The sequence below is a fragment of the Nocardia sp. NPDC004860 genome, assembly GCF_040609015.1.
Lineage (GTDB): Bacteria > Actinomycetota > Actinomycetes > Mycobacteriales > Mycobacteriaceae > Nocardia.
The window spans coordinates 1-57,671 of record NZ_JBEXJI010000005.1 but is presented as its reverse complement, the minus strand read 5'-3'; the positions used below and the strand labels follow the sequence as shown (position 1 = coordinate 57,671).

The following is a 57,671-nucleotide window of genomic DNA, read 5'->3' as shown; positions in this document are numbered from 1 at the left end:
TGCCCGCCCCCTCGGGTCCGGCCGGGGCCCGCATGTACCGCACCGGAGATCTGGTGCGCTGGACCGAGAGCGGCGTACTCGAGTACGTGGGTCGCAGCGACTTCCAGGTGAAGCTGCGCGGTATGCGGATCGAGCTGGGCGAGATCGACGCCGTGCTCAACGCGCACTCGTCGGTGGAGATCGCGGTCACGGTGGCGCGGCCCGGTCCCGGCGGCGGCACCGTGCTGGCGGCGTATGTCGTACCGCACGCCGGTCAGGTGATCACCGAGCCCGAGCTGCTCGACCACGCCACCCACCGCCTGCCGCCGTACATGGTACCCGCGACCGTCACGGTGCTGGGCGCGTTGCCGCTCACCGCCAATGGCAAGGTGGATCGCCGGGCGCTGCCGGAACCTGCCGTGGCGCAATCGATGTCCGCTCGCGCGCCCGCCACCGCCACCGAACGCCTGCTCTGCGGCCTGTTCGCGGAGGTTCTCGGGACCGAGACCGGTCCGGACACCTCGTTCTTCGCCCTGGGCGGCGATTCCATCATGGCGATCACGCTGGTGTCGCGCGCTCGCGCCGCGGGCCTGGTCTTCTCCGCCCGTGAGGTTTTCGAGCACCGCACCCCGGCTGCCCTGGCGGCCGTGGTCACCCGGCTGGAGGACCGTCCGCAGCGGCTGCCCGAACTGGCGGGCGGTGGTGTCGGCCGCCTGCCGCTGACGCCGATCGCGGCCTGGCTGCTCGGCCGTCCCGGCTGGCGGCATTTCGCCCAGTCGATGGTGGTCCAGGTGCCGCCCGGGATCGAACTCCCGGTGCTGCTGCGCGCCGTCCAGGCGCTGCTCGACCGCCACGATGTGCTGCGCGCCCGCCTGGTCGACACCGACGACGGGCTCCGCTTGGACGTTCCGCCGGCCGATGACATCGAGGCGGCGACGCTGCTGACACACTTCGAGTGGACGGCGGCCGACGTATCCGGGGCGGCGGTCGACCGAGCGCTGACCGATGCCGCCGGTCGGTTGGATCCGCGTGCGGGTGTGATGATCGCACTGAACTGGCTGGACGCCGGTCCGGCGCGGCCGGGCCGGTTGGCGATCGCGGTGCACCACCTGGCCTGTGACGCGGTCTCGTGGCGAATCCTGCTGCCCGACTTGATGTCCGCCTGGACGCAGGCCGCGGCGGGGACGAAGCCCGAGCTGCGGGAGACCGGTACCTCGCTGCGCACCTGGGCGTATGCGCTGGAGACGCTGGCGTCACCGGACATCCCGAGCGCGCCGGCCGATGGCCCGGCCGCTGTCGAATCGCCCTGGCCGGTCAGCGAACTCGGGTACTGGCGTGACGTACTGGCCCCGGATGCCCTGATCGGGCGGCGCCGGTTGGACGTGGCGGTGGACACCCATCGGACCGCCCGGCGGATCGATATCGAGGTGCCGGCCGAGGTGTCGGCGGCGCTGATCGCCCGGCTCGCGGGCACCTACCGCTGCGGCGTCGAGGACGCGCTGCTGGCGGCCCTGGCGCTGGCGCTGGGGCGCCGGCGGGACGGGCAGGATGCGGCCGCCGCAGGCACCGTGGTCACGGTCGAGCGGCACGGCCGCGACGAGGCCGCGGTGCCGGGGGCGGACCTGTCGCGGACGGTCGGCTGGTTCACCACGCAGGTGCCGGTGCGGCTGGGACCCGTTGCCGTGGACGGAGATTCGGGCGCGGCCGACGTGGACAGCGCGTTGAAGACGGTCAAGGAACAGCTGCGGGCCGTGCCGCGCGGCGGCTTCGGCTACGGGCTGCTGCGCTACCTGAACACACGGACGGCCCCGGAGCTCGCGGCACTGCCGGATCCGCAGATCGGATTCAACTACCTCGGGCAGATTCCGGAGCTCACTGCAGGCGATTGGCTGCCGGTCGCGATGGGGGACCGGCTGGGCGGGCACGCGGATCCGGATATGCCGCTGGCGGCGGTCATCTCGGTGGATGCGGTCACGCTGGAGTCGGAGAGCGGGCCGCGGATGCGGGCGGTGTGGCAGTTCGCCGGCCACGCGGTCGCGGCCGGTGACGTGGAAGCGCTGGCGCGGGAATGGCTTTCGGCCGTCGGTGAGATCGCCGAGCTGGTGCGGCGACCCGACGCCGGTGGCCTCACCCCCGCCGATCTGCCGCTGCTGACCGTCGCGCAGCCGGAGATCGAGTCGTGGGAGCGGGCTTTCGGCCGCCTGGCCGATGCCTGGCCGCTGACGCCGCTGCAGCGTGGCCTGCTGTTCCAGGCACAACTGGCCGCGGGCGGCCCGGACGGCTACTCGGTGCAGGCGATCATCGATGTCGAGGCCGACCTCGATCGCGACCGGCTGACGGCCGCCGCCGGGGCGCTGGTCCGCCGCCACGATGTGCTGCGTGCCGGGTTCCTGGCCTCGGACACCGGTGCGGTGCAGGTGATTCCGGCCGAGGTCGCCGTGCCGTGCGCCTATCGCGAGGCGATCGGCGCCACGCCGGAGGAGCTCGACGAGATCGCGACGGCCGAACTGCGCGAGCCGTTCTCGGTCGATCACCCGCCCCTGATCCGGTTCCTGTGCATCGAGGCGGGGGAGCGGCGCTACCGGCTGGTCATCACCAACCACCACCTGATCCTCGACGGCTGGTCCATGCCGATGCTGTTCGCGGAGCTCATCGCCCTTTACGAAACCTCCGGCGACGACACCGGATTCGCGACCCCGGCCCCCTTCCGTACGCACCTGGAGTGGCTGGCCACCCGCGACGGCAACCTGGCCCGGGAAGCCTGGGCGCAGTCCCTGTCCGGCCTCGACGGCCCGACCCTGATCACCCCGACCGCGCCGCGCGCCGACGCCGCGACCGCCCCGGTCGCCCACGAGGTGCCCCTGCCCGACGGCCTCCCGGACGCCCTGCGCCGCACGGCCGCGGCCTGCCAGGTCACCGTCAACACCCTGGTGCAGGTGGCCTGGGCGCTGCTGCTGGCCGAGCAGACCGGCGGCTCCGACATCGTCTTCGGCGCCACGGTGTCCGGCCGCCCGCCGGAACTGGCCGGCGCCGAGCGCATGGTCGGCATGCTGGTCAACACCGTCCCGGTCCGTATCGCCCTGGACCCGGCCGAATCGATCGCCGATCTGCTCAGCCGCGTGCAGCGCGAGCAGGCCGCCCTGGCCGACCACCAGCACCTGGGCCTCGACGAGATCCAGGCCGCCACCGGCCTGGGCCCGCTCTTCGATACCGCCACCGTCTTCGAGTCCTACCCGGTGGACGCCGCGACCCTCACCGCCGCCACCCGCCAGGCCGACCTCACCGTCACGTCCCTGCGCGCCCAGGACGGCACCCACTACCCCCTCTCGCTGGCCGCCTACGCCAACAACGGCCTCCGCCTCGAACTGACCCGCTCCCCACGCTATTTCGACGCCTCCCAGGCCGATGCGCTGGCGGCGGCGCTGTCCCGCTTGCTGACCGACCTGACCGGCGACTCGCGCCGCCGCGTCGCCGGGCTGCGGGGCACGGACCCCGGCGCGCCGGTCTCGATCCGACCCGGAGCCGAGTCCCGCGAGGCGCAGCTGCTCCCGGATCTCCTGTCCGCCACCGGATATCCGGATACACCGGCGATCGTCAGCGCAGCCTCACCGGCCGGCAGCGCCGCCGAGCTGACCTACGCTGAGCTGGCGGCCGCGTCGAATCGGCTGGCTCGTAGGCTGATCGAATCCGGTGCCGGGCCCGAGCGTGCGGTGCTGGTGGCTCTGCCGCGGTCGGTGATGTCGATGGTCGCGGTGTGGGCCGTGGCGAAGACCGGGGCGGCGTTCGTGCCGGTGGATGTCACGCAGCCGGCGGCGCGGACGAGCGCCATCGCCTCGGAATGCGGTGCGGTGCTGGGGATCACCTCGGATCAGGTGACGGATCTGCCCGGCGACGTGGCATGGCTGCGGCTGGGCAGCGACGAGTTGGTCGCTGAATGCGCGGCGCGGTCCGCCGAGCCGGTCACCGATGCCGACCGGCTCGCGCCCCTGCGCCCGGAGCATGCGGCCTACGTGGTGTTCACCTCCGGGTCCACGGGCACGCCGAAGGGTGTCGTGGTCTCGCACACCGGGCTGGCCAATATGGCGGCGGCCATGGCGGAACGCGGTGGCATCGATCGCGATTCGCGCGTGATGCACTGCCTCAACCCGGCTTTCGACGCGGCCATGCTGGTGTGGATGTCCGCGTTCGCCGCCGGAGCGACGCTGGTCATCGCACCGCCGGAGGCGAGTGCGGGTGCGGAGCTGGCGGCCGTCATCCGCGCGGGCGCTGCCACCCACCTGACGTGTACGCCGAGCGTGCTCGCGACCCTCGATGCCGCGGACCTGCACGGCGTGCGGACGGTCGTCATGGGTGGCGAACCCTGCCCGCCCGCGCTGGTGACACGCCTGGGCCAGGGTCGCGCGTTCGTGAATTCCTATGGCCCGGCCGAGACCACGATCGCCGCGAGCTTCGGCGACCCGATGACGGCCGGCACCTCGACCCTGCTGGGCGACCCGGTGCCGGGGACGACCCTGCTCGTGCTGGACGCCTGGCTGCGCCCGGTACCGCTGGGCGCGGTCGGCGAACTGTATGTGCGCGGTGCGGGGCTGGCGCGTGGCTATGCCGGTCGCGCAGCGCTTTCCGCGAGCCGGTTCGTCGCCGACCCGTTCACCGCCGGGCAGCGCATGTACCGCACCGGCGACCTGATGCGCTGCACCGCGGACGGTTTCGAGTACGCCGGTCGCAGCGACTTCCAGGTGAAGATCCGCGGCATCCGGGTGGAGCCGGGTGAGGTCGACGCCGTCCTGCTGACGCATCCGGGCATCGAGGCCGCGGTGACCGTCGCCCGGCGCAATCCCGCCGGGGCGATGACGCTGTGCTCGTATGTCGCGCTGTCGGATCCGGCCTCGGTGCCGGAGCTGCTGGCCTGGGCTTCCGGCCGGCTGCCGCGCTACCTGATGCCCGCCACCCTGCAGGTGCTGCCGGAGCTGCCGCTGACGGCGAGCGGCAAGGTGGACCTGCGCGCCCTGCCCGAACCCCAACTGGTACAGGCCGAATACATCGTCCCGGCCGGCGCCGAGGTGGCCATCGCCGAGACCTACGCCGAGGTACTGGGACTGGATCGCGTCGGTGCCCGCGACGACTTCTTCGCGCTCGGCGGCGATTCGCTCATCGCGACCCGCGTCGCCGCCCGTCTCACCGCGCATCTGGGCCGCACCGTCCCGGTCCGCCTGCTCTTCGAGGCCCCGGTGGTCGCCGACCTGGCCGTGCGGCTGTCGGCCGCCGAGATCGACACCGCCACACCCGCTCTCACCCGGACCGAGCGCCCCGACCTGGTCCCGCTCTCCCCGGCCCAGCAGCGCATGTGGTTCGTCAACCGCTACGACCCGGCCTCCCCGGCCTACAACGTGCCGGTGGCGCTGCGTCTTTCGGGCCATCTCGACCAGGACGCCCTGCGCGCCGCGCTGCGGGATGTGCTGACCCGCCACGAGACGCTGCGCACGGTCTACCCCGATATCGACGGTGTCGGCATGCAGCGGGTGCTCCCCGCCGAGGACGTCCCGCTCGACCTCGACCCGGTGCCGGTGCCCCTCGACCGGCTACCCGAGGTCGTCGCGGACACCATCGGCCTGGGGTTCGACGTCACCTCGGCGGTTCCGCTCCGGGTCCGGGTGTTCGTCGTCGACGACCGCGAAATCAGCTCGGCCGCAGCCAGTTACGGCCCGCGAGCCACTACGGACGGCCAGTTCGAAGAGCATGTGGTCGTGCTGGTCGCGCATCACATCGCGACGGACGGTTTCTCGATGGCCCCGCTGACCCGCGATGTGGCCGCCGCCTATGCGGTGCGGGCCGCCGGGCAGGCGCCGGCGTGGGAGCCGCTGCCGGTCCAGTACGCGGATTACACGCTGTGGCAGCGGGATCGGCTCGGCTCCGAGGCGGACCCGGACTCGCTGGCGGCCCGGCAGCTCGAATACTGGTCGGACGCCCTCGCCGGGGTGCCGGATCACCTGGGGCTGCCGACGGATCGGCCGCGTCCGGCCCGCGCCTCGCATCGGGCGGCCGAATGCACGGCCCGCGTGGACCAGGATCTGACCGCCGCGATCGACCGCTGCGCCCGCGCGCATCGGGCGACCCCGTTCATGGTGGTGCACGCCGCACTGGCCGTGCTGCTGTCCCGCCTCGGCGGCACCACGGACGTGGTGGTCGGCACCCCGGTCGCGGGGCGCGGCGTGCGCGAACTCGACGACCTGGTCGGCATGTTCGTGAACACCCTGGTATTGCGCACCGGTGTCCGCCCGGAGGAGGGTTTCGCCGCGCTGCTCGATCGGGTGCGGGATACCGATCTCGCCGCCTTCGAACACGCGGACGTGCCGTTCGAGCGGCTCGTGGAGGTGCTGGCCCCGGCCCGGTCGGAGTCGCGGCACCCGCTCGTCCAGGTCATGCTGGTGTTCCAGAACCTGGCCATGCCGGAGCTCCAGCTGCCCGGGCTGACCGTGTCCCCGCTCGAATTGCCGCAGACCAACAGCCGTTTCGACCTGAGTCTCACGGTCATCGGCGACGCCGACGGCATGGAACTGCGGTGCTGCTACGCCACCGACCTCTTCGATGCGTCGACCATGGCGGACTTCACCGGCCGGCTGGTGCGCCTACTGGCCGAGATCACGGCCGAACCCGCCCGCCCGATCGGGGACCTCGACCTGCTCACCGCCGCGGAGCACGAGCGACTGTACGCGGCCGCCGAACCCGTCGCGTCCCCGCGTGCGCTGGCCGACCTCATGGCCGACGCGGTCGCGGCCAACCCGGACGGCCTCGCCGTCATCTGCGGGGACCGCCGGCTCACCTACCGTGAGCTCGACGCCCGGGCCGAGCAGCTGGCGCGGCGGCTGACCGCGGCCGGCGCCGGACCGGAAACACTGGTGGCCGTAGGCATTCCGCGGTCCATCGAATCGGTGCTGGCGGTCTGGGCCGTCGCGCGGGCCGGGGCGGCCTTCGTCCCGGTGGATCCGGCCTATCCGCCGGATCGGATCGCCCGGATCATCGACGTTTCGGGGGTATGGCTCGGTCTCACCGTGCGCGCGCAGTGGGACCGACTTCCGGGCACGGTGGAATGGTGGTGCCTGGACGACCGTGACGCGGAGGAGTATCCGGTCGCGGTTCGTGAAATCAGCAGGAACACAGCCCATCCGGCGTACGTCATCTTCACCTCGGGATCGACGGGCGCACCGAAGGGGGTTGTGGTCTCCCACGCGGGTCTGGCGAATCTCGCTGCCGCGCAGCGGGACCGGGACGCACTCACCTCGGAATCCCGGGTTCTGCACGTGGCGTCGCCGAGTTTCGACGCCTCCGTCGTGGAACTGCTGATGGCGGTGGGCGCGGCCGCCACCCTGGTGATCGCGCCCCCCACCGTCTTCGCCGGACCCGAGCTCGGCGAACTGCTGTCACGCGAACGGGTTTCGCACATCGCGCTCACGCCCTCGGCGCTGTCGACCGTGGATCCGTCCGGCCTGGAGGATCTGCGCCTGATCGTCACCGGCGGCGAACCCTGCCCGCCGGAACTGGTGGCCGCGTGGGCGGCCGAGGGCCGCAACCACTTCAACGACTACGGGCCGACCGAGGCCACGGTGACGGCCGCCGGCGCGCCCGTGCATCCCGGTGCGCCGATCACCATCGGCCGGGCCGCACCCGGTATGCGGGCCCTCGTCCTCGACGACCGGCTGCGCCCGGTCCCGGACGGCGTGGTCGGCGAACTGTACCTCGCGGGAATCGGCTTGGCGCGTGGCTATTTCGACCGCTACGACCTGACCGCCGCCCGGTTCGTGGCCGACCCGCACGGCCCGGCCGGTCGGCGCATGTACCGCACCGGCGACCTGGTGCGGCGTCGCGACGGGAACCTGGAGTACCTGGGCCGCACCGACACCCAGGTCAAACTGCGCGGGCTGCGCATCGAGCTGGGCGATGTCGAGGCGGCGCTGACCGCCGAGCCCACGGTCACGCGCGCGGTCGCGGTGGTCCGCGACGACGGGCGCGGCGGCATGCTCGCCGCCTACGTGGTCGCCGCGGACGGCACCGGACCCGATCCGCTGGCTCTGAAGAAGGCGGCCGCGCAACGACTCCCGTCCTACATGGTGCCGGCCGCCATCACGGTGCTGCCCGACCTGCCGCGCACCGCCAACGGCAAACTGGACCTCGATGCCCTGCCCGCACCGCGGCTGGTGGCCGGGGAGCAGCGACCGCCCGAGGGGCCCGTCGAGACGGCGGTGGCCGCGGCCTTCGCCGAGGTCCTCGGCGTCGAACAGGTCTGGCGTGACGACGATTTCTTCGCCCTCGGCGGCAATTCGCTCATCGCCACCCGGGTGGTGGCGCGGCTCGGCGCGGCGCTCGACACGGCCGTCCCGGTGCGCGCCCTGTTCGACGCCCCGACGGTGGGCGAGCTGGCGGCGCTGGTCGCCTCCGGTGGCGCGTCGGATCGTCCGCGCCCGGGACCGCGCCCACGCCCGGAGCGCATCCCGTTGTCGGCGGCACAGCAGCGCATGTGGTTCCTCAACCGCTACGACCCGGCCTCGCCGCTCTACAACATCCCGGGAGCGTTCGAAATCACCGGCGCACTGGATATTTCGGCGCTGCGTGAGGCGCTCGACGATGTCATCGCCCGGCACGAGACACTGCGCACCATCTACCCGGTCGGGCCGGACGGGCGTCCGTACCAGCAGATCCTGCCCGCGACAGCGGGTTCGCTGCCGATCACCGAACTCGAGGTGACGGAGGCGGACATCGCGGCGGCCCTGATCACCCAGCTGTCCCGCGGCTTCGACATCACCCGCGAGACGCCGCTGCGGGTCTGCGTGCTCCGCGTCGCGCCGGACCGCACGGTGCTGGCCATGGCCGTGCACCACATCGCGGCGGACGGCTGGTCCATGGCCCCGCTGGCCCGGGATGTCATGTACGCCTTCGTCGCTCGCTCGGCCGGGGTGGCGCTCGAGTGGATTCCGCTCCCGCTGCAATACGCCGACTACGCGCTGTGGCAGCACGAGCTGCTCGGCTCCGACCGCGATCCCGACAGCCTGGCCAGCCGTCAGCTGGAGTTCTGGCGTACCACCCTGGCCGGTGTGCCCGAGGTCCATGCGCTGCCCTCCGACCGCCCGCGCCCGGAGGCTCCCTCCGGGGCCGGTGACCGCATCGAATTCACCATTCCCGCAACGGTTCACGACCGCATCCAGGTACTCGCCCGCAACCACGGCGCCAGCCCGTTCATGGTGGTGCACACCGCGCTGGCCGTCCTGCTGGCGCGGCTGTCCGGCCGCACCGACATCGCGATCGGCTCGGTGGTCGCGGGCCGCGGTGACGGCGAATTCGACGACCTGGTCGGCATGTTCGTCAATACCGTGGTGCTGCGCTCGCAGCTCGATCCCGCCGCCGGCTTCGCCGACACCCTCGACGCCGTGCGGCAGGCCGACCTCGCCGTCTACGGCAATATGGACCTGCCGTTCGAGCGGCTGGTGGAGGCGCTGGCCCCGGCCCGCTCCACCGCGCACCACCCGCTGTTCCAGGTGCTGCTCGCCTTCCAGAACCTGCAGACCGAGGCAACCACGCTGCCCGGCTTGGAGATTCGACCCCTGGATGTGCCCGCACCCGGATCCAAGTTCGATCTGGAATGGATGCTCGCCGAGCAGTTCGGGGCGGCGGGGGAACCGGCGGGCATCACCGCCTCCCTCACCTTCACCACCGACCTGTTCGACCGCGGTACCGCCGCCACCATGGTCGACGGCTTCCTCGCACTGCTGGACGCGGCGACCGCCGCCCCGATGGGGGCGATCGGCACACTCGCTGTGACGTCGGCCGACGGAACCCCGCTGCCCGCGCTCGCCGTGCATCCCCAGGACGAAGCCACCGCCGTGGTGAATCCGCAGCCCGCTCCGGCCCACCGGGCCTACCGCGCCCCGCGGACCGACGCCGAACGCATCCTGGTCGACGCCTTCGAAACCGTGCTGGAATCCCCGCGAATCGGCGTGGACGACAACTTCTTCGATATCGGCGGCAACTCCATGGGCGCGGTGCGCCTGGTCACCCTGGTGCGCGAACACACCGGCATCCCCATGCCCCTGCAGTGGATGTTCCTCGACCCGACGCCCGCCGCGCTGGCGGAGCGCCTGGTCGAGGCCGCCGACCAGCCGGGGGTGGACGCGTCCATGCGGGTGCTGCTGCCGATGCGCCCGCAGGGCGACGCGCCGGCCCTGTTCTGCGTGCACCCGGCCATCGGACTGGCCTGGTGCTATGGCGGACTGGTGCAGTACATCGACGGTGACCGCCCGATCTACGGCATCCAGTCGCCCGGCGTCACCGACGGCGGCACCGCCGACCGCACCGTGCGCGAACTGGCCGTCCGGTACGTCGAGGAGATCCTCCACGTCCAGCCCGAGGGCCCGTACCACCTGCTCGGGTACTCGGCGGGCGGGCCGCTGGCGCACGCCATGGCCGTCGAACTGCGCCGGCGCGGTGCGGAGGTGCCGTCCCTGGTCATGATCGACGCGCGCGCCGACGTCGCGGTGCGCGACGACAGCGCCCTCCCGCCCCTGTCGATGCTGCTGGCCGAATTCGGTGGCATCGACATCCCGCCGGAGCTCGAGCACCTCACGCCCGCCCAGGCGGCCGATCTGCTGGCCGCGTCCGGAATCACCTTCACCGCAACCGATCTGGAGAACTTCTACAGCGATCTGCAATACCTGCTGCGCCAGATCGCCGCCCACGAGCACGAGGTCTTCGACGGCGACCTGCTCTTCTTCGCCGCCGCCCACAACCCGGACCCCATCCCGAACGTCACCACCTGGCGGCCGTATATGGGCGGCAGCATCGAGGATCGGCCGCTCCCGTACCGCCACAACGAGATGATCACCGCCGAGGCACTGGCCGTCATCGGACCCCTCGTGGACGCCTACCTGCGGCGGTGATGCCGGGCAAAGGGTGCGATCTCGCGCCGCCGCTGGGGAAGAATGGGCGCTGGAAACCCGGTCGGCTACGGAAGGTTCGGGCAAGTGTCGGTGAATGGGAAACGGCGGCCGCTGGGCGCGGCGGCGGTGGGGCTGGGTGCGCTCGGCGCGGGCGAGCTGCTCGCCGCGGCCAGAGGCGGGTCCATGCTCGACGGAATCGGGCGGCTGGCCGCCGACTACGCGCCCGTGCCGGTGGTCGAGACCATGGTGGCGCAGGCCGGGGAGCACGACAAGGAGATGACCCGCCTCGGGGTGGCCCTCGGCGGCATCGCCGCGGCCGCCGGGATGGCCCTGCTGCCGCCGCGGCTGCGGACCCCGGCAGCGGTGGCCTTCGGCGCGGGAGCGGCGGCCGCCGCACTGCGCAGCGCCAACCGATCGGTGCCCGGCGCGGCGGGCGGCGTGGCCGCGGCGGCGCTACTGCGCGCGGGACTGCGCCGCTCCACCGCGCCCCGGCACGGATTGCTGTGGGCGGCAGCGGGAACCGGCATGCTCGCCGCCGCCGAGGTGCTGGTGCGCCGCGAGGACCAGCGGTACCGCGAGGTGGCGCGGCGGTCCGGGTCGTGGGGTGCGCACGCGCCGGTCCCCGAGGACGGCCTCGGGCTGGAACCGGGACTGTCGCCCCTGATCACACCCGCGGGAAAATTCTATGTGGCGGACGTGAATTCGCGGCCGCCGCGCATCGATCCCGCCCAGTGGCGGCTGGCCATCGGCGGCCGGGTGGCCCATCACCTGCGGCTGTCGCTGGCCGATCTGGCCGAGCAGGCCGTGGAATTCGATGCCGTCATGGTGTGCGTGCACAATACGGCCGGCTCGGGCCGCTGCGGCAATGCCCGCTGGTTCGGTGTCCCGCTGACCGCACTGCTCGACCACGCCGTCCCCGAAGCCGGGGCGACCCGGCTGGTCACCCGCGCCGCCGACGGCTACACCATCTCGCTGCCGCTGGAACCGCTGCGCACCGGCGAATGGCCCGGCTACCTGGTCATCGGCATGAACGGCGAACCGCTGCCGCCCGAACACGGCTTCCCCGCACGGGTTTTCGTGCCCGGCATCTACGGGCAGTACTCCGGGGCGAAGTGGATCACCGAGCTCGAACTCGCCGACGACACCCATGTCGACTACTGGTGCAAGCGCGGCTGGCCGGTCGAGCCGCTGTGGGTGCGCCCGCAGGCCCGCATCGATGTGGCGACCTGCGGCGGCACGAGTTCCGGCAAGTTCACGGTCGCGGGCGTGGCCTGGGCCCCGCCCCACGGGGTCGCGGGCGTGGAGATCCGCGTCGACGAAACCGAATGGCTCCCGGTCGAACTCGGCTCGGAACTGGCGCCGGCCGCCTGGCGGCGCTGGCGTACCCTCGTCGATCTCCCGCCGGGCGCCCACACCCTCCAGGCCCGCGTGATCAGCCGCTCCGGCGAGGTCCAGGACTCGGCCGAACGTCCGCCCTTCCCGTTCGGCCCGGGCGGCCTGCACACGATCACGGTAACCGCCTAGTCCCACCGCGCACCGGCCATGACATCTGTCATGGCCGAGTAGTGACGGACGACGGAGGTGCCGCGGACCCCGGCGGCCGACAGTAGAACTATGAACGCTACTGCTGATGGCATCGCGGTCCAGCGGTCCGGGCACGGGACTGCCCCGGCCATCGAGATACTGGGGCTGGTCAAGACTTTCGCCGCACCCGGTGGGACTGTGCGCGCCGTGGACGGACTGGATCTGACGGTGCGGCCGGGTGAGATCGTCGCCTTCCTCGGGCCCAATGGCGCGGGGAAGACGACGACCATCGACATGCTGCTCGGCCTCGCCCGGCCGGATGCGGGGGAGGTGCGGGTCTTCGGCACGGCACCCGCGGAAGCCATTGCAGGAGGACGTGTTTCGGCGGTCATGCAGTCCGGCGGGCTGCTGCCGGACCTGACCGTGGGCGAGACCGTACGCCTGATCGCCACCCTGCACGCGCGCCCGCGCCCGGTGCGGGAGGTGCTGGTGCGGGCCGGGATCGACGACATCGCCGACCGGCCCGTCGGGAAATGCTCGGGCGGCCAGCAGCAGCGGCTGCGTTTCGCACTGGCCCTGCTGCCCGATCCCGACCTCGTCGTGCTCGACGAACCCACCACCGGCATGGATGTCGGAGGGCGGCGCGACTTCTGGCACGCCATCCGCGACGACGCCCGCCGCGGCCGCACCGTCCTGTTCGCCACCCACTACCTCGACGAGGCCGACGCCTACGCCGACCGCATCGTGCTGGTGCGATCCGGGCGGGTGGTGGCCGACGGCAGCGCCGCCCGGATCAAGAGCCTGGCCGCGGGCCGCACCATCAGCGCCACCCTGCCCGCCGCCGATCCGGCGCGGCTGCTGGCCCTGCCCGGCGTCGACCAGGTGGAGCAGCGGGGCAGCCGGATCATCGTGCGCGCCAAGGACTCCGACGTGGTGGCCCGCTACCTGCTGACCGCCACCGAAGCCGTCGACCTGGAGATCTCCGGACACAACCTGGAGGACGCGTTCCTCGCCCTGACCACGACGGGAGACCACCGATGACCACCCTCGACACCCGGCCCGCACGACCGCTGGGCGGCTACCGGCCCGCCTTCCTGCGCCTGGAACTGCGGCGCACCCTGCGCGACAAGCGCACCGTCCTGTTCGCCCTGGTCATGCCGCCGCTGTTCTTCATCATCTTCGGCACCAGCGCCGGCTATCGCAGCGAGGGTTTCGGCACCGGCAATGCCACCGGCTACGTCATGGTCTCCATGGCCGTCTACGGCGCGCTGCTGGCGACCTCCACCGGCGCGGCCCGGGTGGCCGTCGAGCGGGCGGCGGGCTGGAGCCGCCAGCTCCGCCTGACCCCGCTGCACCCGCTGGCCTACATCGCCACCAAGATCCTGGTGGCCATGGTGCTCGGATTGCTCTCGGTGACAGTGGTTTTCGTAACGGGGGCCGTCTTCGGCGCATACCTGCCGGCGTCGGCGTGGGTGAGCTGCTTCCTGATCGCCTGGCTGGGCTCGCTGGTCTTCGCCGCCTTCGGCCTGTTCATGGGCTACCTGCTGCCCGCCGAGAACGTCATGCAGCTGCTCGGCGTCTCCCTGGCCCTGCTGTCCTTCGCCGGCGGCCTGTTCAACCCGCTGCACGGCTGGTTCGAGATCGTCTCGAAACTGGTGCCCACCAATGGAATAGCCGTCCTCGCCCGCGCCCCCTTCGCCCAGCCCAGCGCCGCGGGCATCGTCCTGGCCATCGTGAACGTCGTGACCTGGGCCGCCGTTTTCACTCTCGGCTCCGCCTACCTCTTCCGCCGTGACACCGCCCGCTGAACGATCATTGGACGCCGGTCCGGCTGAGCGCACCGCCCGGCCGGGCCTCGGCGCGTCGGTCCGCGCGGTGTGGAGCGGCTCCGCGGACGACGGCGGCCCGGACACGGAGCGAGCCGTCCGCGGCACAGCCGGTCCGCGACTGTCGCCGCGACCGATCCTGTTCGGTGTAGCGTCCGGCTCTGTGGACGCGGAGGAAGAGGGCATTCGGCGACGGCGGCGGTTCGGGTCGCTGTTCGCGGCGGTGTGGGCGGTGTATCTGATCGAGCCGCTGCGGCGGGGCTGGGAGCTGGAGAATCCGGCGGCCCGGGTATACACGCTCACGGTGATCATGGCCTTCGGCGCCTGCTACATCTGGTCCTACTGGCGGATCGTGCGGGGCGACCGGCCGGTGGGCGGGGCGTGGCCGCCCAACCCCGAACCGCGCACGGTCCTGGTTCCCCTGGTCATGCAGGCGGTGCTGATCGCCGCGGCCGCGATCACCCTGCACTCCTCGATGCTGGGCATGAGCGTCTACATGGCCTCCTATATCGGCTTCAGCGCGCCGGTCCGGTGGGCCATCCCCCTCGAGCTGGTGCTGATCGTGGCGTTCGGGGTGGTGCCGCAGCTGGTCACCGGTCAGCCACCGAACTGGGGGCTCATCCAGCCGATCGCGCTGGCGGGCTTCGCCGTCGGCGGGATTCGCGTGATCCTGGTGCGCAATCACCAGCTGTACCTGGCCCGCAAGCAGCTCACCGAGCTGGCCGTGGCGGAGGAACGGTTGCGGGTCGGGCGCGACGTGCACGACATCCTCGGCCATTCGCTGACCGTCATCACGGTGAAAACCGAACTGGCGCAACGACTCGTCGATCTCGACCCGGACCGGGCGAAAACCGAGATGGCCGATGTGGAGCGGCTGGCCCGGGAGGCGCTGGCCGGGGTGCGCTCCACCGTCGGCGGCCTGCGTGAGGTGTCGCTGGCGGGTGAGCTGGCCAATGCCCGCACGGCGCTGCGCGCCGCCGAGATCGAGGCCGAGCTACCGGATTCCGACGATCTGCCGATCCGCCACAGCGTGGTGTTCGGCTGGGTGCTGCGCGAATCCGTGACCAATGTGGTGCGGCACAGCGGCGCGGCCCGCTGCCGGGTGCGGGTCACTCCCACCAGCATCGAGGTGTCCGACGACGGCGTCGGCATGAGCGATTCGGCGCGCTCCGGCTCCGGCCTGGCCGGCCTGCGCGAGCGGGTGCAGGCCACCGGCGGCACCCTCACCCTCGCCAACCGGCCGGAGGGCGGATTGCGGGTGCTGGCAAGCTTTCCGGCGACCATCAAGGAGCCGGAATGATCAAACTGCTGCTCGCCGACGACCAGGCCCTGGTGCGCGGCGCCCTCGCCGCCCTGCTCAGCCTCGAGCCCGACCTCGAGGTGGTCGCCGAGGTGGGCCGGGGCGACGAGGTCCTCGCGGCCGTCGCACGCACCGCCCCCGACGTGGCCCTGCTGGACGTGGAAATGCCGGGCCAGGACGGCATCTCGGCCGCGGCGCAGGTGCACGCGGCCCACCCCGAAGTCCGCATCCTCATGGTCACCACCTTCGGCCGCCCCGGCTACCTCCGCCGCGCCGTCGACGCCGGAGCCTCGGGCTTCGTCGTCAAGGACACGCCCGCCCGGGAATTGGCCGATGCCGTGCGCCGCGTCCACATGGGCCTGCGCGTCGTCGACCCCGCCCTCGCCACCGAAACCCTCACCGCCGGAACCTCACCCCTGACCGCCCGCGAACGCGAAGTCCTCGCCGCCGCGGCCAACGGCGCCACCGCCGGCGCGATAGCCAGGCAACTCCATCTGTCCGAAGGCACAGTCCGCAACCACCTCTCCGCCGCAATAGGCAAAACCGGCACCCGAACCCGCGCCGAAGCAGTCCGCGCCGCCGAAGGCCTCGGCTGGCTCTGACCTTCGGAAGTCTTCGAAGCCGCGCATCATCGCGCGCAGAGCCAGATTCGCGGATCACCGGTGGCTGATCTTCAAGGCGAAGGCCGCGGGAACCGACTTCGGCGGCCAGTGATTCGCAAGTAGCGGCCGACCACAGGCTCCGCAGTGGCTGACCGTAGGTGCTCAGAACCTCCCGCCGCGGCTGATGCGGCGGGAGCCGTCGGAGCCGCCGAAGGAGCCGGGGCCGTAGCTGCTGCCTCCGCCGCCGAAACCTCCTCCGCCGCGGCGGTATTCGTTGCCCATGCCGCGGAGCATGCCGTCGATGAGGATGCCGCCGAGGATGGCGCCGGTTTGGGAGCCGGAGCTGACGCGTTGTTGCTGGGCCTGCCAGTCGCGGACGGCGGCCTGGGCGGTGTGGAGGGCGCGGGCGCCGAGTTCGGCTGCGCGCTGGGCGGATTGCAGTGCGCGATCCGGGTCGGCGGATGCGAGCTGCTCGGCCTGCTCGAGGCTGCGCTGGGCCTCGGCGAGGCGGGTCCGGGGTTCCGCGTCCACGCCGCCGCGGCGAGTGCTGATGAAGTCGGCCGCGGCATTGACCTGGCTGCGAGCGGCCGTGAGGGTCTGGTCGAGGCGGCGGCGCAGGTCGTCGGCGGCCCGCTTGCGGTCGGTGGCGGACGCGATGGCCTGATCGAGGACGATGTCGGCGGCGATGGCCTGCCGGAAGACGCCGAGCGGGTTGGTGGCGGCGTCGGCGGTGGCCTGATCCAGCGCGGTGCGGGCAGCCGCTGTGGCGCTGCGCAATTCGGTCCCGCCGTGTTCGGAGAGTCCGGACGCGGCGGCGAGGTCGCGGCGCAGTTCCTCGATGATCGCGGGCAATCCGGCGCGGGCCTGGTCGATATCGGTGGCGGCGGTGTCGACCGCGTCGAGCAGCGTGCGCGCGGCGTCCACCGCGGATTCGGCGGTGCGGATGTCCGCGACCGCCGCGCCCTGCCGGCCGACGGGTTTGGCGACCGCGGCCCGGCCGTCCTCGATCGTCTTCTCCGCGAAGCCGATTCGCTCCTGCGCCATGCTCACGTTGTCGCGGATGGGCGCGAGCACCGAGGCGGGGTGGTCGGCCACCAGCTGAGCGAGCGTGGCCTGCGATGTCGGCAGCCGCGCGGTCAGCTCCACCATGGCCCGGGTCAGCGCGTCCAGCCGCTCCCCAGCATTGATGAGCAGATCGCGCATGGCGTCGAATTCGCCGACCTTGGCGTCGAGTTCCCGATTCGCGCTGCCGCAGCTGCTGATCAGCTCGACCAGCATGCGCTGCTGCTGGTCGGGCGTTTCGGGAATGTCGTCGTCGAGTTGCTGGCGGATCGAGAAGGCCTTGGCCAGCGCGTTCTTCGCGCCCGTGAGCGCGGCGGTGAACGGCGTGGTGGCGGTGGTCCCGAATTCGTCGGTGGCCAGCCGTAATTCCTCGGTGCTGGTGCGAATGGCATTGTCGGTGTCGACGAGGGTTTCCTTGGACAGCGCGTCCAGGACCACGAGGGGGAGGGCTGCCAAGGCCGCGGTATCGGTCGGATCGGTCTTGCGAGCCGACTCCATCACCGAGCGTTCGCGCCGCGTCTTGCGCCGCCGTGACCACAGCCACACACCCAGCACCGCCAGCACCACCGCCAGCGCCAGGATCAGCAGCGGCCCGAGCCCGGCACCGCCGGACCCGCTCATGGCGTGCGACAGCCCGCTCGCCGCGGCCAGCCCGGCCCCGGCCCAATCCCCGGCCCGCAGCTTGGGTTCGACCTGGTCGATCAGCAGCTTGTCCAGGTCCTTGTCGCTGACCGACTTGGGCAGCGTTCCCGTGAACGCGTAGGCCCGATCGTCCACGGCCACCGACAGCAGCACGTCCCGATCCCCGAACCCGGACAGCCCCGCGGTCTGCTCACCCCACGAATGTGAGTCCATCCCATTGAAATTGCGCATGTAGACGACCCACAGCCGCTCGTGGTCGCGCGAGTACAGCGAGTCGATGGCCTGCTGCAGTTCCGCGGTCTGCCCCGGATCGAGCGCGCCGGCATTGTCGGTCACATAGCCGGGCAACCGCAGCGGCGCGTCGGCCGTGGCCGGTGCGGCCCGCCCGCCGACGAGGGCCGAGGCCAGGAGCAAGCCGATCACGAGGAGGAACAGCTGCTTCGATAGCCGCATGCTCCGAATCTAACTCTGGAACGCTGAGGGTCGGTTTCTTCTGCACACTGTGTCGAGGGCCATGACTACGATCGGGGAGTGATCACGATCGATTCGCCCTACACGGGACACGTCTCGCCCGGCTCCAACCCGCAGCAGCGTGAGGTGCCGGGTGCGCGCATCGTGAAAATGTCAGTGGGCGCCATGGACAACAACACCTATCTGGTGCAGTGCGCCGCCACCGGCGCGACGCTGCTCATCGATGCCGCCAATGAGGCGGACCGGATTCTCGAGCTCATCGGCCAGGAGGCGCCGGACCGGGTGGAACTCATCGTCACCACGCATCAGCACCGGGACCACTGGATCGCGCTGCCGGATGTCGTGAAGGCGATCGAGACCCCCACCGCCGCCCACGCGCTGGACGCCGACCCGCTGCCCGTCACCCCGGCCCGATTGCTCGCGGACGGCGACCGTGTCCAGGTCGGTGAGCTGGAGCTGGAAGCCATCCACCTGCGCGGGCACACGCCCGGCTCGGTCGCGCTGGCGCTCACCGACGGTGCCGGCCGCACGCACCTGTTCACCGGTGATTCGCTGTTCCCAGGCGGCGTGGGCCGCACCCTCTCGCCGGAGCAGTTCACCTCGCTGCTCGGCGATGTCGAAACCAAACTCTTCGGCCGCTACCCGGACGACACCGCGGTGTACCCGGGCCACGGCGACGACACCACCCTCGGAGTGGAGCGCCCGCAGTTGCCCGAGTGGCGGCGACGCGGTTGGTGAAACTCCGGAACCGCCCGACCGAACCGGACTGTCTGGTCCGGGACATCACCTCCGTCAACCCCCCCGGCGGACACGGTGTGCTGCGCTGGGCCCGGCGACTGCTCATCGGTACGCTCCTCATGGGCGTCCTGGTGGTGGGCGGTACCGCCGTGCGGGTCTGGCAGGTGGCCCGCATCGACGACTACACGCCCGCCGACGCCATCGTGGTGCTGGGCGCGGCTCAGTACGACGGCACACCGTCGTCGGTGTTCGAGGCGCGACTGGACCAGGCGTACAAGCTGTTCCGCAAGCAGATCGCGCCCATGATCGTCACCGTGGGCGGCAAGCAGGTCGGTGACAACTACACCGAGGCGGCGTCGGGCAAGAACTATCTGAAAGACCGTGGCGTGCCGGAGGATCGGATCCTGGCCGTCGAAACCGGTTCCGACACCCTGCAGAGCGTGGAGGCGGTGTCGAGAGCGCTACTGGCGCGCGGTAAGTCGTCGGTGGTGCTGGTCAGCGACCCCTGGCATTCACTGCGCACCCGCACCATGATGCGTGATGCCGGGCTGGCCGCCTGGACCGCGCCCACCCGCACCGGCCCGGCGGTGTACACCCGGGAATCGCAGGCGCACGGCATCTTCCGGGAGACCTTCGCCCTGCTCTGGTACCAGCTGACCCATTTCTCGGCGGATTTCAAATACACGGCGGATCAGTGAGCGATGAACGCGCGTATCGACTATGACGGTGTGTACTCCGAGGCCGATCGGGAGCGCATGGTGCCCGAAACCGAGCGGACCGCGGGACTGAGCTGGTCGCCGTGCCCGGCCCGGCGCAGTGAATTCGCGCGGGATCGGGCGCGGGTGCTGCATTCCGCGGCGCTGCGACGGCTGGCGGACAAGACGCAGGTGATGGGGCCGCGCGACGGGGACACCCCGCGCACGCGGCTGACCCATTCGCTGGAGGTGGCCCAGATCGGCCGCAGCATCGCCGACAGTCTGGGCTGTGATCCCGATCTGGTGGATCTGGCCGGGATGGCGCACGATATCGGGCATCCGCCCTACGGCCACAATGGCGAGCAGGCGCTCGACCAATTCGCCGACGCGCACGGCGGATTCGAGGGCAATGCGCAGAACCTGCGCATCCTCACCCGGCTGGAGCCGAAGGTCATCGACGATCAGGGCGTCAGCTTCGGGCTCAACCCGACCCGGGCCGCACTGGACGCTGTCATCAAATACCCCTGGGGCAGGACGGGTCCCCGCTCCAAGTTCGGCGCGTACGGCATCGACATGGACCGCCTGGACTGGGTCCGCAAGGGTGCGCCGGATCGCCGCCAGTGCCTGGAATCGCAGATCATGGACTGGTCCGACGATGTCGCGTACTCGGTGCACGATGTCGAGGACGGGGTGATCGTGGGCCGCATCGATCTGCGGGCGCTGGCCGACCCGGTCGAACAGGTCGCGCTCGCGGAACTCGGTGCGCGCCAGCATCCTTCGCTGGCGCTGGAGGAGCTGGTCGCCGCTGCCCAGCGGCTCTCGGAGATGCCGGTGGTCTCCGCCGCCGCCGAATACGACGGCTCCCTGCGCGCCTCCGTGGCCCTGAAACGATTGACCAGCGATCTGGTGGGCCGTTTCGCCACCGCCGCGGTCGAGGCGACCCGCGCGGCCTGGGGTGGCCGCCAATTATCGCGCTACACCGCCGATCTGGAGGTGCCGCGCATCGCGGCCGCCGAGGTCGCGGTGCTCAAGACCATGGCGCTGCGCTACGTGCTCTCCGACCCCATCCACCGGGTGCGCCAGGCTGGGCAGCGCGAACGCATCCTGCTGGTCGCCAACCGGCTGCTGGAAGCCGCCCCGCACGGGCTGGACCGGCTGCTGCTGCCGTGGTGGGAGGCGGCCGTCGACGACACCGCACGGGTGCGGGTGATCGTCGACCAGATCGCGTCCTACACCGAGAGCCGCCTGGAACGGGTCGCCGCCGCGATACCCTGAATCCGGTGGAACCGGCGGCAGGGGGCGCGATGACCCGCGAGGTGGACGGCATAGTCGACCTGGATCGGTACCCGCTGGACCGGAGGTCGGTGGCACGGCTGCGCGAGGTGATCGAGCGGGCGCAGGCGGACTTCCTGGTCAGCGGTGTCACCGTGCTGCCCGAATTCCTGCGCCCCGCCGCGGTGACCGAGATGGCCGCGGATGTGCTCTCCGACGGGCTGGGCGACGCCATGCGGTTCGAGTACACGGTCGCCTGCGACCGGATTCCGGATTCCTCGCCGCTGAAGGCGCTCTACCACTGGGAACCATTGCGGGAGTTCGTGTCCCACCTGGTGGGGGAGCAGGCCTACCGCTCGGCCGACGAGCTGGGGGCAATGACGGTGCAGATCCACGAGAACGGGGATGTGCAGGACTGGCACTACGACATGTCCGACTACACCGTGATGCTGCACATCGTCGCGCCGGAGCGGGGCGGGGCGCTCGAATACATTCCGCTGCCCGGGGCTTTCATCGAGCGCGGCGGCGGGCTGCCCATGCGGCACCGGCACATGGTGAAGATGCTGCCGACCGTGCCGGGGACCTTGGTACTGCACGCCGGGCGGCGATCACGGCATCGGGTGACACCGGTGCAGGGGGAGATTCCGCGGGTGAGTGTGCACATGGCGTTCAATTCGCGGCCGGGGCAACGGCTCAATGCCCATGTGCGGCGGCATCTGTTCGGGCGCGAGGAGTGATGCTGACCCATCGGGTCTCGCGGGTCGTGCGAATCTGTCCGGAATGACTGAAAATCCGTCCGCATTGACCGAATCGGAAATCCGCGCGGATCAGTTCGCGGTGTGCATGGCCACGTACCGTGCGATGCATTCGCCCGGCGGGCCGTCGGCCACGATGCGGCCCTCGTCGAAGACCAGCACCCGGTCGAAGTCGGCGAGCAGGTCCAGATCGTGTGAGACCACGATCAGCTGCTGCGGAAGTTCGTGCAGCAGACGGGAGATACGGCGGGTGTTGCGCAGGTCGAGCAGCGTGGTGGGTTCGTCGAACACCACGTACTTCGGCCCCACCGACAGCACCGCGGCGATCGCGAGCAGCTGCTTCTGCCCGCCGCTGAGCAAATGCGCCGGGTGGTCGCGGAATTCGGTGAGGCCGTATTCGGCCAGGGTCGCGCTGACGCGGTCCGGGATCTCGGATTTGGCGACGCCATGGTGCTTGAGCCCGAAGGCCAGATCCTCGGCGACGGTCGGCATGACGATCTGCACATCCGGATCCTGGAAGACGAATCCGACCAGTTTGCGAACGGCCCTGCCCTGCTTGCGGGTATCGAGCCCGTCGACCCGCACGCGCCCGTCGGTGGGCACCTGCAGCCCGTTGAGCAATCGCGCGAACGTGGACTTGCCGGACCCGTTGGAACCGATGATGGCAATCCGGTTCTCACTCAGGCGCAGATCGAGGTCGCGCAGCACCGCGCGCTCCCCGAACCGATGCGAGACGCCGTCGAGTTCGATCATGCTCGTGCCGGAATCATCGGATACGCCTTGCGGACCGCCACCGCGGCCAGCGAGCCGACCACGGTCTTGACCACATCGCCGGGCAGGAACGCCACCGAGGTGGTGATCGCCTTGCCCAGCGAGATGTGCGCGGCGGCGGCCATCCACGGAATGCCGATGACGTACAGCACGATCGCGCCGCCCAGGAAGTTGATCAGCAGGGCGATGGGCAGGTTGTAGTACCGCCACAGGCGTTCGGTGAGCAGTCCGATCACCAGTGCGCCGATCGGATAGGCGATCACGAAGCCACCCGTCGGGCCCATGATCACCGACAGCCCGCCGCGCCCGCCCGGCAGCACCGGCAGGCCGGCGAAGACCAGCACATCGAACAGCAGAATGGCCAGCGCACCACGCTTGGCGCCCAGAATCGACCCGGCCAGGATGACGCCCAGGGTTTGCGAGGTGAACGGCGCGAAGGCTCCCGGCAGCTGAATGAGCGGGAAGAATCCCAACACCACCATGATTGCCGCGAACAGCGCGATCTGCGCCAAATCCCTACTACGCACCGAGGCATCCTAAATGGCCCCGGTTCGGACCCTTCAGTCCAGGCCGCGGGCGTCCAGCGCCTCGCCGACCCCGTCGGCCATGCGGAGTGTGCGGATCAGCAGCGGAACCAGGAAGACCGTGCTGCGTTCGATGCCGCGGGCGCGCTGCGCCGAGCGGACGAGTTCGGCCTGGTCACGGATGACGGGGATGAATCGGATGGTCATGGCGACCAGCAGCCCCACGCGCTCGGGGCGGACGCCCACCGGCCGCAGTGGACCGAGCGCCCGTTCGATGGTCTCGACCATGGCGGAGGTGCGTGTGGTGAGTGTCACCAGATTGGCCAGCAGGACCAGCGTGAGCAGTCGCTCGCCGACCAGGATCGCGGTGTGCCAACCGGTGAAGATCACCTGCGCGACCACGATCAATACGAGAAACGGTGCCAGCCCGAGTACCTGCCGCCCGGTCGTCCGCCACGGAATCCGCGCGACCGCATACAAACCCAGCACCACCGCCAGCGCGACCCCCACCCACACGATCGACGGCACGAAGAACAACGCCGTCCCCGCGACCGCCAGCACCAGCACCTTCACCCCGGCGGGCACGGCATGCACCGGCGTCCGGGCATCGTGATAGAGGCTGAGCACCGATAGATCCTCGCAGCCCGGTTCCATGGTTCGTCGTCGGGGACGGGACAACTGATTTCGCTGCGCCTGGGGTAACTCGTCGGGTACGTCCGAAATTTTCGTCGCACCTGACCGCCGGCACGCGTGTGGAACCAGCAACGGCTCCTAGTTGTGCGCTGAAGTTGTCGGGGAGGCGGGGGAGTGCGCTGAAGTTGTCGGGGAGGCGGGGGAGTGCGCTGAAGTTGTCGGGGAGGCGGGGGAGTGCGCTGAAGTTGTCGGGGAGGCGGGGGAGCGCGCTGAAGTTTCGGGGAAGCGGGGGAGCGCTAGACTCGCTCCGTGGCAGGCCGACTTCCTGACCGCGATATCGCGGCGATTCGTGAACGTGTCCGGATCGAGGATGTCGTGGGTGAGTACGTCACTCTCAAGCGCGCCGGCGCCGACTCCATGAAGGGCCTGTGCCCCTTCCACGACGAGAAGTCCCCGTCCTTCCACGTGCGCCCCAATCACGGCGTCTTCCACTGCTTCGGCTGCGGTGAGGGTGGCGACGCCTTCGCCTTCCTGCAGAAGATCGAGCACGTCGGTTTCGTCGAGGCGGTCGAGCAGCTGGCCGACCGCATCGGCTACAAGATCAACTACGAGGGTGGCGGCACTTCCGTCCAGCGCGATCGCGGCACCCGTTCCCGCCTGGTCGCCGCCAATGCCGCCGCGCACGAGTTCTACGTCTCCCAGCTCGGCGAGCCCGGAGCGGAAGCGGCCCGCAAGTACCTCACCGACCGCAACTTCGACCACAACGCCGCCCGCCAGTTCGGCTGCGGCTACGCCCCCGGCGGCTGGGACACGCTCACGAAACACCTGCTGCGCAAGGGCTTCGACTTCAAGGAGCTGGAGGCCGCGGGCCTGTCCAAGCAGGGTCAGCGCGGCCCCATGGACCGCTTCAACCGCCGCCTGCTGTGGCCCATCCGCAATCTCGGCGGCGAGGTCATCGGCTTCGGCGCCCGCCGTCTGTACGACGACGACACCATGACCGCCAAGTACATCAACACCTCGGAAACGTTGCTGTACAAGAAGTCTCAGGTGCTGTTCGGCCTCGACCACGCCAAGCGCGAGATCGCCAAGGGCCACCAGGCCGTCGTCGTCGAGGGCTACACCGACGTCATGGCCATGCACATGGCGGGCGTCAAGACCGCTGTCGCCTCCTGCGGCACCGCCTTCGGCGACGAGCACCTCGCGATCCTGCGCCGCCTGCTCATGGACGACAACTTCTGGCGCGGCGAGATCATCTACACCTTCGACGGCGACGAGGCGGGCCAGGCCGCCGCCCTGAAGGCCTTCTCCGGCGACCAGAAACTGGCCGGCCAGACCTACATCGCCGTGGCCCCCGACGGCCTCGACCCCTGTGAACTCCGCCAGCGCAATGGCGACGGCGCGGTCCGCGACCTGGTGGCCCGCCGAGTCCCGTTGTACGAGTTCGTCATCCGCGGCCTGCTCGCCGAACACAATCTGGATTCCCCCGAGGGACAGGTCGAGGCGCTGCGCCGCGCCGTCCCCGTCGTCTCCCAGATCAAGGACTTCGCCCTCCGCAAGGCGTACGCCACCAAACTGGCTGGCTGGGTCGGCTGGGACGACATCCAGCAGGTCGTGCGCCGCGTCGGCGATGAAGCCCGCAAGGGCGCCCGCACCGGCGCCAAACCCGGCATCCCCGAACGTCAAGCGCGCCAAGAGGTCACCGAGCACCCCGCGGCCCGGCCCAACCCGCACGACCCGACCCTGCTCCCGCAGCGTCAAACCCTGGCCGCCGCACTGCAATACCCCGCCTTCGCGGGCCCCGTCTTCGATGCCCTGGAGCCGGAAGCCTTCACCCAGCCCGCCTACATCGCCGTCCGCGCCGCCATCGCCGAGGCCGGTGGCACCGCCAGCGGTCTGTCCGGCGCGGAATGGGTCGCCACGGTCGCCGACAACACCGAAGACCTCACCCTGCGGGCCCTGGTCTCCGAATTGGCCGCCGAACCCCTCCCGGTGAAGTCCGCCGACGACATCCCCCGCTTCGTCACCGGCGTCCTGGCCCGCACGCAGGAGTCCTGGGTCGGCCGCCAGATCGCCGAACTGAAGTCCAAACTCCAGCGCATCTCCTCGACCGAACAGCCCGACGGCTACATGGCCCTGTTCGGCGACCTGGTCGCCCTGGAGCAGTACCGGAAGAGCCTGCTGACCCAGGCCATGGGCAACTCGGGCGACTTCGTAAGCAGCTGACCCCGCTCTCGTCCCAGCGGTCGGCGGCTCTCACCCGGGTGGCAGGCGGCGCAGCTCGCCGCCCGAGTCAGGGACGTGGTGCGTCCTGAGGCACGACCGATAGACCTGCCGACTGTGGATCGGCAGGTTTCGGGGTTCGAGTTCGGGTTGGGGAGGCCCCAATCCCTCAGCGCCGCAGTTGATCCTGTGGCACGAGGATGGTGGTGCGCTCGTCCAGCGGCACCATCGGTTCCAGCTTCGGCTGGGTGCTCAGCTTGTCCGCGAGCTTCTGCCGCCCCATCATCACGACCTTCCGCGTGACAGGGCTCTCGCTGATCGCACGGGTCGTCTTACTGATCTGCTCATACCGAGCCCGCCCGGCCTTAGCGCCCAGCACATACCCGGCCGCAACACCGATGATCAACCGCAGCATCCCGAGAAGCTCCTCCCATAGACCAGCCTGCCCCCACATCCTGCCCGACCCCACCCCCACCTGTCGATCCGGCACCCCACCCACATCCCCGCAGGTAGAGCCGCGATTTGGGAACTGTACAACCGATACGCTAAAGTTTTCCCCGGCCGGTCCGAGAGGGCCAGCCAGGGAAACAATCCCCTATAGCTCAATTGGCAGAGCAGCCGACTGTTAATCGGCAGGTTTCTGGTTCGAGTCCAGATGGGGGAGCAGTGGAAAAGCCTCCGACCAGGGAATGTGAAATTCCAGGTTGGAGGCTTTTGCTGTGCTCCGGGCGATAAGGTCCGTGATTGGTCCATGATCGAAGCGTTTTCGGCTGGTCGGGTGCGGCGTGTCTATTCGCTGGTTTGTTCCAGTGCTGTTCGGTTGTCGACCTGTTGGTTTCGGGCGGCGTAGTAGCGTGCGGTGACGAGGGGTGAGCCGCCGAGTTGTGCGGCGGCGGCCTCGATGCCATTGATGTCGCGGATGTCGGTGGCGACGCGGTGGCGGATCTGGGTAGGGGTGACGGCGATGAATTCTTTGGATCGCACGGTGCGCCAGAGTCGTCCGAAGTTGTTGGGGCTCCATCCTTTCCCTGTTCGGGAGGGGATGAGGAGGTTGTCCTCGGAGGGGATGTCGTAGGCGAGTAGCTCGCGGACGGCTCGTATGCCTCGTGGGGAGAGGGCCAGGCGGCGAATGCCTTTGGTGCCGGTTTTGAGACCTGCGTGCCACCGCCAGCCGTGTCCTGCGCCTTGGTTTTCGAGTTTGCCGCGGACCCAGATGCCCGGGATCGGGGCGTCGAGTTCGACGTCGTGGATGCGTAGGCCGAGTAGTTCACCGGGACGGACACCGGTGTCCAGGAGTAGTTGGATGACCCAGTAGATGCGTGCGTCACGGGTGGTGCCGCCGCAGCGCTCGGGCCGAACGGGGATGGCTTTTCCGTGGCACCAGGTGTCGACTTGGCGGAGGAAGTCGTCGAAGACGGTGTGCGGCAGCGTATGTGGTTCGTCGAGTCGACGGGCGGGTCTGAGGGTGGCGTCCATCGGGTTGCGATCGATGGCACCGTGGCGACGGGCGGTGTCGAACATGCTCGACAGGATGATCCAGTGCTGGGTGGCTTTGGCAGTATGGCCGCGTTCCATGAGCGTGACCATGTATTCGTTCATGCGGGCGGTGGTCGCTTCACGAACGGTCAGCGAACCGATGGATGGTTTGATTTTGATGGCGTCGCGGCGGGTGCCTCTTCCGTGGGATCGGTCGAGTTGGTACTCGTAGATGGCGAGGTGGCCGCGCAGTTTCGTCTCGGCCAGCCAGATGTCTGCGAGATCCGACAGTCGGGTGGCCGGTTTCACGGTGTGGCTGCCCGGGTTGCGGGCGATCCATTCGGCCGCTGCCCGGCGGGCCTTTCTCGCGGCTTCGCGTTCGGTGCGGCCGGTTCGTCTGGGTTTGCGGTAGGCGCCGAGGTTGTTGCGGCACAGTAGGCGTGCCTCGTAGCGGCCGTCGGGTAGAAGTCGTACGTGGGGTTGTCCGACGGCACCGGGTTTGAGTGCAGGATTGGACATTTACGCTGCCTAGCACCCATCGCGGCTGCGTTGCAATGAGTTGCCTGTCGCAAGCGGTCGGCGTTGACGAGGTCGGTGTCGGATTGGGTTCGCTGCGGCGGCCGGGATCGGGCTTTTCCCGCGACCGGTGCCGGTGCCCCGCCACGCCTGGTAGCTTCGGCCGTGGCCGACACAGGGATCCCGGCGCACCTTCGAATGGGCGATGGAAATCATCACCGCCGTCGAGGAGTCCGCCGAACTTATGCCGAGTCCCGGGATCTGGTGGCACGATCCATCGCCGAGACCTTGTCGGCATTCGGTGCGAGTGAGGGGTAGACGGGTGAGTTCACGCGGGCCGGGACTGCCGGTGGAGTTCGTGACCGCTGTGGCGTCCCTGGCTGAACCAGATTCGGCAGTCGCTGGGTTCGCGGCTGGGCAGGCGAAGATCGTGCCGGAAGGCACTGACCGAAGGCGGCTGTTGTCTGCGTTGCTGTCTTCTGCGTTCCGAGATTCTGCCCCCGGGTGGCTGCTGGACGTGGCTGTCGACCAGGGGCTGAGCGGCGGGAATGACCGTTGGGAGAATCCCGGGATCGGGCTGGCGGCCGCCGCGTTGGCGCACCCGGACTGCAGTGCGGCCGCACGTGAACTCGCTCTGCGGCGATGCACCGAGAGGCAGCTTGCCGATCTGGGAACAGCGAACAGACCGGTAGTGCTCACCACCGCGGTGGCGGTCGAATTGCGGCGCAGATCGCCTGATCCGTTGCCCATGACTCGTGAACTGCTGGCGCAGCCGACGCCAGCCCAAGTGGTATTGGGGACGCAGCGGCTCGCGGACCCGGTCTTCGATGCGGCGTTCGAACTTCTCCCGTCGCGTCCCGAGCGTGATCACCGGGATACCGGTATTGACGCCGAGACTCGACATCAGCGGTATATGGATCGGCTCGCCGCGTGGGATGAGATGTGGAGCATCGTCCTGATGCGCCACCCTGACCGGCACGCCTTCCTCCTGGAGCGTACCGAGGACAGTACGGCCAACTTCTCGATCCGTTCGTTGTTGCTCGGCAAGATTCCCTGGATGGTCGAGCCGGCGTTGCTTCAAGACCTGGCGATGGCTGATCTGGACGACTTCGATAGCGCCGTATTGATCACGCAGCTGTGCCGATCGCTTCGCGACGGGGAGGCGAAGCAGTCCGTCAAGGACCGGTTCGCCGACCGGATCGACGCGCTCGACCCGAGCAAGCGCCGTCGGGTGGAGATCTACCTCGACGACAACGGGTTCGATCCGGAGTGGGGTTGCGATGAGGCAACGGACTGGGCATCGCGCGCCGCGGCCGATGAGTGGCGGCTGTTGCTCAACCCTGCCGAGGCCCGGCACTACGGGGAACCGCATTCCTGGCGATCTTCGCAGGCGGAGCTCGAAGCGCTCGGTCGGGCATTCGCGGAAACCACTGTCCCGGCACTTGCGATGTGGGAGTCGAATCCGGATCGACCGACTCGTGATCCGCGGTTGCTGCGGTGGATAGTGGAAGTCCTGACCCATTTGCCGCTTGTGACCGACGAGGTCAAGGAAGCGGTCCGGCCCATCGTCGATGACGCCCGCAAGACACTGCGACCCACGGCGTATCGCACCGTGCTCTATGAAGATCGAAACGCTCTCGAGGACCTCGTCGCCAGGATCGACAAGATCGTCGCTGATCCTGCACCGGCCATCACATCTCGCAGGTCGGCGCTGGGTGATCCGACCCAGGTCACCGTGCGTGAACTATCGGGGGCGCCTGCGGAGGTGCTGGCCGACTACCTCGACCGCCACGTCGGCGACGACGGCTTGGTCGAGAAGGTACTGCTGGCAATCGTTTCGACCAATTATGGACCGAAACCCGGCTTCGGCGACGTACTCGAACGACACTCGGACCCGAACAGGGCAATCCGTGAGCTCACGTACGACCTGCGTCGCAGACTCGGCGGCAATCCTGCTGCCCGGGAGCAGTGGGCGCGGGAGATTCTGGCCTTGCCGAATTGCGATTCGGATGTTGTCCGTGCGCTGCCGGCGTGGACCGCGCTCAAACTGAGCGGCACGTACGGCAACGCGCATCCCGAAATCATTGCCCTGGTCACCGATGCCCTTGGTGACGATGCCGCTGCCTGGCAACGGTTGGCCGACAGCCCGATCAGCTACACGGGAGCCAGTGCATGGCTGCGCCTGGGTGAAGTGCTCGATGCCGCCCGATCAGGGGGCGACTGGCCAACACGGCCGTCGCGGTCTGCCCAATGAACGATCCGACATAGAAACGTACTTCTTAGAAGTATACTTCTAACTATGGTGGAGTGGGTGAAGCCCGAGCGCGTGTTCGACCGTGATCGCGAATGGGACGGGTTGGTGCGGTTCGCGGCGTCGCCGAGTCCGGACGTGCGGTTGGGGATCGTCAGCGGGCGGCGGCGGCAGGGCAAAACCTTCTTGCTGGACGCCTTGGCCGATGTGGTCGGGGGGTTCTTCTACACGGCGACCGATGCGACCGAGGTCGAGGCGTTGGAGGGTTTCGGTGCCGGGGTGGCCGCATATGCCGGTGGCGGCCGGTATGCGTTCCGGGACTGGGACGAGGCGCTGGAGCGGCTGTTCGCGGTGGTGGGGGACGGGTTGGTCGTCATCGACGAGTTTCCGTATCTGACCAAGGCCAGTCCGTCGTTGCCCTCGGTGCTGCAGCGTGCGCTCGACCCGCGCGGGTATGCGCGGCGGGCGGGTTCGCGGGTGTTGTTGTGTGGGTCGGCGATGTCGGTGATGGGGCGGTTGCTGGCAGGTACTGCGCCGTTGCGTGGGCGGGCGAGTTTGGAGTTGATCGTCAAGCCGCTCGGTTATCGGGAATCGGCTCGGTTCTGGGGGATCGAGGATCCGCGATTGGCGGTGTTGGTGCATGCGATTGTCGGTGGGACGCCGGCATACCGGCGGGAGTTCGTCGCGGGCGACGCGCCGGAGTCGTTGGAGGACTTCGATTCCTGGGTGTTGCGGACGGTGCTCAATCCGCAGGTGCCGTTGTTCCGGGAGGCGCGGTATCTGCTGGCCGAGGAGACCGAGATCCGGGACGTGGCGCTGTATCACGCGGTGCTGGGTGCGATCGCGGGCGGGCACACGACGCGGGGCGGTATCGCGAACACCATCGGCCGCAGCTCCACCGACATCGGGCATCCGCTGTCGGTCCTCGAGGATGCGCAGCTGGTGATTCGGGAGGCGGATCCGTTCAGCCGGGGCAAGTCGGTGTATCGGGTGGCGGAGCCGCTGATCGTGTTCTACGAGGCGATCATGCGTAGGGAGTGGACTCGGTTGGAGCGCGGGAATCCCGAAGCGGCGTGGGGAAATTCGCGTGCGACGTTCCTGTCGCAGGTGGTGGGTCCGCATTTCGAGGGGATCTGCCGGGACTGGGCGATGTCGGTGGGGCCGGAGGTGTTCGGTGATCTGCCCGGGCAGGTGGCGGCCGCGACGGTCAGCGATCCGCGGGACAAGCGGCAGATCCAGATCGATGTCGCGGTGCTGGCGCTCGAGGAGACGGGGCAGCCTCGGCGCATCCTGTCGCTGGGGGAGGTCAAATGGGATCGCACGATGACCATCGGGCATGTGGACCGTTTGCGTCGGGCGCGAGAATTGCTGTCGGCCAAGGGATACGACACCAGCCAGACGATCCTGACCTGTTACAGCGGGGCCGGGTTCGACGAGAACCTCCGGGCTGTCGGCGCCGATCCGGGGCAGCGGCGTCAGGAATTCGACAGTCCGATGCTGATCGACCTGGATACCGTCTACGGCGGGATGCGGTGACGAAGTAGGCGGATTGTCACGACAATCCGCGCAGGTCGTCGAGCAGAAGGGGCAGGAGTGCCTCTTCGTGCAGGTCCCTGCCGTGGCGGTGGTGGATTTCGAGGAGGGTCGCGGCGGCGGCCGGGATGCCGAAATATGTTGCGTACGTGTCGATGTCGAATCGCCACGGCGTGGATTCGGGCGAGATGGATCGCACTGTATCGGCGATCGTGAAGCCGGTCGGATCGATATCGGCGCGGATGCGGATCGCGATCGGTTGGGTGGCGGCGCCTGCGAGGAGATCGAGTGCGGCGAGGGAGGGGACGCCGTCGGTGCAGACCAACGGCGGGCAGTCGCTGCCCAGTTCGTCGGCGGCTGCCTCGACGATGGTGGGGTTCTCGCATACGTAGATTCGCGGCGGGACCGGGGTGAACTGCCATGGGCCGGTCATGTCCCGCAGGGTCAGCCACAGCGGCGCCCCTCGGCGGTGGCCGGCGGTGATATCGAGCGGCAGGTTGAGGGTGAGCACCCGTGAGGAGACGGTGTCGCACCGTACTCTGGCGGCCGCCCATGCTGCTCGCCATTCGCGTCCCGGACGCTTGGGCCGCGCGACACCGGCTGTGACTGCGATGAGCCGTGCGACCGCCCGCCCGAGATCGGTGGTGTAGTCGAGGCCGTGCGCGTCTTCGACTGTGTCAGCGGCCAGTTGAGCAAGCCGTACGGGCGATTGTGCCCAGGGCAGGTGCGGCCACACGTCGGCAATGCGGTCGGCCAGCGCCGCTGCCTGCCCGCTGCCGAGCCGTGGTGCGCCGGGCGCGGACAGCCACGCCTCGACGCTGGCGTGGGCGATGCCGGCATCGGTGAGCGTTCGCTCGAGCTGGCTTCGCTCTTGCTGTGCCGCAAGGTTTTCTGCGGCAGCGATGTCGCGGCGCGCGATCAATGGCGCACCGTCGAGGGTCTCGACGAATCGGTGGACGGTGAGCCCGTGGTCGACGAGCCCTTTTACCAGCGCCTGGAGCGATACCGGCCGCCCGGATACCTCCCACGCTGTTCCCAGCAGACGAGCCACCTGGCGGCGCTGTTCCGCGGTCAGATCCACACGCAGCGTTCCGGTTTCGAGTTGCCCGCCGCGGCGTGCTCGTCGGCGGATCGCGTCGAGGACCGATGCGGGTCCGGGCATCTTCGCCCACACTCGCAGTCCCTCGGGCAGGGCGTCGTCACTCATCGAGCAGTCCGAGCAATCCCGCGTCCTGCGGTGGCGCAGGCTTCTCGACGACGCCGAGCCGGTCGACATTCACCCTGGTGAGGGTGCCGCCGCACCAGAGGTAGGGCAGGGCGTCGACGCCGGGCAGGTGACGTTCGCGCGCGAGGTCGTAGACCGCGACGGCGGGCACGGTGTCGTAGGTGCACCATTCGTCGTGGGCGGTGAGCATGATGTCGAGCTCGAAGTCGACCGTGAGTCCCATGAACGACGCCTTGATCTGGGCGTCCACTCCGGTCATCGCCTCGTCCAGCCATACCCAGCGCGGGGAGTGCTCGGCGGCGGCATCGTAGGCGACGACGGCTGCGGCGAACAGGGGCTGCGACAGCAGCACTACTTTCTCGCCACCGGATTTCGCGCCGTGTCTGGCCGCGTCGAACAGCGCCCATCTGCTGGTCGAACCGGGTCGGTATTGCAGGCTGATCTTGAGCCACCCGCGGTAGTCGAGAGCCTTGGTGAGCTGCTGTTTCCACTCCGAGGCGCCCTCGGCATTGGCTTCGCTGCGGGCCTCGTCGATCTTGCGGGCGAGGAACTCGCGCACCATCTGCTGGCGCTCAGGCGACAGCTCGTGATAGCCGCGGCCGAGCGCGCCGATGACCGCCTCGGCGTCGGGATCGGAGGGATCCGGCTCGCACACCACTCGCACCGCATGTCCTTGGCGGGTGGGGTGTTTGGCGAGGTGGTCGTTGATGCCGGCGAACGTGTGGGTGGTGTAGTCCAGCCTCTCCTTGAGATGCTCGATGAACGTCGACCCGAGCAGTGTCGCCAACACCCGTTGCTGCTCGGCGTCGTAGCCGCGGCGTTGCTCTGCGACACGCTGTGCCAGGGTGTCGGCGGCGTCCGGTGGCAGCTGGAAGCCGTGGGTGGAGTCGCTGTGGATTTCCACCCGAGGCAAGGTGTTGTCCTCGTCGAGCACCCGGGCGTCCTGTTGCGGGAGCAGTGACTGCCGCAGTTCTTCCAGCTTCTGCAGGCAGTGCCGCCAGGCGCGGTCTTCGTCGGCCGGCTCGGCCTTGGTTGTGACCTCACGACGGACACTGGCCGCGAATTCCCTTGCCGCCTGGACGTTCTGGCGTTCGGGCGGGTCGATGCCCAGCGGCCGGGCGAGCCCGTTGTCGACGGCCTCCCAGAGCGCGGTCATCGCCGCGTCCCGTCGGAGCTCGGCGTCCGCGCGGCGTTCCTCGTGGTTGCGCAGCACCTCCTCGGCCCGCGCCTCCGCCGTCCCCGCTGTGGTGAGCTTCGAGGTGTAATCCTCGATGCGATCGGCCAGTTCCGTCAGCCGTGCCTCGATCCCGTTCTTGCGGTCGAGTTGTTCCCGGTGCCCCGCACCCAGGGCCTTCTCGGCGGTATCGAGTTGGACACGGGACCGGCGTCGGCGGTTGTCGACCTCGGTGAGTTCCTCCTCTGCCAGCTTCCGGGCGCGCTCGCGTTCGGAGTGCCGGGTCATCGACTCTGTGAGCTTGTCCTCGAACAGGTCCAGTTGCGTGAGGAGGTGGGAAAAGCTGTCCAGCTGGGTTCGGAACTCGGTGAGTGCGTCTCGCTGCTCGTCGATGCCGGTCAATCGGAACCGGTGTGTGCTGGCAAAGTCGGCGAACGCGGCGCGGGCCTCATCGTGCCGTGTCAGTTCGGTCGCGTGGTCGCGTTCTGCTGCGGCGAGCTCATCTGCCCGCGCGGTCGTGGTCCGGCAGCGCTCCGCCCAGCGGACCACGGCGTTCGTGACCGTCCGTTCCCCATCGATGGGAAGGGCGCGTTCTTCGTTCTTCAGCCGCGTCAGCGCGTCCTCAGCCGTGGCCAGCCGGTCATCGAGCGCGGTCAACTGCAGGTCGAGTGCGGCGAGCTCGGTCTCCAGTCGCGCGATGAGTCGTGCCCGGGCGGCCTCTCGCGCTGCCGCGCCTATATAGGCGGCAGGTCCCGTCGGTTCGGCCCGGCCGGCGAGCCCGCCGATTCGCCAACTTCCGTCGGCCGCAAGCCAATCGCGATCGCCGAGCGCCCCGCCCTGCCCGCGGTCGCACCAGCCGATCCCCGCCAGCACCCGCTCGACCACGACTGCGGGGACGCCGCTGCCTGCGACCGGCTCGAGTACCGACAGCACATTCGGGCGGCCGTCGCCGACGCTGTCGCGGGCGAACGCCACGACCTCCGACGATACGAAGTCCACCGCGCCGTCCGGTGTCACCCACGCGTCCAGCAGCCCCGAGGAGGCAAGGGCCGCTTCGATGACCGCCAGCGCGTCCTCGTCGAGTCCCGGTGCGGGGTTGATCAACCGCCACAGTGGCGCACCGGAAGTGGCCGCCAGGTCCGGTCGTTCGCGGCGACGCCACGACGTCGGCGCGGGAGGCTCGGCCGCACTGCGGTTCCGCGCGTCCTCCAACTGCACGGCGGTGGTATCGCGCTGGGCCGCAATGGGAGCGCGCTCGAGGCGATACGCCTCGGCTCGGTCGGACCACATCCCCCGCACGTCACCGACGTGCCGACGCATCGCCTCGACCGCCGAGACCATCTGCGGTATAGCGCCATCGGCGTCGATCACCGTCATCTCGGCGATCAGGTCGCACCATTCTCCGACCATGGTGTCGGAACAAGACGCCACCTCGGCTTCGGCCGCCCACGCCCGAGCCTGTTCTGTGAGTGTCTCCGCATCGCGTTGGACCGACTCACGCGACTGGGTCTCGTCATCGCGAGCCTTCTCGACGGCAGTCGCCGCGCGCTCCACGGTGTGCCCGGAACGCTCGACTCGCCGCTCGGCCCGGGCCCGCGCCGAGTCCAGGCGCTGCAGATGCCCGAAACGCTCTCGGCGCGACTGCAATTCCCCGGTCAGTGCATCGATATCGCGGCCCGGCAGGTGGCGGGTGACGGCGTCGTCGAGACCCGCGTCGCCGGCCGCGGCCGCGAGCTTGCGTTCGGCGTCGGCGACGGTCCGGCCTGCCCGCTGCGCCTCGGTGCGGGCCGACTCGACGCGGACCGCGGCATTCTTCTCCGACGTGCGTTCCCGTTCGAGCCGGACGGTAGCCGCGGTGTGCTGCTCGTCCAGCCCGGTGCATTCGCGGCGCAGTGCGGCGACGCGGCCGGTCGCGGCGACGGCGTCTTGGTAGGACCGGGATTCGAGCAATTCCCTCAACGCCGTATCGCTGTCGGAATGCTGCTGTTTTGTGGCGGCCAATTGCGTCCGCGCCTCGGACAGCGCGCTACGGGCCTGACTCACTTGCGTCTCTGCAGCCTTCTTGGCGGCTGTTGTGTTGTCCAGACTGGTTGTCGCGGCAGCCATTTCGTCGGATCTGCGGCGCATCACGATGCGCGCCCACGGTCGCCAGCCGGTACGGGCGAACTGTGCGATGGTGCGGGCGGCATCCTCGGTGCGCTGCATCGCCACCCGCAGCTGCTCGAGGTGCTCCCAGCCGTCGGCGAGCTGATTGATCTCGTGGGTGGCCAAGGGCGGCAACGCATCCCGCAGCGTCATGGCCAGGCCCGCGGGGTTGAGCCGCTCTCCCAGTTTCGGCTTGCGCAACTGCTTGAGCAGTTCGGTGAGATTGTCGTAGGACTCGGCTGACAGCTCGAACAATTCCTCGGCCAGACGCGCCCGGTAGGAGGTGGCGTTCGGCGGCACGGTGATGCCGTCGATCCGTTTCAGGTCTTTCTGTTCGAGGGCGATCCCCGCCGTGGTCAGCCGAAAGTCCGCACCGGGTCGGCGCCGGGTGATGAAATGCCAGGTTGTGACGGGGTTGGAGCCGGCGCCGCGGCGCGCGGACGCTCCGAGTCCACAGACGAAATACTGTGGCGTTCCGTCGGCGGCGAGCCGACCGAACTCCACCCACGCGTAGCCGAGGCCGGCGTCGGCCGGCTCGCGCGGGTCGTCGCCGTCGCCGCTGGGCAACAGGTTGAAGCTCATGGTGCGGTGCTGGGAACCGAACGGGTCCAGCACCGAGGGCAGGATCTCGCCACGCAGCAGCATGAGCGTCGTCAGCTCGAGCACCTTGGTCTTGCCGGCGCCGTTGCCTCCGCGCAGCACCAATCGGCCGTCGGCGAACCAGAATTCGGCCTCGTCGTACTCCCACAGGTTGGCTATGCCGACTCGCAACGGCTGCCAGCGCGTCCGCCCCGGCGTCGGCAGGCCCCCGGACATCGCCGCCTGGAGCCAGCCAGCAGCAATCTGGTCCTGTTCCGATGCGGTGGTGTCATCCCCGTCGATCATCGGGCGTCCTCCTCGAGCCGGGTGCTGACCGCGACCACCCGGGGATCGCGGTATCGCGCGGCGGCGGGGGTGAGTTGCCACAATCCGGGACGAAGTCCGGGGCGGAGCAGATCGAGCGCACGCAGCAGTTCGACCGCGCGGTCGCGCCGATTCGTTTCGTGCTCGAGGTCTTTCGTGATCGCCTTGGGATGGCGGAGCGCGACTTCCCGGACCGCCTGCGCGAGATCCTCTTCGGTGACGACCCCGGTGTCGTCGCGCCGATGATAAAGCTCGCCGAGGATCATCAAGGTGACGAAATCGATTGCGCGCAACCGAGGGAATGGCAGATCGGTGTGTGCTTCGTCGTCGGCGATCAGCGCCAGCCCTTCGGCGCGCTGCTCGACGGTCCAGCCGGTCATCTCCGTGCACCAGGACACCAGCCGGGTGCGCTGGCGGATCAGATAGGCGCGCTCGGCCTCGGTGAGGTCGGAATACAGGCATACGGGGAGTTCGATGATGCGACGCATGACCGTGAATCGTTCGGCCGCTTCGCCGACGGCGGGCCCGCGCTCGCGCAGCGCCGCTGCGAACGAGGCCGGATCGACCATGCGCAGCAGCATCTCCCGCTGCACCTCGTAAGCGCCACCGATCTTGTTCGAATTTCGCGTCCACCCGTCACGCTGGTCGTCGCCATCGGAGTCGACGGGCCAGAGCGCCCCGGTGGTCACCAGCAATTCGACACCTGCCGCGAAGAGTTTCCGTTCGGCGAACCGATCCGGATCGTAGACCGTGAGGTCCACATCGTCGCGCGCCGACAACGCCCGCACCCTGTCCGACAAATCCTGCGTGGTCGTGATGTCTTCGGCATCCTCGGCCGCCGCTGCGGCCAGCAGCGCCAAGACCAGTGCCCGCCTCGAGGGCATTCTCACTCGGCGAGGCGCGATCACGGTGTCGCCCAAAGGAAGTCGAAACAATCGTGCGGTCGTGTCAGTGACGACGAGACGATATCCGAGCCGGTTGGTGAACCAGTTCATGAGTTCCGGGCGGTGCCGGGGGTGGCGGACCAGACCGAACAGATCCGGGTGGAGCCGGCGATCCAGGACCGGGTTCGCCAGCAACCCCACGAAGGCTCGGCGCCGTTCGACCTCGTCCCTGCCCGCTAGCACACGCTAAACAATAGCCGAAGCGGGGTTCGCCGGTTCCAGCTCGAATCTCCAATTCCGTGCGACGAATCGCCCTTCGGGCACTGCCAGGGCCACGGTCGCGCCGTCGTCCGGGGCGGTGAGAGTCACCCGCCAGCGTCCGTCCTCGGTGACGGCGGAACCGACCTGCTCGCCCGAGCGCACCCGGGCCGCGGCGAAAAACTCCAGCAGCAGCTGGAATTCGGGTTGCGACAGCGACTCCCAATCGGTCAGCCGGGTGCCGGACCGGGATCGCAATGCCGCTTCGGCCGAGCGCCGCTCCGCGATGGCGGCGGCACGAGACCGGCGCGCGGCCGCCCGTCCTGCCGAATTGTCGATGGCCTTGGTGCGTTTGCCGACCGCGGCGCGGTGGCCGTGCTCACGGAACCTGCCCGTGATCGGCGCGGCGTCGGCATCGTCCCAGGATGTCGCGTGTTCGTCGGGACCCTCGGCGGCGATGAGCAGATGGCGGGCCGGAAAAACTCCGACCGCCGTGTCCCACATCCGCCACGCGATCTCGTCGTCGGGTGCGCGCTCGATCGCGCGGGCCAGCGCGAGAAGTTCGGCCTGACGGGTCAGTGCGCCACCGGTATCCATCAGAATGTGCATATTGCGCGCCCACGGCGCGACCAGGTCACGCAACTGGCGGCGCAGCCGACGCGCCTGCCCGTCGTGCCCTCCGAACCACCCGCCCAGCGCTTCCCACGTCCGCACCCATCGCAGCACCTGGGCATCGACGATCTCCGCGGGCACATCCGGCGGAAGCGCGCCACGCGCGCAGGCACGCCACACCGAATCGGTCAACGTCGGCTTCAGTTCGGCGATCATGTCGGCGATGGTCGGGGTGTAAATGTCGACCTGCTCACCCCACATGCCGATGTACGACTGCAGAGTGCGCCACAACACTTCCTGTTTATAGGGGTCCGGCCCGCCTGATAGCGCGTGGGCCAGACTGCGCTGCCAGGTGCGCGCCGCCACCGCCATGCTCTGATGCAAGGTGATGATCTGCTGATACTCGGCAGCCGCGGCCGGATATCGGCGGTCGGCCACCGTGCCGGCGAATTGCCGGAGCCGGTCGTGGATTGCACGTGGCGCCAGCGTCAAGTCGGCCGCGGCATCCTCATCGGTCGCCAGTTCCAGGGTCCAGAACGTATGCAGCCGAGCAGCGGTCGGCGTCAACTGGAACCGGTCGCGGCGGCGGAGGAAATCGTCGCCGGTGCGAGCCGGATCCTGCCACCGCGTCAACACACCCCATTGCACGAGCCGGTCCAGTCGCGCATCGAGCGCGAACACATCCTCGTGCACGAGCCGGTCGGCCGTATCGGCAGAATCAGTGTGCTCAACCACCCACGCCCGCAGCCGGGCCGCCACCTCGTCGTAGGACATGCCGGTGAGACTCGTATCCTGGGCTTCCAGCATGACGTCGACGATCGCTCGATACTGCGCCGCGAACCTCGACACCAGATACGCCGGAACCAGCTCTTGCCCAGGCAAATACGCTGCCCAAGGATCGACTCCCGCAGCCTCCGCCAGCTCGTCCCCGGCCGTCACACTCGTCACCTTACCCCGACCGCACCGCACGAACGTCCGGTCTTTCGCCACGGGAGGGTTCACGACCTGCGAAAACTTCTGGGGCACAACATAGGCCGCAGATGGCGACTTACCGAGGACGATATCCGGGAGGCCATGCGGATCACCGGGAAACCGGCGACCCTCGGACCCTCGGGCCCGAAGTCGGCCAGGCGCAGACGCCTACCGGCCACGACCGGGCTTTCCGGCAGGCACATCTACCGACGATAGGGTCCGTGTGTGCTCCATCCGTTCATATGCGGTTGGAGTTCTTCGTGGGTGCAGGATTCGACGCGAAGGACGGTCAACGGCCCGTTGATCGGATCCGAGCTCTGGGCGTGCCGACGGATCCAGTCGGCCCACTCGTACGCGGCTTGGGCGTCGGAGGCGACCAACTGTGCGGCTCGCGCATCGATCTCGTCGGCGTATTCGTGCATTGCCGCAGCGGCATCGCGCCGTGCCAGCTGTTCACGAAGCTGCTCGGCGTTACGCGCGTAGGCGAGCTCACGGAAGGCCGCCCTTCTCACCTCCTCCCAGCGAACTTCGCGAATCTTCCCTCGGCGGACTTCTTCCTTTCGTTTCCACTCCGCTTCCGCCTCGGCAATCTCGAGCGTGCGAATGAGCGTGGCCAACTGCTCCTCGAGGGTGTGTTCTGTCGTGTCGCGTAACGTGAGGATGGGTTGCTGCTCCCATGCTTTCGTCAGCGTGAGTTCCAGTCTGCCGGAGCCCACGAAGTGGCGGTTCGCCTTCGTGCGTTCCTCTCGGGTGTAGTAGTCGGTGTCGGTGGTGAAGGCGCGTCCGCTGCGGCCACGTTCGTCGAGCTCACGGACCGTGACGACAACCTCACGTGACGGCAATCCGAGTGACAGGTCCGCGCCTGCTTCTCCGCGAGCGGTATACGCGCTCGCAGCCTTGGCCGGCGCCTTCCATCCCATTTCCACCGCCGCGGCCACGATTGCTTGGAGAAGCCTTGCCGCGCGCGCGATTTGGGGCTTGGACACGTACGCGCGTTTGTCTCTGAACGCGGTTACGGCAGGATGAGGGTCGCGAATCTGTTGCGGTATCTCGAAAGTCCTCGATGGCGTCAGCGCCGCGAAGTCGGGTTCGAGGTAGACCGTGACGCCAAGACTCGGGTCCATCCGGGTTGGCTCCTGCGCGAGTCGCTGCCCCACAGGCAATAACCCCTCGCTCGCCAAGCAATCCGCGATCCCCGTGGCCTCATGGGACTGGACGTCAGCTCCCAGTTCGAAGCGCCCGCCAGCCGCGACAACGGCCTCCAGCAATTCGACAGCGCGATTTCGCTGCTCCTGACGTTTGCGTTCACGTTCGGCTCGAGCTTCCTCCTCGCGTCTCTCACGCTGCCGCTCGGCCTCGATACGTGTGGCGTGCTCTTTCAGGAGCTGCGTCCCCTTTGGGGTAATCGTCGCCGACCAGGTCTTGCCCTGCCCTTCGATCAGAACCAGACCGCGATTGTGTAGTGAACGGGCGGAGACACGATGCGAAGTTCCCTGATACACGCCTTCAGCACATCCGTCGGCGATCCAGGTCAACAACTCGAACTGCGCCACGTTCACGTAGTCAGGGGCACGCCCCATGAACCCTCCTGACCCTCACCAGGCTATTGGGAACTCTCCCGGCTGCCAGAATATCCGGCCGCCGAACGTGTTCCGATAGAAAAGATCCGAGCCGCCCCCCTCCTGTGTGGCGCACCCGCGCGTTCAGCGCGCGGGACCACCGCACTCCATGTTGAGTTGCTCCAGCCCGGCCATCGTTCGCTAGATATTTGCTTCGCGCTGAAAAGGTTCGGCGTGTCGGATTCGACACGCCGAAGATTGCTTTCGAGATTTTTGTCCGATGGTGGCATCAGTGTCGTCTCGCAGGAATCGCGTGTTCCCTGTGGAGGTGTGCACGCGGCTCGACCGGGAGGAGTTCGGTTGCGTGGCCGATGATTCTGCTGATCGCGGAGCGGCTGAGGTTGATTTCGCGGGCGATCTGGGTGGGGGTGCGGCCGTCGGTGAAGTGGCGGACGAGGACGTTGGTGACGAGTGTCGAATCTCGTCGGTGTGCGGGGTCGCCGTTGCAGATCGTTGCCGCTATCCGAGTCCAGATCTGGGTGTCGGGTTCGGAGGTGCCCGGCGTGTGCACGGCGCCAGGATGGCCTTCAGTATCGTGCGCACTGTCCGAGTTTTGGTGTGGCGGCTTGCTTTCGGTGGGTGCGTTTCCGGCGGGGGGTCCGGGCTGAGCAGAGGGGGCCGTCGTCGCAGTCCTGAGTGGGCGAAGGCGAGAAGTGAGATGGTCGCTTGAGTCATGCTGCCCTCCACGATTATTGGAAAGAGCCAGGACTCGCTCATAGGTATCCCGGCCGAGTCGGCGAGCGAGCGGAGGGCGGTGAACGACAGTCGGAAGGCCGCCAGCGCGATCAGGAGGGTGAGCGCGGTGGCCAGGAGGTGGGTGAGGCGGGCTGTGGTGTGTGCACGGGCGAGGACGGCGACGGAGTGCACTGCGGGGAGCAGCGCGATGGGCGGCACGATCGCGATTGCAGCGGCGACGGCGGGCATGGTGGGGGCGTAGAGGATCGCGTGGGTGGCATTGCCGGTGATGCTGACCATCGCGGAGACGGCGAGGACGGTCCAGAAGAAGCGGTGGGCCTTGGGCTGGCCGTGGCCGGCGGGAGTGGGCATCGGGTCGATAGGAGCCGACACTGGAAGGGTGTCGGGGACGGTTTGGGGCATGGCAGGGGTGGGACCTGAATGCTGCATGACGGATGCTTCCTGATCGGTGAATGAGGGACCCCGTCAGGCCGAATACGGCGGTCGTTGGGGTGCGCGGGGTCACTCGATCAGCGACACGCAAACGACACGTTTTGAATGGGGAATCGACGGGTCTCGGCGGGATTCGTTGAGAACCTCGATCGCGACATCAGTGCAGATCACGGGCACTTTCGGGAAGTGTCAGAAATGAAACCGCACGACCTGTCCGCTCACGGCAGGTTTCTGGTTCGAGTCCAGATGGGGGAGCCAAATTCGGCCCCTGACCAGTGTGAGAATTCACCGGGCAGGGGCCGAATTCGTTTCTGGAACTGCCTATGGTCCAGAAAGTGTCCAAAAACTCTGAGCACGTCCGCTCTCATCCTGATCTTGCTCAGTGTCATCGGGGCCGTGCATTACCGCACGCGCTGGGATGACTTCACCGAACGCCTGGATTGGGTGCTCCGCACGCTGCCGTACGCGGCCATCGTGATCAATACACCCGACGGTCATCACATCCAGTTCTGGACGACGGATCCGGCTCGCTGAACTCCGATGCCTCCGATGTGCCTGAAGCCAGCGGATTCTCGCAGCAGATGACCGAACTCGGCCTCGGTCAGCGGTGTTCGCTTCTCCGACAACGGTCTTGGCGAGTCCATCGCGCATCACGTCCCCGTTCGCCAGGACGAACCCAGTGTTGCGCTGACCCATTGAGGCCACACCGCATACCGCGCTGACCTAACCGGCCAGCGCCGCACCTCGGAAGACCAACGGGCCGTGGGCGTTCCGGGCGCCTGACCAACCGCCCGCAGTGCACGCTAGCCGAAGGGCGTGTGTTCGGCTGATCCGCGTCGCGTGATGGGCACGCCGGCCCGGTTGCTCGACCGGTGTAGGCAGCGGCGAGTCGGCTCGAAGATTGGGCTGCGGGGACCGAACGCTCCGGGGTGTGGCGGATTACGCGTCGCGAATCCCGACGGTGAGGAGGTGCAGGGCGGCGTCGACGGTGGCGGCGACGAGGGTGTCGTCGAGGGGGCCGGTGGCGGGGAGCATTGCGTGCAGCAGCAGGGGGCCGGTCAGGATGTCGGAGACCACGGTGGGATGAGTGAATGGTGGGATCTCGCCGCGGTCGACGGCGCGTTGGAACATCGCTTGGGTCGATCGGCGGCGTGGCGCCATGAAGGCCTCGTGGAACATCGCACTCCATTGCGGGTCGCCGCTGAGGTCGCCGAGCAGGCCGGCGATGCCTGCTGAGACGACCGGGGTGCGGAAGAACTCGACCTGTAGGCGTTGCAGCTCGATCAGGTCGCCGCGCAGGGTGCCGGTGTCGGGCGCTGGATCGGTGCCGAAATGCCCGGCCAGGGCGCTGGCGATCAGGGCGACGCGGCCTGGGAAGCGGCGGTACAGCGCGGTGCGCGTGGTACCGGCCACGGTAGCGACGCGGTCGATGGTGACTGCGCTGTAACCGTCTGTCAGCAACAGTTGTTCGACGGCGGTGGCGATGGCGGCGTCGAGGGCCGTATTGCGGGGGCGGCCCATCCCGGCGGATTTACCCTTGTCAGACATACGCTACGGATTGTATCGGATTAACTCTTGCCAGACATACGCTACACAACGTAGCGTATGTGTATGGCTGAAATCTGGATCATCGGCGCGACCGGCCGCGCCGGGCGAAACATCAGCGCCGAATTACGTGCCGGTGGGCATCGGATCGTGCTGGTCGGCCGCAATACTCAGCGGCTGGCCGAGGCCGCGGCGACGATCGAGGCGTCGGGCGGGGTATCGCCACGGACGCTGGTCACCGATGATCCGCTCGCCGAAATCGCTGCGGGCAGACCGGACGTCGTCGTCAACACGGTCGGGCCGTTCGGTGCCACGACGGTCCCGACCGCGCAGGCGTGTGTGGCCGCGGGCAGTCACTACGTGGATCTGGCCAACGAATTCCAGCCTGTGCGTTCGTTGTTGGAGCTGGATTCCGCGGCCCGGGCGGCGGGGTCGACACTGGTCACCGGTGCGGGATTCGGCACGCTGGCCAACGAGGCGCTGGTGTACGAGCTGTGCGCGGGGCGCCCGTCCCCGATTCGCGTCCGGGTGGCGGCGATGCCCGTCGTGGATGGCCTGGGACCGGCGGTGCTGGCCAGCGTGGTGGACGCGGCGGCGACCGGCGGGCTGATCTACCGAGACGGCCGCCTGGTGCGGACCCGGCTCGGCGCTCACTTGCAACGCATTCCGCTGCCCGACGGCACGACGCGTGCCACGGTGGCGGTACCCACCGGCGAGCTGGAAGCCGCACTCCGAGGCTCGGGCGCGGGTGACGTGATCGCGACCTCCAGTGAGGTCCCCACCGGCCGCGTGGCTCGGGCCGCGCTACCGATCGTGGGCGCGATACTGAGGGTGGAAGCATTGCGGCGCACCGTGATCCGGCTCATCGACCGCTGGCAACTGACACCACCGGCCACGCCAGGTGAGGTGTCGTGGGCATACGCATCCGCGGAATGGGAGGGCGGGGGAACACGCCAGGCGTGGTTGCGGACCGGTGAGGGTTACGCGTTCACCAGCCGCGTCGCGGCCATGGTCGCGTCCCGCCTGGCCGAAGGCGCTGCCCGCCCCGGAGCATTCACCCCCGGCGCATTGTTCGGCGCCGATCTCGCCCGATCGGCGGGCGCCACGATCACCCTCGACTCGACCGCGAAGGACCTGCGATGACCGACACCACCCGAGAGCACGTGCGTATCCCGGCAGGTGCAGACACCGAACTGGACTGCTGGCTCTATCTCCCGTCGTCACCGGCGCCGCACCCGACGGTGGTGATGGCCCACGGCATCGGCGGAGTCAAAGCCGCCGGCCTGGCCCCGTTCGCGGAGTTCTTCGCCGACAACGGCTTTGCCGCCCTCGTATTCGACTACCGCCACTGGGGCCGATCCAGCGGCACACCGCGCGAACTCCTCTCGATCCGCCGCCAGCGAGAGGACTATCGCACCGCCCTGGCCTGGGCACGTCGCCACGACTCGCTCGACAACGATCGCCTGTTCATCTGGGGAACATCCTTCGCCGGCATGCACATCCTCGATATCGCCGCCACCGATCCGGCACTGGCCGGAGCCATCGCGCAATGCCCCCTCGTCGACGGTCTGGCCGGGATGGCGAATGTGGCTCCACTGCGTGCGCTGCGCCTGACCGCTACCGCAGTGGCAGACGCGCTCTCGGGCGTCGTCGGCAACCCGCCGAAATACCTGCCGCTCAGCGTCGGACCCGACAGCCTCGGCGTGATCGCGACAAACGACTCACTGACCGGACTACATCGACTCACCCCGACCGACGGCGAGCCCTGGCCCAACCGCATCACCGCGCGATCACTGCTCGACATCGCTGTCCATCGCCCCGTCCGAACGGCCCACCGAGTCCAATGCCCCCTGCTGATGGTCGTTGCCGAATCCGACACCATGGCCCCCACCGGACCCGCCACCCAGGCCGCCGCGCGAGCGCCCCGCGGCGAGCTCTACCGCAGCCGCGGCGGGCATTACGACGTCTATGACGGCGGGATCGACCACTCCGACGTGCTCCGAGTAGAGCTGGAATTCCTCACCAGGCACGCCCGACCGGCACGCCGAACCTCCTCGTAGCGAGCGGTTCGAATCGGCCGCGCAACACCTTTGAAGATCAACGGGGCCGGGGTCTCGTCCGGCCGCCGTGGGCGTCGGCTGCAAGGGACCCGAAACCATGCCGGGCGTGGGATTGCTGTGCGGAATGTTCAGCCGACCGGGAGTTTCACCACCGTGTCGGGGCCCCGATCGGTGACGTATACGTTGTCCGCCGTGTCGACCGCCATACCCTGGGGATCTTTGAGCCCGGTGAACGGCAATGTGGTCGGCGTCGACGCACCCGCCGCCAACCTCGCCACCGATTCGTTACCCCAGTCGACGACGTACACGTCTCCCGCCCTGTCGACCGCCACACCCCGGGGATCTTTGAGCCCTGTGAACGGCAACGTGGTCGGTGCCGACGCGCCCGCGGCCAACCGCACCACCCGCTCGGTACCCAGCTCGGTGACGTATACGTTGCCCGCCGTATCGACCGCCACACCATGGGGATCTTGGAGCCCGGTGAACGGCAGCGTCGTCGGTGCCGCGGCACCCGCCGCCAACCTCACCACCCGATCATTGGCCCGGTCGGCGACGTACACGTCTCCCGCTGTATCGACCGCCACACCCCGGGGATCTTTGAGCCCGGTGAACGGCAACGTGGTCGGCGCCGACGCGCCCGCCGCCAATCTCAAGACCCGATTGTTACTCGTGTCGGTGACGTATATGTTGCCCGCCGGGTCGACCGCCACACCCTGGGGATTCTTCAGGCCGGTGAACGGCAACGGGCTCGGCGTCGACGCGTCCGCCGCCAATTTCACCACCCGATCGTTACCCATGTCGGTCACGTATACGTTGCCCGCCGTGTCGACCGCCACATCGGTGGGCAGGCTGACGCCGGTGAACGGCAGTGGAGTCTGTGACGAGTAGGCCGGGGCGATAGGAGCGGGCGAGTTGCCACCGCCGCCTGATCCCCGTTGGACACTGATGATGACAGCTAAGGCGGCCGCCACCGCAACCGCGACCGCGGCCGCGAGCAGTCCGGCGGTCTTGGGCGACAATCTGATTCGCCGCCCATGGCGCGCAGCCACGGCCTCGGTGGTGCTGACCGCGGAATCGCCGACCGCGGCGCGGGCCGCTGCGGCCAGCTCGCGCATGGTCTGGTAACGATCGTCTGGGTTCTTGGCCATTCCCTTGGCGATGACCGCATCGAACGCAGTCGGTACATCGGGTGTAGTGGTGCTGGGACGCGGGGGTGGGGTGTGCAGATGATGGGCGATCACACCCTCCATGCCCAATGAGCTCGAAAACGGTGGCCGGCCGGTCAGGCACTCATGCAGCACGCACGTCAACGCGTACACGTCCACTCGGGCATCGGCTTTGACCTCCGCGCCGATCTCCTCCGGCGCCATGTACGCGACGGTGCCAACGGTCTCGCCGATCGCGGTCAGCGTACGGTCGTCGGCGGCGTGGGCGATCCCGAAATCGATCAGGTAGGCGAACTCATCGGCCGCCAGCAGGATGTTGGTGGGTTTGACATCGCGATGGACCAGCCCGGCGTCGTGGGCTGCCTGCAGCGCGCCGGCCACCTGCGTGATGATCGCTACTGCCCGCTGCGGCGACAAGGCCCCTTCTCGCGTGATCATCTTGCGCAGATTGGTGCCGTCGATCAACCGCATATTCAGATAGAGCCGACCGTCGATGTCGCCGAAGTCGTGGATGGGGATCACATGCGGCTCGGTCAACTGTGCCACCGCCCGGCACTCCCGGCGGAAGCGCTCGCGCAGCCGCTCGTCATCGGCGAAGCGCTCGGGCAGCACTTTGAGCGCCACCACCCGGTTGGTCAGCGAATCATGCGCCCGCCACACCTGGCCCATGCCGCCCTGACCCAGCAGCGACAGCAGCCGATAGCGTCCGAACGTCTGCTCCGGCGCCCAGGTGGCGTCCACGCCAGGCACTGACTTGTCATCCATTGCGCCGTCCCGTGACCACCCGACTGGCAAACGGTGTATTCGCAAATTCAGCGTACCTCTGAGCCATACGACCAACTTCGTGAAGAAGCCGGCAGTCCAGCACCACTCGGAGGCGGGGCCATCGTGAATGAAAGGTGCCGGTTTCCGGTCTCCGCCATCTTGCCAAGGGCTTGCTGAGACAGGCGCGAACTGGACGGAGTTCTTGCGCGCGTTGGTGAATCGTTCCCTCGAACCGGCAAAGGGAACGATCTGGGGTGTGGCAGCGGTTTTTCAGCCGCGGCCGAGGAGGGTTCCGCCGTTGATCTGGAGGATCTGGCCGGTGGTCCAGCCGGCCTCGGGGGAGGTGAGGTGGGCGATGCCTGCGGCGATTTCGTCGGGTGTGCCGGCGCGGCCGAGGGGGATTTGGGAGATTCGGTCGGCTTCGAGTTCCGGTGTGAGCCGGTCGGTCCAGAATTCGGTGGCGGGGACGAAGCCGGGGGCGACGGTGTTGACGGTGATGCCTTGTGGGGCGAGTTGTTGTGCGAGGCCCAGGGCCCAGCCGTGGAGGGCGGCTTTCGCGGCCCCGTAGGGGCCTGCTCCGCGTAGTGCGGCGATCGAGCTCACCGACACGATTCGGCCGCCGGGGCGGGTCATGTGTGGGATCAGCGCTTCGGTCAGCAGTACTGCGGTGAGCACGTTCAGCTGGAAGGTGTTGGTGTAGGCGGCCGCGAGGCCGTCCAGGTCGCCGGGTGTGTGCGCGGGGTTACCGCCCGCGTTGTTGACCAGGATGTCGACAAGCCCATCTGCCGTGATCTGTTCGGCAAGGGACTGGACTTGATCGGGCGCGGTGAGGTCGGCGGTCGCGGTGGTGACGCGGTCGGCCCCGATGCCGGTGTTGATCTCTTTGGCAGTGGCTTCCAGCACGGTTGGACGGCGTCCGATGATGGTCACCGACACGCCGTCGGCGGCCAGGCGTCGCGCCACTGCCTTCCCGATTCCGGTGCCGCCGCCGGTGACGATCGCGCGTCGCGTCATCAGTCCTCCCCTGGTCGATGAATCATATTCAGGCTGAAGCTACTTCATGCAGCGCCTGACACTGTGGGATGGGCGCCCCGGGTTATCGAGATCACGGTCGGACCCCTCGCCGCAGGTGCATTACGTGATCGGATGGGTTGGCGCGGAACATGTCTCGCGGGATGCCAGTGGTCTGTGCAGACTCACGGGTATGGATCGTAGTTTCTATGCGGGTCGGGTTGCTGTGGTTACCGGGGCGGGGGCCGGGATCGGGCGGGAGCTGGCGGTGCGGCTGGGGCGGGAAGGGGCGTCGGTGGTGCTGTTGGACACGAATGAAGGGGCGCTGGGGGAGACGGCGGGGATGGTCAGGGGTGGGGATGGGGAGGTGGTGGGCCTGGTGGCCGATGTCGCTGATCCGGAGCGGATGGGGGAGGTTGCGGCCGAGGTGGTGGGGCGGCTCGGGGGTGTGGATGTGTTGATCAACAATGCGGGGAAGCTTTTCTATGGTGGGGTGTCCGAGTCCGAGCCGGGCGACTTCGAGGCGGTGATGCGGGCGAATTTCGGTGCGACCGTGGCGAGTACGAAAGCCTTTCTGCCGTACGTGGTGAAGTCGCCCGAGGGGCGGATCGCGAATCTCTCCTCGGCGTACGGGTTGATCGGGCTCGGCGGGGCCGCGCCCTACACGGCGGCCAAGTTCGCGATTCGCGGCTTCACCGAGTCGCTCCGGTCGGAATTGCGCGGGCAGCCGAATGTTGCTGTCAGCTGCGTGTTTCCGGGTGGGGTGAAGACCGGGATCGCTTGGTCGGCGTTGGCGGCGGCGGGGGTGGACGCCGAGCGGGCGGCGCAGCGGTTCGACCGGTATGTGGCCCGCACCGATCCCGGCGTTGCGGCGCAGGTGATTCTGCGTGGTGTCGCGCGGGGGAAGAGTCGTGTACTGATAGGACCCGACGCGATCCTTGCCGAAGTCGCCGCCAGGGTGGCGGGCGGACAGTACGAGAAGCTGATTCGGCTCGTGATCAGGGGATAAGAGGGGAAGACGCGATGGCCGGTACACGATGGCTGTTGATAGAGACGTTCGGCGGCGGGGAGCCGACCGTCATCGGACTGGGCAGTGCGCCGAGGAAGTTCGTGCCGTTGACGCAGATCTTCCGGCAGCGCGAAACGCTGGCGACCATCCGCGGGGCCGTGGCGGCGACCGCGGAGGCGCTGGCGCCGGTGGAGGTCATGAGCGACGGCGGCCGCCGTCGGACTCTCACCGCGCCGCTGCTGATCACCCCGGAGCGCATGCACGCCGTGCTGGTGTGGTCGGGTCCAGCGGAGGAGACGGTGCCGCCGCGAGATCCGGTGGGGGCGTGGTACTTCAACCTGTCCACCTCGAAGTCCACGCGCTCGGACGATCTGCTGGATCTCTACGGTGTCGCGCCCGAGAATCGGGCGCGCGAGCACGCCATCGCGGGCGTGTTCGCCCGCGTCATCACCAATAGCGACGAGTCCGACGCCCTGGCCAAGGTGGTCCGGTCGGCGCCGGGCACCGAGCATCAGGCGGTGTGGACGGTCCGCCGCGACGACGGCGCTCTGCGGGCGGCGCACTTCTCGTGTCGCATCATCGAAGAAACCGATGCCGCCGGGAATTCCGAGGTGTTCATGCGCGGGGTCACCCATGACATCGGCGATGCCACCGACGTCAGCGCCGCGCCGCCGCCGGTGATCCTCGAGCACCGGGTGCTCGACGCGGCCGCCGCGGAGGGCGATTTCCGGGCCATTGTCGACCTGCGCACCCTGCGGCTGCTGCGCTGGATGGGTCCGCCCATGCCGGGCATCGCGTGGCAGTCGCTGGCGGGTGAACCGGAGCCGGCGATTCACCCGGACGATATCGAGACGGCGAAGACCATGAGCCGCAACCTCGCTCACTCCCGCACCGCCGGGCGGTTGCGGCTCCGGACGCTCGACGGGGGCTGGAAATCGGTGCGGGCCCGGGCCGTGCTCATGGCGCTGGACCAGCACACGACGGCCGCGCTGGTCACTGTCCGGGATCCGGATATGCCGGAGGTGGACTAGGTCACCCGACCGCCAGCAAACAGACCGGCGGCAATGTTTGTTGTGTATGTAACACCGTACGAACAGGTCCCGGGCTGCTGCTCCAGGTCAGCGTGTTTCGCCAGTAAATACGCAGGCAGGCACACGATTTGCTCAATTGATCACACTGTGTGCGCGTCGATACACTGCCGCGTACACGCACCCGCGTGAGCGGGAATCTTGCCGGTGATCCGTGTGATGCCGCTTGTCGCGTCGTAGGAACGCCCTGCCCGGGAACGCTCGTGGAGTGCTCCGGGAATCGGGGCTGCTCGGCGTTGGGAGGCGGCGCAGTGCTCGGACCGACATACGCGTGGTGGGTGCACCCGCGCGGCCGCATCTTGCAGTGGATCGTGACCCGGGCGATCCGAGTGGGGGAGAACTACACGCGGCCGCGCCTGGATGTGAATTTCCCGCTGCTGGAGCCCAATCCCACGGATATCGTGCGAATTCCGCTGGACCGCTTGCACATCGACACCACGATCCGGCAATCCGGCGAGAACTCCCGGCATGTCACGGCGCTGTCGGAGGTCGCCGCGGCCCTGCCGCCGATCGTCGTGCACCGATCGCGCATGACGGTCATCGACGGCGCCCATCGCGTGCGCGCGGCAATGTGCAGCGGGTCCCAGTGGATCGACGCGGTCTACTTCGACGGTGACGACGGGCAGGCCCTGCTGCTCGCGGTCCGGCTGAACAGCAGGCACGGCCTGCCCCTGTCCGCGGCCGACCGCAAAGCCGCGGCCGAACAGGCGCTCTCGTTCTATCCCGACTGGTCCGACCGCAAGCTGGCCGAGGTGATCGGCCTGCCCGAGCGGACCATCGCCGCCATCCGGAAGCGGTCGGCGGCGTGCCCCGGCCGCCACCTCGCCCGGCGCGCACTCGCGGCTCCCGTGCCACAGCTGCGCCAGTGTCACCCCGAGCGAATCCGCGACGAGCGTCCCCATGCCGGTCCCGGGGCTGCCGCGAAAGACCTGTCGTATCCCGCTCGCGCACTGTGGAATCTGCGCTCGGACCCGGCGCTGACCCGCACCGAATCCGGCAGGCAACTCCTACGCCTGTTCGACGAGCTGCCCGCGGATCCCGTGGCCTGGGCGGACCTGGCCGATGATCTCCCGCCGTACTGCGCCGCCCTGGTCGCCGAACTGGCCTCCCAGCAGGCCCGGCACTGGGCCGCACTGGCCCGATCCGCCAGCCGTACCGCCGCGGCCGAGAAGACCACTGCCGCGTGACGGCTCGATCCGACCGCTTTCGATCGGGTCGGTGACGGTCGGCGCCGCGTACGGGTGCCGATGCCGTCGAAGGCGTTGGCTCGCTTCAAAACTGCCTGTGTGGGCCGTGAAAGACTGGGTGGGTACAGCCGCCGGAGGCGCTGCCCGCACCCGCTGATCAGTCCCGTGTCACCGCCCGCATGAGCAGCGGCTTGTCCGGCGCGCCGATGAACGAAAGCTGCGGCCGGATGGGCTCGCCGGTGGCGATCCGCAGATCCAGCTGCTGGGCGATGGTGGCGATCGACAGCACCACCTCCATGGTCGCGAAGTTCTGCGCGATGCAGATCCGCTTGCCCGCCCCGAACGCCAGCGACGCCTCCCGATGCGGCCGGGTCATGTTCTCCGGCAGGTAGCGCGTCGGATCGAACTCGCCCGCCCGATCCCAGACCCGCGGATTGCCGTGCACCCCGTGCATGCTGATCATGATGGTGGTGCCGGGCTTGATGCGATAGCCCGCCAGCACGTCCTCGCCCAGCGCCACCTTGCTGAAGGCCATGATCGGCGGGTACAGCCGCATCGTCTCCAGGAAGACGGCCTTGGTCCACACCAGCTTGTCCACGTCGGCGGCGGTGGGGGCGCGCCCGCCGAGCACGGTGTCGAGCTCCTCGTGAAGGCGCTGCCGGGCCTCGGGATGCTCGGCGAGCAGCTTCCACACCCAGGTCAGCGCGGTGGCCGAGGTCTCCATGCCCGCCCCGATGAATGTCATGAGCTCGTCCCGGATTTCGAGATCGGTGTAGCTGTGCCCGGTCTCCGGATCGGTGGCCGCCATGAGCAGGCCGAGCAGGTTGTCCTTGCGGGTGATGCGGCCCTCGCGATGATCGGAAATGATTCCGGCCACGGCATTCTCGATGCCGCGTAGCTCGAACATGATGTGCGGGGCCACCATCCAGGAGGCGGCGCGGATGGCCCGGATCGGAATCCGTGAGCCCGCCTGCTTCTCGGGCTTCTCGGTGCGGCGCACCAGCCACATGGACAGCGGCCGCAGCGTCCGGCTCACATTGGTGACCACGCCCACGCCGAAGAATTTGAGCAGCCGCTCGAGCTTGATCTTGGAGATGGGCCCGTCCAGGTCGGTGCCGAACATGGTGCGCGCCACGATATCCAGCATGAGGCGGGTCATCTCCGCGCCGACGTCGACCGGCGCCCCGGCCGCCCGCAGCCGCCGGGCCGTCTCCTGGGCCGCCTCGACCATGGGCACATCGAACTGGTCGATGGCGCTGCGCGCGAAGATCGGCTGCACCAGGCGCTTGTTGCGGTAGTAGAGGCGATCGTCGCGCTGGGTCACCAGGCCCTGGCCGAAAACCACGGCGAGCATGTCGAATTCGGCGCCGCGCACATAGTTCTCGTGATTGGCGATCAGTACGTGCCGGACCAGCTCCGGACTGCGCACGACGACGTACTTCGCCATCGGCAGGCGGGCGATCAGCACATCGTCCTGACCCGGCAGCTCGGCCGCCAGGTACTGCATGATGGTGCGCTCCCGGATCCGCCCGGGCAGTCCCAGCGCCAGCCGCCAGGACTGCCCCCAGGTGACCGGCGTGTTGTGCCAGCGCATGGGTGCGGGCTGCCACCGCGGCGGGTGGAGTTCGGTGCTTCCTGTGGCCGGTGCTGTCATGGGGACCATCCCGTGCGATCGAAAGTCGTTCGCCCCGTAGGGCTTACGCTCGAATGCTACTGGGGAGTAGGAGTTCGCGCAGGCGATGTGGGGTATCCGCGTCCGCGGGTCACGGGTTCGGTCACAGCTTCACACTTGATTCTTGAACAACCATTCAAGTACCATGCACGTATGGCCCGCACTCGCGAATTCGAACCCGATGACGTGGTGGATGCCGCCATGCGCCGCTTCTGGGAGCGCGGGTATCGGGCCACCTCGGTGGAGGACCTGGTCAAGGCGACCGGCGTGAAACCCGGCAGCCTGTACAGCGCCTTCCCGGGCGGCAAGCACGCGCTGTTCCTGGCCTCGCTGCGGCGCTACTCGGACCTGATCGTGCCCCGGAAATTGGGCGAACTCGATGATCCGAACGCGTCGCTGGCGCAAGTGCGCGGCTACTTCGACGGCCTGGTCGCCGACCTGCTCTCGCCGGAGGGGCGGATGGGCTGCCTGCTGGTGAACACCGCCGTCGAGAACGCCGCCACCGATGACGCGGCCGCTGCCGTGGTGCGCGGGCATCTGGCGCGGCTGGAGGACCGGATGCGGGACGCATTGCGGAATGCCGTGCGTCGCAAGGAGGTCCGATCGAACGTCGATCCCGTCACCGTTGCCAAGGGCTTGGTGGCCACCTCGCAGGGGCTGATGGTGGTCGGCAAGGCGAATCCCGACGAGCCGGTATTGCTCGCGATTGTCGACAACGCCTTCGCCGGGCTGTCACCCGGTTAGGCGCGGCGAAAACCGTTGCAGGGCCGTCCTTGTGGACGGCCCCTCTTTCCCGCCAATATTTGAACACTCACTCAAGAATGAAGGTATGTCATGAAGGCGATCACCATCTCCCACTACGGTGCGCCCGAGGTGCTCACCGTGACCGAACTACCCGATCCGGTACCGGCCGCAGGTGAAATCCTGGTCGACGTCAAGGCTTTCGGGCTCAACCACGCGGAAACCTACATGCGGTCGGGGCAGTGGGGCGATGTCGCCCAGGTGACCGGTATCGAAGCCGCGGGCGTCGTCGCCGCCGACCCTTCGGGCAAGCTGGCCCCGGGGACCCCGGTCGTCGCGATCATGGGTGGCATGGGCCGCACCCGCAATGGCTCCTACGCCGAGTTGGTCACCGTGCCCGCGGACAATGTCGTCGCGGTCGGCACCGCTCTGGCCTGGACCGATCTCGCCGCCGTCCCGGAGGTCTACGCCACCGCGTGGACCGCCCTGCACGACAATCTCGCCGTCACGGACGGCGAGACGGTGCTGGTACGCGGCGCGACCTCGTCGCTGGGACAGGCGGCGGTGAATATCGCCGCCGACCTCGGTGCCACGGTCATCGCCACCACCCGATCGCAGGCGAATGCGGCGATGCTCGAAAAGGTCGGTGCGGCAGTGGTTCTCACCGAGGACGGCAACCTGTCGGAGCAAGTGCGCGCGGCCGGATTAGTCGTCGACGCCCTGCTGGACCTGGTCGGCAACTCCGTCCTGCGTGATTCGGTCGCGACCGTGCGGCCGCGCGGGCGCGTCTGCCAGGCCGGATTCCTCGGCGGCCTGGCCCCGGTGCCCGAGTTCAACCCGATCGCCGACCTGCCCAGCGGAGTCCAGCTGTCCTTCTTCGGCAGCTTCGTCTTCGGGACACCCGGATTCCCGCTCTCGGCGGTCCCGCTCGCGGACCTCGTCGCCAAGGCCGAAGCCGGTGTGTACCACGCGAAACCGGTGCGCACCTTCACCTTCGACGAGATCGTGCGGGCGCACGAGGTGATGGAATCCGGGACCGCCGGCGGCAAGATGACGGTTGCCGTCGGCTGAACTCGACGGATTTCGAACTCAGCGGGTCAGATCCCGCACCGTCTCGGACAACACCCCGAGGCCGTCGGCGAGCAGGTCGTCGCCGATCACCAGCGGGGGCAGCAGTCGGATGACGTTTCCGTAGGTGCCGCAGGTGAGCAGCACCACGCCGCGTGAGAGCGCCTCGGCGGCAATGGCTTTGGTGATATCCGGATCGGGGGTGTCGGTGCCCGGCCGGACCAGTTCGATGGCGAGCATCGCACCCCGGCCGCGTACGTCACCGATCACGCCGGTCGCGGCGGCCAGCTCCCGCAGCCGCGGCACGGCGGCCGCCTCGATGGCCCGCGCCCGGGCCGCCAGGTCCAGCGACCGCATCACCTCGATGCTGGCCAGCGCCGCCGCACACGCCACCGGATTGCCGCCGTAGGTGCCGCCCAGCCCGCCCGGATGCACCGCGTCCAGCAGCTCGGCCCGGCCGGTGACGGCCGACAGCGGCATGCCGCCCGCAATGCCCTTGGCCATGGCGACGATGTCCGGCTCGATGCCCTCGTGCTCGCTCGCGAACCACGCTCCGGTGCGGGCGAATCCGGTCTGCACCTCGTCGGCGATGAACACCACCCCGTGCTCGCGGGCCCAGTTCGCCAGCGTGGCGAGGAATCCCGGGGCCGGCACGATGAATCCGCCCTCGCCCTGGATCGGCTCGATGACGATCGCGGCCAGCGAATCGGCCCCGATCTGCACCTCGATCCGCGAAATGACCCGGCGCGCAGCCTGTTCCCCGGTCAGCCCCGGCTGGTCGCGGTACGGGTAGGACATGGGCATGCGGTGGATGTCCGGTGCGAACGGGCCGAAATGCGCCTTGTACGGCATGGATTTCGCGGTCAGCGCCATGGTCAGGTTGGTGCGGCCGTGATACGCGTGATCGAACGCGACCACCGCCGGCCGGCCGGTCGCCAGCCGCGCCGCCTTCACCGCGTTCTCCACCGCCTCCGCGCCCGAGTTGAACAGCACCGTCCGCTTGTCGAAGCCGCCGGGCGTGAGCGCGGCCAGTTCCTCGGCCACGCGGATGTAGTTCTCGTAGGGGGTGATCATGAAGCAGGTGTGGGTGAATCGCGCGACCTGCTCGGCGACCGCGGCCGCCACCTCCGGATGGGACGCGCCGACCGTGGTGACCGCGATGCCCGAGCCCAGATCGATCAGCGAATTCCCGTCCACATCGAGAATGACCCCGCCGTCGGCGTCGGCCGCGTAGACGGGCACCGATGATCCGACCCCGGCCGCCACGGCCGCCGTCCGGCGTGCGGTGAGCGCCCGGGAACGCGGGCCCGGCAGCTCGGTGACGAGATCGCGACGCTGGGGCAGGCGGTAGTCGATCGAGGGCATGCGGAATTCTCCCGGTCGAGGGTCGGTGGCACCGGTCATCAGTCTGCGCCACGGCACCCGCGATCACCCGTGCCGAATTGGACAACACGCCGGGCATAAATCGACGACCCTGCTCGCCGAACCCGATTGATCGGCGGGGCAGGGGCTGCTATCTTCTACGTATCTACTAAGTAGGTACGTAGAAAGAGCTCGGGCCGTAGACCACCTGCGGCCGAGGGCGCCGTGGGGACGGCGTCGTGGCGGCAGGATTGTGCGGACCCCTCATCACGCGCAAGACTGTCGGCACACGAGGGGCGGGGCCGCGAATCAGCGGGCCCCCCCCCCCCCCGCTATCGGTTTTTGGGCACGGACACAGCCCG

The 57,671-nt window shown here is 68.9% G+C and carries 38 protein-coding genes and 1 tRNA gene (1 of these 39 running past the window's edge); 22 read left to right on the top strand and 17 right to left on the bottom strand.

The window, feature by feature from the left end:
- The 6 genes from ABZV44_RS13015 to ABZV44_RS12990 form a co-directional block, all read left to right on the top strand.
- A protein-coding gene (locus ABZV44_RS13015; protein ID WP_354835441.1) for an amino acid adenylation domain-containing protein crosses the window boundary here: on the top strand, positions 1-10,904 show its 3' portion. Its footprint begins 2,518 nt before the window's first position; the window shows 10,904 of its 13,422 coding nt (coding positions 2,519-13,422); its start codon lies beyond the left edge, outside the window; it ends in the stop codon at positions 10,902-10,904.
- 84 nt (positions 10,905-10,988) lie between these two features.
- A complete protein-coding gene (locus ABZV44_RS13010; RefSeq protein WP_354835439.1) occupies positions 10,989-12,428 on the top strand; it encodes a molybdopterin-dependent oxidoreductase in 1,440 nt (479 codons plus the stop codon).
- 90 nt (positions 12,429-12,518) lie between these two features.
- On the top strand, positions 12,519-13,469 hold the full coding sequence (locus ABZV44_RS13005) for an ABC transporter ATP-binding protein (RefSeq protein ID WP_354835437.1): 951 nt from the start codon (positions 12,519-12,521) through the stop codon (positions 13,467-13,469).
- Entirely contained in the window at positions 13,466-14,236 is a 771-nt protein-coding gene (locus ABZV44_RS13000; RefSeq protein ID WP_354835435.1) for an ABC transporter permease, read from the top strand. The genes ABZV44_RS13005 and ABZV44_RS13000 overlap by 4 nt, the downstream gene beginning before the upstream one ends.
- Complete coding sequence (locus ABZV44_RS12995; protein ID WP_354835433.1) at positions 14,220-15,554, top strand: sensor histidine kinase; 1,335 nt, start codon at positions 14,220-14,222, stop codon at positions 15,552-15,554. Before ABZV44_RS13000 ends, ABZV44_RS12995 begins: the two co-directional genes overlap by 17 nt.
- Entirely contained in the window at positions 15,551-16,156 is a 606-nt protein-coding gene (locus tag ABZV44_RS12990; RefSeq protein WP_354835431.1) for a response regulator transcription factor, read from the top strand. The genes ABZV44_RS12995 and ABZV44_RS12990 overlap by 4 nt, the downstream gene beginning before the upstream one ends.
- Before the next feature lie 162 nt (positions 16,157-16,318).
- Here the strand turns inward: ABZV44_RS12990 and ABZV44_RS12985 are convergent, their stop codons facing one another.
- The gene (locus ABZV44_RS12985; RefSeq protein WP_354835429.1) at positions 16,319-18,313 is read right to left on the bottom strand and encodes a TPM domain-containing protein; all 1,995 of its coding nucleotides are present in this window, start codon (positions 18,311-18,313) and stop codon (positions 16,319-16,321) included.
- Between the two features lie 78 nt (positions 18,314-18,391).
- On the opposite strand from ABZV44_RS12985, the gene ABZV44_RS12980 reads away from it, so the two are divergent.
- The 4 genes from ABZV44_RS12980 (at position 18,392) to ABZV44_RS12965 (ending at position 21,773) form a co-directional block, all read left to right on the top strand.
- Positions 18,392-19,069, top strand: a complete 678-nt coding sequence (locus ABZV44_RS12980) for an MBL fold metallo-hydrolase (RefSeq protein ID WP_354835427.1) — start codon at positions 18,392-18,394, stop codon at positions 19,067-19,069.
- Positions 19,070-19,188: 119 nt separating this feature from the next.
- Positions 19,189-19,767, top strand: coding sequence for a YdcF family protein (locus tag ABZV44_RS12975; protein WP_354835992.1), 579 nt, complete (start codon positions 19,189-19,191; stop codon positions 19,765-19,767).
- A 3-nt stretch (positions 19,768-19,770) separates the two neighbouring features.
- Positions 19,771-21,039: a deoxyguanosinetriphosphate triphosphohydrolase gene (locus tag ABZV44_RS12970; protein WP_354835425.1), complete on the top strand. Its 1,269-nt coding sequence runs from the start codon at positions 19,771-19,773 to the stop codon at positions 21,037-21,039.
- Between the two features lie 5 nt (positions 21,040-21,044).
- Entirely contained in the window at positions 21,045-21,773 is a 729-nt protein-coding gene (locus ABZV44_RS12965) for a hypothetical protein (RefSeq protein ID WP_354835423.1), read from the top strand.
- A 90-nt stretch (positions 21,774-21,863) separates the two neighbouring features.
- Here ABZV44_RS12965 and ABZV44_RS12960 read toward each other — a convergent pair whose 3' ends face one another.
- From ABZV44_RS12960 to ABZV44_RS12950, 3 genes are read right to left on the bottom strand one after another with little or no spacing between them, the layout of a single operon-like run.
- Complete coding sequence (locus ABZV44_RS12960) at positions 21,864-22,544, bottom strand: ABC transporter ATP-binding protein (protein WP_354835421.1); 681 nt, start codon at positions 22,542-22,544, stop codon at positions 21,864-21,866.
- Positions 22,541-23,089 (bottom strand): biotin transporter BioY, encoded by a 549-nt coding sequence (locus ABZV44_RS12955; protein WP_354835419.1) that lies wholly within the window; start codon positions 23,087-23,089, stop codon positions 22,541-22,543. Before ABZV44_RS12955 ends, ABZV44_RS12960 begins: the two co-directional genes overlap by 4 nt.
- A 33-nt stretch (positions 23,090-23,122) precedes the next feature.
- Positions 23,123-23,713, bottom strand: a complete 591-nt coding sequence (locus tag ABZV44_RS12950; RefSeq protein WP_354835417.1) for an energy-coupling factor transporter transmembrane protein EcfT — start codon at positions 23,711-23,713, stop codon at positions 23,123-23,125.
- A gap of 315 nt (positions 23,714-24,028) precedes the next feature.
- On the opposite strand from ABZV44_RS12950, the gene dnaG reads away from it, so the two are divergent.
- Positions 24,029-25,942 (top strand): DNA primase, encoded by a 1,914-nt coding sequence (gene dnaG / locus ABZV44_RS12945; protein ID WP_354835415.1) that lies wholly within the window; start codon positions 24,029-24,031, stop codon positions 25,940-25,942.
- Between the two features lie 166 nt (positions 25,943-26,108).
- On the opposite strand, the gene ABZV44_RS12940 is transcribed toward dnaG, so the two are convergent.
- Positions 26,109-26,354, bottom strand: coding sequence for a hypothetical protein (locus ABZV44_RS12940; protein WP_354835413.1), 246 nt, complete (start codon positions 26,352-26,354; stop codon positions 26,109-26,111).
- 176 nt (positions 26,355-26,530) lie between these two features.
- On the opposite strand from ABZV44_RS12940, the gene ABZV44_RS12935 reads away from it, so the two are divergent.
- Positions 26,531-26,603: transfer RNA gene (locus tag ABZV44_RS12935), tRNA-Asn, on the top strand.
- A 125-nt stretch (positions 26,604-26,728) separates the two neighbouring features.
- On the opposite strand, the gene ABZV44_RS12930 is transcribed toward ABZV44_RS12935, so the two are convergent.
- Positions 26,729-27,934 carry a site-specific integrase gene (locus ABZV44_RS12930; RefSeq protein ID WP_354835411.1) on the bottom strand — a complete coding sequence of 402 codons (1,206 nt, stop codon included), beginning with the start codon at positions 27,932-27,934 and terminating at the stop codon, positions 26,729-26,731.
- Between the two features lie 346 nt (positions 27,935-28,280).
- On the opposite strand from ABZV44_RS12930, the gene ABZV44_RS12925 reads away from it, so the two are divergent.
- Both ABZV44_RS12925 and ABZV44_RS12920 read left to right on the top strand, forming a co-directional pair.
- Positions 28,281-30,185 carry a hypothetical protein gene (locus ABZV44_RS12925; RefSeq protein ID WP_354835409.1) on the top strand — a complete coding sequence of 635 codons (1,905 nt, stop codon included), beginning with the start codon at positions 28,281-28,283 and terminating at the stop codon, positions 30,183-30,185.
- A 45-nt stretch (positions 30,186-30,230) separates the two neighbouring features.
- Positions 30,231-31,718: an ATP-binding protein gene (locus tag ABZV44_RS12920; RefSeq protein ID WP_354835407.1), complete on the top strand. Its 1,488-nt coding sequence runs from the start codon at positions 30,231-30,233 to the stop codon at positions 31,716-31,718.
- Between the two features lie 16 nt (positions 31,719-31,734).
- Here the strand turns inward: ABZV44_RS12920 and ABZV44_RS12915 are convergent, their stop codons facing one another.
- The 6 genes from ABZV44_RS12915 to ABZV44_RS12890 all read right to left on the bottom strand — a co-directional run bounded on the left by ABZV44_RS12915 (position 31,735) and on the right by ABZV44_RS12890 (position 42,554).
- Entirely contained in the window at positions 31,735-32,922 is a 1,188-nt protein-coding gene (locus ABZV44_RS12915) for a TIGR02679 domain-containing protein (RefSeq protein WP_354835405.1), read from the bottom strand.
- Entirely contained in the window at positions 32,915-37,144 is a 4,230-nt protein-coding gene (locus ABZV44_RS12910; protein ID WP_354835403.1) for a TIGR02680 family protein, read from the bottom strand. The genes ABZV44_RS12915 and ABZV44_RS12910 overlap by 8 nt, the downstream gene beginning before the upstream one ends.
- Positions 37,141-38,289, bottom strand: coding sequence for a TIGR02678 family protein (locus ABZV44_RS12905; protein WP_354835401.1), 1,149 nt, complete (start codon positions 38,287-38,289; stop codon positions 37,141-37,143). Before ABZV44_RS12905 ends, ABZV44_RS12910 begins: the two co-directional genes overlap by 4 nt.
- A gap of 3 nt (positions 38,290-38,292) precedes the next feature.
- Complete coding sequence (locus tag ABZV44_RS12900; RefSeq protein ID WP_354835399.1) at positions 38,293-39,855, bottom strand: DUF2397 domain-containing protein; 1,563 nt, start codon at positions 39,853-39,855, stop codon at positions 38,293-38,295.
- 236 nt (positions 39,856-40,091) lie between these two features.
- Positions 40,092-41,468, bottom strand: a complete 1,377-nt coding sequence (locus ABZV44_RS12895) for a hypothetical protein (protein ID WP_354835397.1) — start codon at positions 41,466-41,468, stop codon at positions 40,092-40,094.
- Between the two features lie 498 nt (positions 41,469-41,966).
- Complete coding sequence (locus ABZV44_RS12890; protein ID WP_354835395.1) at positions 41,967-42,554, bottom strand: DUF2637 domain-containing protein; 588 nt, start codon at positions 42,552-42,554, stop codon at positions 41,967-41,969.
- Between the two features lie 456 nt (positions 42,555-43,010).
- Between ABZV44_RS12890 and ABZV44_RS12885 the strand changes: the two genes are divergently transcribed.
- Positions 43,011-43,169 carry a hypothetical protein gene (locus ABZV44_RS12885; protein ID WP_354835393.1) on the top strand — a complete coding sequence of 53 codons (159 nt, stop codon included), beginning with the start codon at positions 43,011-43,013 and terminating at the stop codon, positions 43,167-43,169.
- Between the two features lie 405 nt (positions 43,170-43,574).
- Here ABZV44_RS12885 and ABZV44_RS12880 read toward each other — a convergent pair whose 3' ends face one another.
- The gene (locus tag ABZV44_RS12880; RefSeq protein WP_354835391.1) at positions 43,575-44,183 is read right to left on the bottom strand and encodes a TetR/AcrR family transcriptional regulator; all 609 of its coding nucleotides are present in this window, start codon (positions 44,181-44,183) and stop codon (positions 43,575-43,577) included.
- Between the two features lie 63 nt (positions 44,184-44,246).
- Here ABZV44_RS12880 and ABZV44_RS12875 point away from each other — a divergent pair, with 63 nt between their 5' ends.
- Both ABZV44_RS12875 and ABZV44_RS12870 read left to right on the top strand, forming a co-directional pair.
- On the top strand, positions 44,247-45,323 hold the full coding sequence (locus ABZV44_RS12875) for a saccharopine dehydrogenase NADP-binding domain-containing protein (protein WP_354835389.1): 1,077 nt from the start codon (positions 44,247-44,249) through the stop codon (positions 45,321-45,323).
- Positions 45,320-46,240: an alpha/beta fold hydrolase gene (locus tag ABZV44_RS12870; RefSeq protein WP_354835387.1), complete on the top strand. Its 921-nt coding sequence runs from the start codon at positions 45,320-45,322 to the stop codon at positions 46,238-46,240. Before ABZV44_RS12875 ends, ABZV44_RS12870 begins: the two co-directional genes overlap by 4 nt.
- 128 nt (positions 46,241-46,368) lie before the next feature.
- Here ABZV44_RS12870 and ABZV44_RS12865 read toward each other — a convergent pair whose 3' ends face one another.
- Positions 46,369-48,171, bottom strand: a complete 1,803-nt coding sequence (locus ABZV44_RS12865; RefSeq protein WP_354835385.1) for a serine/threonine-protein kinase PknD — start codon at positions 48,169-48,171, stop codon at positions 46,369-46,371.
- 270 nt (positions 48,172-48,441) lie between these two features.
- The gene (locus ABZV44_RS12860; RefSeq protein ID WP_354835383.1) at positions 48,442-49,185 is read right to left on the bottom strand and encodes an SDR family oxidoreductase; all 744 of its coding nucleotides are present in this window, start codon (positions 49,183-49,185) and stop codon (positions 48,442-48,444) included.
- 115 nt (positions 49,186-49,300) lie between these two features.
- On the opposite strand from ABZV44_RS12860, the gene ABZV44_RS12855 reads away from it, so the two are divergent.
- The 3 genes from ABZV44_RS12855 (at position 49,301) to ABZV44_RS12845 (ending at position 52,466) form a co-directional block, all read left to right on the top strand.
- Positions 49,301-50,191 carry an SDR family NAD(P)-dependent oxidoreductase gene (locus tag ABZV44_RS12855; RefSeq protein ID WP_354835381.1) on the top strand — a complete coding sequence of 297 codons (891 nt, stop codon included), beginning with the start codon at positions 49,301-49,303 and terminating at the stop codon, positions 50,189-50,191.
- 14 nt (positions 50,192-50,205) lie between these two features.
- Positions 50,206-51,222 (top strand): GAF domain-containing protein, encoded by a 1,017-nt coding sequence (locus tag ABZV44_RS12850; protein ID WP_354835379.1) that lies wholly within the window; start codon positions 50,206-50,208, stop codon positions 51,220-51,222.
- Between the two features lie 308 nt (positions 51,223-51,530).
- On the top strand, positions 51,531-52,466 hold the full coding sequence (locus ABZV44_RS12845) for a ParB N-terminal domain-containing protein (protein ID WP_354835377.1): 936 nt from the start codon (positions 51,531-51,533) through the stop codon (positions 52,464-52,466).
- Positions 52,467-52,623: 157 nt separating this feature from the next.
- On the opposite strand, the gene ABZV44_RS12840 is transcribed toward ABZV44_RS12845, so the two are convergent.
- The gene (locus ABZV44_RS12840; RefSeq protein WP_354835375.1) at positions 52,624-54,120 is read right to left on the bottom strand and encodes a cytochrome P450; all 1,497 of its coding nucleotides are present in this window, start codon (positions 54,118-54,120) and stop codon (positions 52,624-52,626) included.
- A 171-nt stretch (positions 54,121-54,291) separates the two neighbouring features.
- Here ABZV44_RS12840 and ABZV44_RS12835 point away from each other — a divergent pair, with 171 nt between their 5' ends.
- Positions 54,292-54,882, top strand: coding sequence for a helix-turn-helix domain-containing protein (locus tag ABZV44_RS12835; protein WP_354835373.1), 591 nt, complete (start codon positions 54,292-54,294; stop codon positions 54,880-54,882).
- A 90-nt stretch (positions 54,883-54,972) separates the two neighbouring features.
- Positions 54,973-55,950, top strand: coding sequence for a zinc-binding dehydrogenase (locus ABZV44_RS12830; protein WP_354835371.1), 978 nt, complete (start codon positions 54,973-54,975; stop codon positions 55,948-55,950).
- A gap of 18 nt (positions 55,951-55,968) precedes the next feature.
- Here ABZV44_RS12830 and gabT read toward each other — a convergent pair whose 3' ends face one another.
- Entirely contained in the window at positions 55,969-57,312 is a 1,344-nt protein-coding gene (gene gabT / locus ABZV44_RS12825) for a 4-aminobutyrate--2-oxoglutarate transaminase (protein WP_354835369.1), read from the bottom strand.
- Positions 57,313-57,671: the final 359 nt, after the last annotated feature.

Coding starts and splice junctions, on each gene's coding strand:
- ABZV44_RS12870 (WP_354835387.1), top strand. CDS start 45,320: ATGACCGACACCACCCGAGAGCACGTGCGTATCCCGGCAGGTGCAGAC.
- ABZV44_RS12970 (WP_354835425.1), top strand. CDS start 19,771: ATGAACGCGCGTATCGACTATGACGGTGTGTACTCCGAGGCCGATCGG.
- ABZV44_RS12850 (WP_354835379.1), top strand. CDS start 50,206: ATGGCCGGTACACGATGGCTGTTGATAGAGACGTTCGGCGGCGGGGAG.
- gabT (WP_354835369.1), bottom strand. CDS start 57,312: ATGCCCTCGATCGACTACCGCCTGCCCCAGCGTCGCGATCTCGTCACC.
- ABZV44_RS12840 (WP_354835375.1), bottom strand. CDS start 54,120: ATGACAGCACCGGCCACAGGAAGCACCGAACTCCACCCGCCGCGGTGG.
- ABZV44_RS12875 (WP_354835389.1), top strand. CDS start 44,247: ATGGCTGAAATCTGGATCATCGGCGCGACCGGCCGCGCCGGGCGAAAC.
- ABZV44_RS12880 (WP_354835391.1), bottom strand. CDS start 44,183: ATGTCTGACAAGGGTAAATCCGCCGGGATGGGCCGCCCCCGCAATACG.
- ABZV44_RS12835 (WP_354835373.1), top strand. CDS start 54,292: ATGGCCCGCACTCGCGAATTCGAACCCGATGACGTGGTGGATGCCGCC.
- ABZV44_RS12830 (WP_354835371.1), top strand. CDS start 54,973: ATGAAGGCGATCACCATCTCCCACTACGGTGCGCCCGAGGTGCTCACC.
- ABZV44_RS12990 (WP_354835431.1), top strand. CDS start 15,551: ATGATCAAACTGCTGCTCGCCGACGACCAGGCCCTGGTGCGCGGCGCC.
- ABZV44_RS12895 (WP_354835397.1), bottom strand. CDS start 41,468: ATGGGGCGTGCCCCTGACTACGTGAACGTGGCGCAGTTCGAGTTGTTG.
- ABZV44_RS12860 (WP_354835383.1), bottom strand. CDS start 49,185: ATGACGCGACGCGCGATCGTCACCGGCGGCGGCACCGGAATCGGGAAG.
- ABZV44_RS12890 (WP_354835395.1), bottom strand. CDS start 42,554: ATGCCCACTCCCGCCGGCCACGGCCAGCCCAAGGCCCACCGCTTCTTC.
- ABZV44_RS12910 (WP_354835403.1), bottom strand. CDS start 37,144: ATGATCGACGGGGATGACACCACCGCATCGGAACAGGACCAGATTGCT.
- ABZV44_RS12975 (WP_354835992.1), top strand. CDS start 19,189: ATGGGCGTCCTGGTGGTGGGCGGTACCGCCGTGCGGGTCTGGCAGGTG.
- ABZV44_RS12920 (WP_354835407.1), top strand. CDS start 30,231: ATGGTGGAGTGGGTGAAGCCCGAGCGCGTGTTCGACCGTGATCGCGAA.
- ABZV44_RS12960 (WP_354835421.1), bottom strand. CDS start 22,544: ATGATCGAACTCGACGGCGTCTCGCATCGGTTCGGGGAGCGCGCGGTG.
- ABZV44_RS12915 (WP_354835405.1), bottom strand. CDS start 32,922: ATGAGTGACGACGCCCTGCCCGAGGGACTGCGAGTGTGGGCGAAGATG.
- ABZV44_RS12940 (WP_354835413.1), bottom strand. CDS start 26,354: ATGCTGCGGTTGATCATCGGTGTTGCGGCCGGGTATGTGCTGGGCGCT.
- ABZV44_RS12985 (WP_354835429.1), bottom strand. CDS start 18,313: ATGCGGCTATCGAAGCAGCTGTTCCTCCTCGTGATCGGCTTGCTCCTG.
- ABZV44_RS13000 (WP_354835435.1), top strand. CDS start 13,466: ATGACCACCCTCGACACCCGGCCCGCACGACCGCTGGGCGGCTACCGG.
- ABZV44_RS12930 (WP_354835411.1), bottom strand. CDS start 27,934: ATGTCCAATCCTGCACTCAAACCCGGTGCCGTCGGACAACCCCACGTA.
- ABZV44_RS12865 (WP_354835385.1), bottom strand. CDS start 48,171: ATGGATGACAAGTCAGTGCCTGGCGTGGACGCCACCTGGGCGCCGGAG.
- ABZV44_RS13005 (WP_354835437.1), top strand. CDS start 12,519: ATGAACGCTACTGCTGATGGCATCGCGGTCCAGCGGTCCGGGCACGGG.